37 protein-coding genes and 1 pseudogene are annotated in these 42,289 nt (G+C 65.0%); 23 read left to right on the plus strand and 15 right to left on the minus strand.

Annotated features, from left to right (window positions below; translation table 11 throughout):
* Both H8B02_RS13815 and H8B02_RS13820 read right to left on the minus strand, forming a co-directional pair.
* Window positions 1-2,162 (minus strand): AsmA family protein (locus H8B02_RS13815; RefSeq protein ID WP_229166744.1); only part of this gene is annotated, 2,162 nt, incomplete at its 3' end.
* Window positions 2,163-2,373: 211 nt separating this feature from the next.
* Complete coding sequence (locus H8B02_RS13820; RefSeq protein WP_229166745.1) at window positions 2,374-3,606, minus strand: cytochrome P450; 1,233 nt, start codon at window positions 3,604-3,606, stop codon at window positions 2,374-2,376.
* A 177-nt stretch (window positions 3,607-3,783) separates the two neighbouring features.
* Between H8B02_RS13820 and H8B02_RS13825 the strand changes: the two genes are divergently transcribed.
* Window positions 3,784-4,395: a TetR/AcrR family transcriptional regulator gene (locus H8B02_RS13825; RefSeq protein WP_229166746.1), complete on the plus strand. Its 612-nt coding sequence runs from the start codon at window positions 3,784-3,786 to the stop codon at window positions 4,393-4,395.
* A 4-nt stretch (window positions 4,396-4,399) separates the two neighbouring features.
* Here H8B02_RS13825 and H8B02_RS13830 read toward each other — a convergent pair whose 3' ends face one another.
* Window positions 4,400-5,692, minus strand: a complete 1,293-nt coding sequence (locus H8B02_RS13830; protein ID WP_229166747.1) for an MFS transporter — start codon at window positions 5,690-5,692, stop codon at window positions 4,400-4,402.
* 214 nt (window positions 5,693-5,906) lie between these two features.
* On the opposite strand from H8B02_RS13830, the gene H8B02_RS13835 reads away from it, so the two are divergent.
* The 4 genes from H8B02_RS13835 to H8B02_RS13850 all read left to right on the plus strand — a co-directional run bounded on the left by H8B02_RS13835 (window position 5,907) and on the right by H8B02_RS13850 (window position 10,118).
* A complete protein-coding gene (locus tag H8B02_RS13835) occupies window positions 5,907-6,119 on the plus strand; it encodes a hypothetical protein (RefSeq protein WP_229166748.1) in 213 nt (70 codons plus the stop codon).
* Window positions 6,120-6,377: 258 nt separating this feature from the next.
* On the plus strand, window positions 6,378-8,147 hold the full coding sequence (locus tag H8B02_RS13840) for an adenylate/guanylate cyclase domain-containing protein (RefSeq protein WP_283842189.1): 1,770 nt from the start codon (window positions 6,378-6,380) through the stop codon (window positions 8,145-8,147).
* Window positions 8,148-8,190: 43 nt separating this feature from the next.
* The gene (locus H8B02_RS13845) at window positions 8,191-9,081 is read left to right on the plus strand and encodes a phosphatase PAP2 family protein (RefSeq protein ID WP_229166750.1); all 891 of its coding nucleotides are present in this window, start codon (window positions 8,191-8,193) and stop codon (window positions 9,079-9,081) included.
* A complete protein-coding gene (locus H8B02_RS13850) occupies window positions 9,078-10,118 on the plus strand; it encodes an A4/G1 family peptidase (protein WP_229166751.1) in 1,041 nt (346 codons plus the stop codon). The genes H8B02_RS13845 and H8B02_RS13850 overlap by 4 nt, the downstream gene beginning before the upstream one ends.
* Before the next feature lie 51 nt (window positions 10,119-10,169).
* Here the strand turns inward: H8B02_RS13850 and H8B02_RS13855 are convergent, their stop codons facing one another.
* The 7 genes from H8B02_RS13855 to H8B02_RS13885 form a co-directional block, all read right to left on the minus strand.
* Complete coding sequence (locus H8B02_RS13855) at window positions 10,170-10,913, minus strand: ABC transporter ATP-binding protein (RefSeq protein WP_229166752.1); 744 nt, start codon at window positions 10,911-10,913, stop codon at window positions 10,170-10,172.
* Window positions 10,894-12,693 (minus strand): branched-chain amino acid ABC transporter ATP-binding protein/permease, encoded by a 1,800-nt coding sequence (locus H8B02_RS13860; RefSeq protein WP_229166753.1) that lies wholly within the window; start codon window positions 12,691-12,693, stop codon window positions 10,894-10,896. The genes H8B02_RS13855 and H8B02_RS13860 overlap by 20 nt, the downstream gene beginning before the upstream one ends.
* A complete protein-coding gene (locus tag H8B02_RS13865) occupies window positions 12,693-13,550 on the minus strand; it encodes a branched-chain amino acid ABC transporter permease (RefSeq protein WP_229166754.1) in 858 nt (285 codons plus the stop codon). Before H8B02_RS13865 ends, H8B02_RS13860 begins: the two co-directional genes overlap by 1 nt.
* A 19-nt stretch (window positions 13,551-13,569) precedes the next feature.
* Complete coding sequence (locus tag H8B02_RS13870; RefSeq protein ID WP_229166755.1) at window positions 13,570-14,766, minus strand: ABC transporter substrate-binding protein; 1,197 nt, start codon at window positions 14,764-14,766, stop codon at window positions 13,570-13,572.
* A 163-nt stretch (window positions 14,767-14,929) separates the two neighbouring features.
* Window positions 14,930-15,913: an NAD(P)-dependent oxidoreductase gene (locus tag H8B02_RS13875; RefSeq protein WP_229166756.1), complete on the minus strand. Its 984-nt coding sequence runs from the start codon at window positions 15,911-15,913 to the stop codon at window positions 14,930-14,932.
* 12 nt (window positions 15,914-15,925) lie between these two features.
* Entirely contained in the window at window positions 15,926-17,782 is a 1,857-nt protein-coding gene (locus H8B02_RS13880) for a TRAP transporter large permease (RefSeq protein ID WP_229166757.1), read from the minus strand.
* A gap of 9 nt (window positions 17,783-17,791) precedes the next feature.
* Window positions 17,792-18,823: a TRAP transporter substrate-binding protein gene (locus tag H8B02_RS13885; protein WP_229166758.1), complete on the minus strand. Its 1,032-nt coding sequence runs from the start codon at window positions 18,821-18,823 to the stop codon at window positions 17,792-17,794.
* Window positions 18,824-19,004: 181 nt separating this feature from the next.
* Here H8B02_RS13885 and H8B02_RS13890 point away from each other — a divergent pair, with 181 nt between their 5' ends.
* Window positions 19,005-19,751, plus strand: coding sequence for a FadR/GntR family transcriptional regulator (locus H8B02_RS13890; protein WP_229166759.1), 747 nt, complete (start codon window positions 19,005-19,007; stop codon window positions 19,749-19,751).
* 392 nt (window positions 19,752-20,143) lie between these two features.
* Here the strand turns inward: H8B02_RS13890 and H8B02_RS13895 are convergent, their stop codons facing one another.
* Complete coding sequence (locus H8B02_RS13895) at window positions 20,144-22,189, minus strand: adenylate/guanylate cyclase domain-containing protein (protein WP_229166760.1); 2,046 nt, start codon at window positions 22,187-22,189, stop codon at window positions 20,144-20,146.
* A 190-nt stretch (window positions 22,190-22,379) separates the two neighbouring features.
* Between H8B02_RS13895 and H8B02_RS13900 the strand changes: the two genes are divergently transcribed.
* The 10 genes from H8B02_RS13900 (at window position 22,380) to H8B02_RS13945 (ending at window position 31,972) form a co-directional block, all read left to right on the plus strand.
* Window positions 22,380-23,111 (plus strand): cytochrome c biogenesis CcdA family protein, encoded by a 732-nt coding sequence (locus H8B02_RS13900; protein WP_229166761.1) that lies wholly within the window; start codon window positions 22,380-22,382, stop codon window positions 23,109-23,111.
* A gap of 135 nt (window positions 23,112-23,246) precedes the next feature.
* Complete coding sequence (locus tag H8B02_RS13905; protein ID WP_229166762.1) at window positions 23,247-23,711, plus strand: DoxX family protein; 465 nt, start codon at window positions 23,247-23,249, stop codon at window positions 23,709-23,711.
* A gap of 97 nt (window positions 23,712-23,808) precedes the next feature.
* Window positions 23,809-25,599, plus strand: a complete 1,791-nt coding sequence (locus H8B02_RS13910) for a thioredoxin domain-containing protein (protein ID WP_229166763.1) — start codon at window positions 23,809-23,811, stop codon at window positions 25,597-25,599.
* 323 nt (window positions 25,600-25,922) lie between these two features.
* Window positions 25,923-26,186 (plus strand): BufA2 family periplasmic bufferin-type metallophore, encoded by a 264-nt coding sequence (bufA2, locus tag H8B02_RS13915; RefSeq protein ID WP_229166764.1) that lies wholly within the window; start codon window positions 25,923-25,925, stop codon window positions 26,184-26,186.
* Window positions 26,187-26,370: 184 nt separating this feature from the next.
* Entirely contained in the window at window positions 26,371-26,628 is a 258-nt protein-coding gene (gene bufA2, locus H8B02_RS13920) for a BufA2 family periplasmic bufferin-type metallophore (RefSeq protein WP_021077200.1), read from the plus strand.
* Between the two features lie 101 nt (window positions 26,629-26,729).
* Window positions 26,730-27,629, plus strand: coding sequence for an MNIO family bufferin maturase (gene bufB, locus H8B02_RS13925; protein WP_229166765.1), 900 nt, complete (start codon window positions 26,730-26,732; stop codon window positions 27,627-27,629).
* Window positions 27,626-28,411, plus strand: a complete 786-nt coding sequence (locus H8B02_RS13930) for an HvfC/BufC N-terminal domain-containing protein (protein WP_229166766.1) — start codon at window positions 27,626-27,628, stop codon at window positions 28,409-28,411. The genes bufB and H8B02_RS13930 overlap by 4 nt, the downstream gene beginning before the upstream one ends.
* 12 nt (window positions 28,412-28,423) lie before the next feature.
* Window positions 28,424-29,200, plus strand: a complete 777-nt coding sequence (locus tag H8B02_RS13935) for a creatininase family protein (protein WP_229166767.1) — start codon at window positions 28,424-28,426, stop codon at window positions 29,198-29,200.
* Window positions 29,197-30,186 carry a hypothetical protein gene (locus tag H8B02_RS13940; RefSeq protein ID WP_229166768.1) on the plus strand — a complete coding sequence of 330 codons (990 nt, stop codon included), beginning with the start codon at window positions 29,197-29,199 and terminating at the stop codon, window positions 30,184-30,186. The genes H8B02_RS13935 and H8B02_RS13940 overlap by 4 nt, the downstream gene beginning before the upstream one ends.
* Before the next feature lie 97 nt (window positions 30,187-30,283).
* Complete coding sequence (locus H8B02_RS13945; protein ID WP_229166769.1) at window positions 30,284-31,972, plus strand: SulP family inorganic anion transporter; 1,689 nt, start codon at window positions 30,284-30,286, stop codon at window positions 31,970-31,972.
* A 253-nt stretch (window positions 31,973-32,225) separates the two neighbouring features.
* Here H8B02_RS13945 and H8B02_RS13950 read toward each other — a convergent pair whose 3' ends face one another.
* Both H8B02_RS13950 and H8B02_RS13955 read right to left on the minus strand, forming a co-directional pair.
* The gene (locus H8B02_RS13950; RefSeq protein ID WP_229166770.1) at window positions 32,226-32,609 is read right to left on the minus strand and encodes a hypothetical protein; all 384 of its coding nucleotides are present in this window, start codon (window positions 32,607-32,609) and stop codon (window positions 32,226-32,228) included.
* A 32-nt stretch (window positions 32,610-32,641) separates the two neighbouring features.
* A pseudogene (locus H8B02_RS13955) lies at window positions 32,642-34,065 on the minus strand (FAD-binding oxidoreductase).
* 160 nt (window positions 34,066-34,225) lie between these two features.
* Between H8B02_RS13955 and H8B02_RS13960 the strand changes: the two are divergent.
* Window positions 34,226-34,714, plus strand: coding sequence for a thioesterase family protein (locus H8B02_RS13960; RefSeq protein ID WP_229166777.1), 489 nt, complete (start codon window positions 34,226-34,228; stop codon window positions 34,712-34,714).
* 11 nt (window positions 34,715-34,725) lie between these two features.
* On the opposite strand, the gene H8B02_RS13965 is transcribed toward H8B02_RS13960, so the two are convergent.
* Window positions 34,726-34,899 (minus strand): DUF1328 domain-containing protein, encoded by a 174-nt coding sequence (locus tag H8B02_RS13965; protein WP_021077209.1) that lies wholly within the window; start codon window positions 34,897-34,899, stop codon window positions 34,726-34,728.
* A 293-nt stretch (window positions 34,900-35,192) separates the two neighbouring features.
* Here H8B02_RS13965 and H8B02_RS13970 point away from each other — a divergent pair, with 293 nt between their 5' ends.
* The 5 genes from H8B02_RS13970 (at window position 35,193) to H8B02_RS13990 (ending at window position 41,103) form a co-directional block, all read left to right on the plus strand.
* Window positions 35,193-37,790, plus strand: coding sequence for an ATP-dependent helicase (locus H8B02_RS13970; RefSeq protein ID WP_229166771.1), 2,598 nt, complete (start codon window positions 35,193-35,195; stop codon window positions 37,788-37,790).
* A gap of 89 nt (window positions 37,791-37,879) precedes the next feature.
* A complete protein-coding gene (locus H8B02_RS13975) occupies window positions 37,880-38,293 on the plus strand; it encodes a hypothetical protein (RefSeq protein WP_229166772.1) in 414 nt (137 codons plus the stop codon).
* Window positions 38,290-38,982: an OmpA family protein gene (locus tag H8B02_RS13980; protein ID WP_229166773.1), complete on the plus strand. Its 693-nt coding sequence runs from the start codon at window positions 38,290-38,292 to the stop codon at window positions 38,980-38,982. The genes H8B02_RS13975 and H8B02_RS13980 overlap by 4 nt, the downstream gene beginning before the upstream one ends.
* 439 nt (window positions 38,983-39,421) lie before the next feature.
* A complete protein-coding gene (locus H8B02_RS13985) occupies window positions 39,422-40,345 on the plus strand; it encodes an ABC transporter ATP-binding protein (protein WP_229166774.1) in 924 nt (307 codons plus the stop codon).
* A complete protein-coding gene (locus H8B02_RS13990; RefSeq protein WP_092115897.1) occupies window positions 40,342-41,103 on the plus strand; it encodes an ABC transporter permease in 762 nt (253 codons plus the stop codon). The genes H8B02_RS13985 and H8B02_RS13990 overlap by 4 nt, the downstream gene beginning before the upstream one ends.
* A gap of 92 nt (window positions 41,104-41,195) precedes the next feature.
* Here H8B02_RS13990 and H8B02_RS13995 read toward each other — a convergent pair whose 3' ends face one another.
* Entirely contained in the window at window positions 41,196-41,525 is a 330-nt protein-coding gene (locus tag H8B02_RS13995; protein WP_229166775.1) for a hypothetical protein, read from the minus strand.
* Between the two features lie 289 nt (window positions 41,526-41,814).
* On the opposite strand from H8B02_RS13995, the gene H8B02_RS14000 reads away from it, so the two are divergent.
* A partial coding sequence (locus tag H8B02_RS14000; protein ID WP_229166776.1) for a L,D-transpeptidase occupies window positions 41,815-42,289 on the plus strand: 475 nt, incomplete at its 3' end.

A 42,289-nucleotide genomic window follows, 5' to 3' on the forward strand; every position in this document is an offset into this window, starting at 1 on the left:
ACCCTCAGCCGCAACGGCGCGTGCCATGCGCCGCTCGCGGTGCCCTCGAACTGCGTCGGACCCGCACCGGCTGCGACCGCGCGGTCAAGCCCAAGCAGCGCCAGCAGCGCATTGCCCTCGCTGGCGGAGAATTTCGCTTCGGCCGTGACGTCGCTGTTGCGAAGTGCGTCGAAATCCAGCGCACGGATCGCAGCTACCGGCGGCGTCGCCGAGATCACCGTATTGCCCTTGAGTTGCGGCGTGTCGAGATCGACCGTCGCGCGCGCGCTGACACGATCGGCGGCCTTGCCTTTGCCGAGGTCGAGCGCGAGCCTGGCACGGACCGGACCGGTATCCGCACGCAGCACGCCGAGCCGTGCGGCAAGCGCCGGCGCGAACGGCTGAACCACAGCGGTCAACCGGCCAAGCGACGCGGCGGTCGCATCGACGGCGAGCTTGCCGGTCGAATTGGCGCGATCGAAATTGCCGCTGCCGTCAAGAGTGACATTGTCGGGCTGACCGATCCTGATGCGCTCGAGCACGATGTTCTTCGGGCTGTAGGCGAGCTTCGCGAGCAGCGGCCGCAATTCCTGCCCCGAGGAGATCGCGCGCCCGACATCGAGCGACAGCTGCGCCTCGTCCGGCCATTCGGCTTGCGGGCCGGCCAGCGAGCGGATGAATGTCGCGGTCGCATCGAGATCGAGCCGCTCGGCCTTCAACTGCGCCTCGACCTTCGAGCCGCTCGTCGCCTCGCGATGCACAACCGCGACACGGCCTTCGACCGTGCCGCTCTCGATTTCCGCCTTCATCGCGTCGATCGAAAAACCGGCCGGCGACACCGTGACGTCGCCGCGCAATCGCAGCGGCTTCTGGCTGCGGTAGGCGATGTCGCTGCGCCCCTGCAGCCAGCTCATCAATGTATCGGGGTCGGACGATTCGATGTTGAGCGCGGTCTTGAAGCTGTTCGAGGCTCCCCCTTGTGCGCTGGCGCCGCTCATCGAGACCCGCGTCGATCCCGGCGCGCGAAACTCCAGTCGGCGCACGGTCCATGATTTCGCATCCGATTGCAGCTCTGCCGAGACGTCCTGCAACGGGCGGCCGCCGAGCATGATCTGTTCGGAGGTGAGCTCCACCTGCGCCGGGATCGGGCTTTGCGGAAGGCCCGACAACACCGCGCGCATCGCCGGCAGCACGCGCACCGGCTCGACATTGCCGTTGTTGGCGTCCTTGGCGCCATCCTTGGCGGCGAACTTGTCGCCATCGAGCTGTCGTGCCGAAAGCGCGGCGCGCAGCAGCGGCGAGGCGCCGAACCGGAGATCGCCATTTCCTGCGAGCTTCAATGCGCGGTCCTCGCCGCCATAGCTCACTTCGACCTGGTCGAGACGTGCCGCCGAATAGTCCGATTTGACCTTGGCCGTGATCCGCCAGGGCGGCATATCGCTGCCGCCGCGCTGGCCAGGCGTGCCCGCCAGCGCCACGCTCCCCTCGAACCGCGGTGCGCGGGCCTCGAAGGTCAGGATGCCGTCGAGATCGGCCGACACCGGCCGCTGGCCGGGATCGATGTTGAAGTGCAGGCGGGTGCCGCTGCCGTCGGCGCTTTGCCCCGAGGAAATCCGGAACGGGTAGCGGTTGCCGTCGAACATGAAATTGCCGTCGCCGCGGACTGCGCCGGCAAGCGAGCGAACATCGCCGCTGAAGGCTATGTCGTTCAGCTCGAGCGTGCTGCTGCTTGCGGCATCGTGCAGTGCGATGCGGCCGGTCAGATTGAGGCGGTCGATCGCCAGCGAAGCCAGGTTGAAGCTCCCGCTCGACGGCGACCAGTCGATCCGCCCTTTCGGATCGAGCCCGAGATCGAGCGACACGCCGTTGATGGTGAGTTCGTTCGCGCGCCATTCGCCGCGCATCAGCGAGCTCAGGCTGAGCTCGACGTCGAGATTGGTGGCGCGGACCTTGCCACGGTCGTTGGCGCCGCCGACAGTGACGTTTTTCAACCGCAGCGACGGCGCAGGCAGCAGACGCGCGTCGAGATTGCCGGCAACACGAACCGGCATGCCGATGATCTTGGACGCCTCCGTCTCGAACTGCGGCTTGAACTGGTTCCAGTCAACGAAATACGGACCGACCAGCGCGGCCACCAGCGCAAGAATGAAGGCGATTGCCAGGCCGAGCAGCGTCGTCTGCACGGTGTCTCCCTTTGAGCCCGCTCCGCGGCAGCCTCCTTATGCTGAACCCTTTGCCAACCCTTGGCCGGAGCAACCCAAATATAGAGACAAGTATGGCGAAGTCACAGCGGCATTACCGCTGCGACGTCAGGCGGATGACGGTTTTCCGCTCAAGCGTGCGTGCACACCGGCCGTCGCGGCAGGGTTACTGCCCTGCCGCGCGTCCGGGATGTCACCAGCTCGCAGGGAGCCGCTTCAGCCCGCGCAGCACGAAGGTCGGCCGCCACTCCGGATTTTCCGCGTCATCGAGCCGCAGGTCGGGGATCCGGCGCAGCAGCGTCGAGATCGCGATCTCGGCCTCGATCCGCGCCAGCTGGGCACCGAGGCAGAAGTGGATGCCGCCGCCGAACGACAAAGGCTTCACATTCGGCCGCTGGATGTCGAGCTTCTCGGGATGGTCGGGATAGACCGCCTCGTCGTGGTTGGCCGAGCCCAGCAGGCACAGCACGCTCTCGCCCTTCGGGATGCGCTTGCCGCCGAGATCCTCGATGTCCTCCAGCGCGACGCGGCCGGTCAGCTGCACCGAGGAATCGTAGCGCAGGAATTCCTCGATCGCATTGGTGATCAGGCCGGGATTGGCCTTCAGCAGCGCGAGCTGGTCCGGGTTGCGGAACAGCGCGAGCAGGCCGTTGCCGATCAGGTTCACGGTGGTCTCATGGCCGGCGCCGAACAGCAGGATGATGTTGGCGGTGAGCTCCTCGTTGGTGAGCTTCTGGCCGTTCTCCTCGGCCTGCACCAGTTGCGTGGTGAGGTCGTCACCGGGCTGCTTGCGGCGCAGCTCGAACAGCTGGTGGAAATACATCGCGGCCATCGCGTTGCCGGCGTTGCCCTGCTTGATCTCTTCCGCCGTCAGCGGCACCGGCTCGAGCAGGCGTCCGCCGTCGCGCGAGCCGTTGTAGAAGGCATCGCGATGCTCCTCGGGGATGCCGAGCATGTCGCAGATGATCGTCACCGGCAGACGGAACGCGAAATCCTCGATCAGGTCCATCTTTCCCTGCGGAACGATGCGGTCGAGCGTCTCATCCACGACGTGCTGGATGCGCGGACGCATGTCCTCGACCCGGCGCGCAGTGAACGCCTTGACGACGAGGCCGCGCAGGCGGGTGTGGTCGGGCGGGTCCTGCTGCAGCATCCAGTGGCTCATGCTGCGGATGACCGGCTCCTCCATGATCTTGGGGCCGTAGCGGCGGATCGAGCGCTCGACGTAATCCTTGCCGAACCGCTTGTCGCGCAGCACGAGGCTGGCTTCCGCGTGACGGCTGGCGACGAAGGCGCCGTGCGCGTTGACATGCATCGGGTCGAGGCGGCGTAGCCGCTCATAGTACGGATAGGGATTGCGAATGAATTCGGGCGCCAGTGGATTGAAAAGCGGCTCGCCGCTGGCCGGCTGAACTTGCTCGTTCATGGTGACCTCGTTCGTGCGCTACGCCGGTGCCTGCACTCTGGCGCGCCTTGGTGTCATCCTCAAGACCGCACCAACACGGGTGCGACCATTCTGGTTTTGGCAACTCTGGTTATAGTAACCGCAAATGCAACTCGATACACTCTTGTATCGAGTTGCATTCTGCCCTAAAATGCGCAGATGTCAAGGGTTCGAACCAGACCGACACGGGACGACACCTGCGAGAAGCTGTTCGAGGCGGCGGCGCGGGTGTTCGAGGAACAGGGAATCGGCGGCGCCAGCATCGAGGCGATCGCGGCTGCGGCGGGTTTCACGCGCGGCGCCTTCTACTCGAACTTCAAGAGCAAGGACGAGCTGATCTTCGCGATGCTCGAGGATCACGTCGAGCAATCGATCCGGCGCAATCTCGATTTGCTCGCCAAGCACAAGGACCTGGCCGACTTCCTGGAGGCATTGCGCACCGTGGACCGCGGCCGGCAGGATCCGCTCGGCCGCTCGCCTCTCCTGCATATGGAGATGATCCTGTTCGTGGCGCGCGCCGAGAAGCGCCGGCCCGAACTCGCCAAGCGCCTGCGCGCGCGGCGCAAGCTGATCGCCGACATCGTCGAGACCGCGCAGAAGAATAGCGGCAGGAACGCCAGACTCAATCCGGACTGGACCGGCGCGATCGTGCTGGCGCTGGAAGATGGTTTCCGCCTGCACCGCCTGATCGATCCGGAGACCACGCCCGCCGACAGTTGCCTGCGCGCGATTACCGACCTGCAGCGGGCAATCGGCGTTTCATCCGCCTGATGTGTCAGGCCGCGCTGGCGGCCTTGTGCATCTGGCCGGCGACGGCGCGGACCTTGCGCGGCGAAGCCTGCCAGATCGCGAACGCCGACAGCAGGCTGACGGCAATGCCGAGCAGGAACGCGCTGGTATAGCTGCCCGAGAGATCGTAGAGCTGGCCTGTGATCCAGGGGCCGGCGGCTCCGCCGGCGAGCGCGGCCAGCATCACGGTGCCGAAAATGCTGCCGTATTGCTTGCCCTGGAAGATCTCGAGCACCACCGGTCCCATCACCGATGTCAGGCCATAGCCGAGTGCGCCCTGCGTGAAGACCATGAGATAGATCAGCGCCATGCTCGGCCAGTATTTCAAGGCGGCGAGCGCGGCGAAGCAGATCACGAAGCCCAAGCACGAGATCGCCCACACCCATTCTCGTCCGATGCGATCGGAGAGATGCCCGAGCCAGATCTGGCCGGGAATGCCGAGCAGGCTGACGACGCCCAGCGCCCAGACGCCGACATTGGAGCTGAAGCCGATGTCGAGCAGGAATTTGGTCTGGTGCACCTGCACCGCATACCAGATGTACAGGCCGCAGAAATAGCCGGTCGCGATCCACCAGAACCGCGCGGTGCGCAGCGCACGCGACAGCGTCCAGTCGGTGCCGGCCCACACCGGATCGACGATGTTCGATGCCGGCCTGGGCGACGTCGCCGTCGGCGCCGCATCGCCGTCCGGCTGCAGGCCGATGTCCTCCGGCTTCTTGTGCAGCAACAGGTTGATCGGCGCGAGCACGACCAGCACCACGATCCCCATTGCTGTGCAGGCGGTGCGCCAACCGGTGTGCTCGATCATGTGCTGCACCCATGGCAGCAGCGTCACCGAGCCGATGCCGACACCGGCGAAGGCGAGCCCGATTGCGAGGCCACGGCGGCGGATGAACCAGTTCGGCACGAACAGCGATTGGCCGGAATAGCCGAGGCAGACGCTGCCGGAACCAACCAGCACGCCGATGGTGAGATAGAGATGCCAGGGTTGCGTCGTCAGCGGCGCCAGCAGCAGGCCGGAGCCCATCAAGAGCACACCGAGCTCCATCACCGCACGCGGACCGCTGCGGTCCATCAGCCGGCCGATCAGCGGGCTCGCGATCGCGGAAGCGACAAAGCCGAACGAGAATGCGCCCGCGGTGACGCCGCGCTCCCAGCCGAATTCGGAGATGATCGGCGGATAGAACAGCGAGAATGCCGTCCGCGCGTTGACGCCGATCGCCATGGTGACGAAGGTCACCGCGACGATGACCCAGCCATAGAAGAAGGGAAGTCGCATGGGGGTCTGAGTTGCCAGGGTTAGAGGACGAATATCTGTTTCAGCCCGCGCCCCGCTGACGGTCAAGCCCCATCGACCGATAAAGTGGCTTCAAGCGAGTGTATTCCATCAGGCCGCGTCAATTTGCTCAAATCAACCGCCGGACTGTGTGAAGCAATTCATAGACAGTCAGGCCCAGAGCGGCAGACTTGCGCGCGATGTCGATACCTCGGCCATGTCAGCTGACTTTCCGTTGCCTGCCGGAATTCCGAGCACGCTCCATCGGACGACCAGCAGCAGTGGATACGACGATGGCGATCGCGCCAGCGGTAACGCCGCGCTCCCGGCCAAACTCGCCCATGATCGGCGGGAAGAAGGGAGAAACACCATTCCCGCATTGACGCAATCAAAGGTGACGAGTTTCTCCGCGACGATGATCCAGCCATGAAGTCAAGGGGCGCAGTTGCGTTGCATGCTCAAGGCGCGAATGGCTGCATGGCTCGCACCGCCCCCATTTCGCGATTGCGCATCCGCGAACAAAGGTTGCAAACATCATACTGTACCAGCCCACTCGGTTCGCATACCCATCCGGATGGAGCCTTCCTTTATGATCTTGATGAAGATATTCTTTTCGCGTTGGTGTCCCGTACTTTGTGCCAGATTTTAGTCGCGTATCAGTAAATTTTGCAGAAGTATCAATAATATGATGCCCCCATCGGTCCCGGAAGTTCGCCGACGCCTTGCGGCAATCCTTGCGGCAGACGTGGTCGGGTATACGCGCCTGATGGAGGCGCATGAGGAAAACACCCATACCCGGCTGATGCGATTGCGCTCGGAAGTCCTCGACCCGGGCGTCACGGCGCAAAACGGTAGGATCATCAAGAATACCGGCGACGGCTTCCTTGCAACCTTCGATACCGCGCGCGACGCGACGCGGTGTGCCCTCTCGCTGCAGGAAGCTCTGGCCGTGAATACAGCCGGGATGCCCGCTGACGAGCGCATCAGCTTTCGCATAGGGCTGAACGCCGCGGATATCATCGTTGAAGAAGATGACGTCTATGGCGAGGGCGTGAACATCGCGGCGCGCCTTCAGAACTATGCGCAAGCGGGCGGCGTCGTGGTTTCGGGAGCCGTTGCGGAGCAGATCGGGCAGGACCTGGACGTCAGCGTGATTGATCTTGGCGATCTGCATCTTCGCAATATGGGTCGGCCTGTCCGCGTGTATGCGCTCCACCGACCCATGCAGCCCGCGAAGCTTGTTGGCGAAGCCCCGGTGGGCTCGGAACCTCGTCCCTCGATTGCCGTTCTGCCGTTCCGAATGAACCTGGCCACCCCGGAAGAAGGGTATTTCGCCGATGGTGTTGTCGACGACATCATTCGCGGCCTTGCCGGGCTCAAGGAGCTTTTCGTCGTATCACGCGGGTCCAGCCTTGGCTTTAGCGGCCGCAATATTGACGTGCGCGAGATCGGGCGTCGGCTCGGGGTTCGCTATGTCCTCTATGGAGGGATTCAGAGGACGATGACCTCGGTCCGTATCGTGACCGAGCTCAGCGACGCCGAGTCGGGCGAAGTCATTCGTTCGGATTTGCACGAAGGCGACCTTCGCGAACTCTTTGCGCTTCAGGATCGGATCGCCATCAATGTTGTAAGACAAATCGCGCCGCAGGTTCGCGAGCGCGAGCTGATGCGATCGATGCGCAAACACCCGCAGAACCTGACCGCCTACGATCTCGTGTTGCAGGCGCTCGATTTGTTGTACCGGATGGACTACGATTCCTTTTCCAAGGCGCGGGGCCTGCTCGAGCAAGCCATTTCATACGACCCTAATTTTGCGTTGGCCTATTCCTACGTCGCGCTGTGGTATGTGTTCCGGATCGGGGAAATGGGATCGCCGGATCCCGAGGGTGATGTCGTCGCCGGTGCGCGATATGCCAAGGAGGCTATCGAACGAGGCGGCGACGACGCATTCGCGTTGGCGGTGTATGGTCACGTCCAGTCATTTTTGCTGCATGACTTTCAAAGCGCAAGGATTGCCCTCGACCGCGCTATTGCCGCCGGCCCGAGTTCAGCCATGGCCTGGACCATGGCGAGCGCAACATCCGGCTTTCTTGGTGACGGCCCTGCCGCCCTGCGCCAAGGTGAGCAGGGCGTCCGGCTCTCGCCGCTCGACGCGCGCTCGTTCTGGCACGAGGGATTGTTCGCCCAGGCTCACTACGTGAATGGCGACTATGAGCAGGCATTGGAGTGGGTGCGCGGCGCACTGAACCGTAACGGACTTATTCGCTTCAATCATCGCTTGCTCATCGTCACGCTCGGCGCCTTGGGCCGTCGTGAAGAAGCAGCGGAGGCGGCACGCCGCTACCTGGAAATTCAACCAGGATTCCGTATTTCGTCCTACGCGCCACGCTGCCCGTTTCGTGGCGAGGCGTTGGAAACCTGGCTCGGCCACCTGCGATCGGCGGAGCTTCCTGATTGACTGGTATTGCTGACGACAACTGCCAAACAAGGGAGAGACGTCAATGACAGGCAACACGGGTAACACGGGCAATACCGGAAATACCGGAAACACCGGCAATACGGGAAACACCGGCAACGTCGGAGGGGGTGGTTGGTTTATTTCGGACCGCGTCGACTTGCCGTTCGTCACAAGGCTCGACCCCTCGGGCACCGACGAGCTAGGCAGCCTGCGGCGGACGCCGCCGGCGCATTTCGGCAGCCGACAATGGTCTGCAAACTGGTATGCGTGGCGTGTCCTGCATCAGTTCATCGCGAATGTCCCCGGCTGGGCAGCGACCGTCGACGCCGACGCCACCCTCACGCAGATCCGGAACGACCTGGTCGCCGACTATACCGCGCAAATAGACAACCTTGTGCTCGCCGCGCGGGATGAACGGCCGGATGCAATGGGCCTGATCCTCTCGCAGGACGTTGAATTTTTCACGGATTTCCTGGCTGTGCTGACCGCGAGGCCCGGCTCGCATACGCAAACCTGGCGCCTGTTGAATATCGCGAGTTTGATTGGGTCCTTTGCGGCATTGTATTTCAAGGACAAGTACGATTTGCCTCGGCCGTCGCAGATTTGTCCCGCATTGCTGCCACCGATCCAGGTCCCCGGCCACTCATCCTGGCCAAGCGGGCATTCCACCCAGGCGCATTTCATGAAGAACTGCATGCTCAGGGTGTTCGCCGCGACGGCGATGTCTGCGGCTGACCAGGCCGTATGGAAATCCGACCTGTCGATTCTGGCGGATTCGATCGCCAGAAACCGCGAGATTGCCGGCGTGCATTATCCGAAGGATTCAGAAGGCGGCGCCAGAATCGCCGATCTGCTGGATACCGTCATTCTGACGCCAGCCATCGTGCCGATGTTTGACAGCGCCATCACGGCTGCCGCAGGCGAATGGCAATGAGCATCCGGGACGGGCGGAGCCCCACATACGACATCGAAGGCCTGAAGAAGGTCATCAAGAATTCGACGACCAGCGTTCTTCCTCCCACCGGATTTCGCACGATGGTCGCCTCGCAGGACGAGTTGAAGGCGCTCGGTTTTCCACGACGGCCGGACCCGGTGCTGCAGCCGGCCGAGTATGCATTCTGGCAGAAGATGTTTAGTCCGACAGTGGCGTTCGAGGCCTTCGATTTCCAAGTGCTCTCCCCTGTCACCGCGGGCCTCCGCCGATCTTTCGACCAATCGCCGCGGCGGGAAAGCAGCCTCAACTGGTCCGGTGCCTACATCACGCCGAGGGATGGAACCGTATTCTCGTCGGTCTGGGGGAAGTTTCAGGTGCCGACGCCAACCCAGCCGGCGAGCGGCCGGGCCAGCGAAAGATATCACAGTTCGACGTGGATCGGCTTTGATGGACAACGTCGGTACTACCGATCGACGCTGCCGCAAATTGGTACCGCGCAGAACATCGACCCTGCCATGGGCGCGGGCAGCCCAACGACGTCGTTCTTCGCGTGGTGGCAATGGTGGGTCAGGGGCGACCCCGCCCAAGCGCATCCCATCACGCTCGTGTCACCGAAGATTCATGCCGGCGATCTGATCATGTGCCTCATGCAGGTGGCGCCCGATCGCACCGGGGTGTCGTTCGTGATCACGAACCTCACGACCAGTCGCTCCGTGCAGTTCTTTCAAACCGCGCCTCTGACGCAACTGGGGCAACCCTTCAAGATTCCCGGCGCAACGACGGAATGGGTGATGGAGAGGTCGGCCCTCCCGGGAAATCCAACTCCGCTGCAGCTCCCGGACTACGGCACGGTGGTTTTCCACGACTGCGGCGCGTCCGCAATCAACATGGATAGCGGAGCGATGGTCGAGCGCAATCTCTCCGGCGCGAAGCTCATCGACATGTACGTCGTCGTGAAGGAGAACCCGGAAAGGACCGAGAAGCCTTCCATTGCGAAGCCAATCGATTCGACGGAGTTCCTCACCTACTTCCGCTAGCAAGCGTTCGACCCTGCGGGACTCCGCGCCGAAGACATCGGAACGACCACCCTACGCCAGCGCGTGGCTTTCATGGCCGAAATAAGCGCGCTCGAGCCGGCGCGCGAGGTCGCCCTCGCCGGTCACGGCCTCCAGCGCGATCGTCCCCTGCACCAACGCGTAGACCCGATCGGCGCACGCCAGCGCCTTCTCGAGCAGCTGCTCGACCAGCAGCACCGAGGTGCCCTGCTCGCGCAACCGGCCGATGACGTTGAGGACGCGATCGACCAGCACCGGCGACAGTCCCGCGGAGGGCTCGTCGAGCATCAACAGCCGCGGCCGGCGGACCAGGCCCTGCGCCACCGTCAACATCTGCTGCTGCCCGCCCGACAGTGCGCCGCCGCGCTCGTGCCGCTTCTCGGCGATCTCGGGGAAGAACGACAGCGCCTCCTCGATCCGCGCGGCGCGTTCAGCGCGCGGCAGGTCGTAGCCGGCGAGCAGCAGATTGTCGGTCACAGAGATCTGCGTGAACACGCGATGGCCTTCGATCACATGCACGAGCCCGGCACGCGCGGCATCGCGCGGCGTGGCGTTGGTCATGTCGCGTCCGCCGAACCGCACTTGCCCGGCATTGACCGGCAACAGACCCGACATCGCGCGCAGCAGCGTGGTCTTGCCGGCACCGTTCGGACCGAGCAATGCGACGACCTCGCCGGCGGAAATCGTCATGTCGATGCCGTGCAGCACGCGGATCTTACCGTAGCCGGACTCCAGCGCGCGCACGTCAAGCAGAGGTTCAGCCGCCGAGGTAAGCACTGACGACCTCCTTGTGGACGCGGATCTCCGCCGGCGTTCCCGCAGCCAGCGTGCGGCCGAGATTGAGCACGGTGACCTGGTGACAGATATCGAAGATCAGGTCGGCATGATGCTCGACCAGCAGCACGCCGGTGCCGCGGGCGCAGACCGCCTTGATCAGGGTCGCCAGCCGCTCGATCTCGTCGTTGGAGAGGCCCGCCGCGGGCTCGTCGAGCAGCAGGAAATCCGGATCGAGCATCAGGGCGCGCGCGATCTCGATGAAGCGCAGCTCGCTGTGCTGCAGACGGTCGGCGCGCACATCGGCGAGCGCCTCGAGGCCGACGACACCGAGCAGCGCGCGGGCCTTTGCGGCGAGCATGCGCTCATCGGCGCCGCTGCGCGGCAATGCGAGCATCGTCTCAACGAAGTTGGCCCTACCCTCGATCGAGCCGCCGATCATGACGTTCTCCAGCACCGAGGCTTCGCCGATCACGCGTGGCGTCTGGAAGGTGCGCGCGATGCCGCACGCCGCACGGCTGACCGGCTGGCCCGCGGGCAAGACTGCGTCGCCGAGCGTCATGCTGCCGGCCTTCGCGCCGTAATAGCCCGAGATCACGTTCAGCGTCGTGGTCTTGCCGCTGCCGTTCGGACCGATCAGGCCATGGATCTGGCCGGGTGCGACATCGAGGTCGAGGCCGTCGATCGCCTTCACATTGCCGAAGCTGAGCGCGATGCCGCGCAGTTGCAGCGTCCTGCCGCCGTTGCGCCGGCGCACGATGTCGGCGAGCGCGGCCGGGCGCGGAACGATGGCACGGTTGCTGGCGAGCGGACGGCGGTTGCGGAAATCGAGCAGCGCCGCGATGCCGCCGGGCATCACCAGCACGATCAGCAGCAGCAGCACCGCGTAGAGAAAGGTCGACCAGGCCGCGAGCGGCGCGGCGATCTCCGGCAGGATGGTCAGAATGATGGTACCGAGCATCGGTCCGAGGATCGAGCCGCGGCCGCCGATCAGGATCGCGATGAAGAACAGCACCGAGAGATCGAAGGTGAAGGCATCGGGCGTGATGTAGGTTTGCAGGGTCGCGAACAATCCGCCGGCGATTGCCGCCAGCGCCCCGGCGAACAGGAAGATCGCGATCAGCATGTTCGGCTTGGAGATGCCGCTGGCTTCGGCGGCGACCTCGGCGTCGCGCACCGCGATCAAGGCGCGGCCGAACCGGCTGCGCGCGACATTGGCGCTCATCCAGGTGGTGAACGCGGCAAACGCGATGCAGAGGCCATAGAAGCCCCACGGCGTGTTGAACGGCGCCGGGAATTCCGGACCGGTAATGCCGATGCCGCCACCGGTCACGCTCTGCCAGGCCAGCGCGATCTGGGTCACGATGGTCGCAAAGCCGAGCGTCGACATCGCGAAGTAGAAGGTGCGCAGACGCAAGGCCGGCAGCCCGACGATGACGCCGAAGATCGCGCCGATGAGGCCTGCGACCGGCAAGGCGGCAAACACCGGAATCGCCGGCATCACGTTGCCGGCGACCAGCACGCTGGTCGTGTAGGCGCCGAGCGTCAGCAGCGCGACATAACCGATCGCGAGATGCCCCGCGAAGCCGACGACGAGATTGAGGCCCGACACCAGCACCCAGTAGATCGCGGCGCGGGTGCCGATCAGCACCCAATAGTCGTTGCTGACGAAGGGCAGCAGCACCGCTACGACCAAGATACCGATGAACGGCAGGATGTGCGGCAGCGCCGCGCGCCAGGCGCCGCTGTCGGTTCGGGGCGGCGCGGCTGCGACCGAGGTCATCACACCCTCCGCGCGGTGGAACTGCCGAACAGTCCCTGAGGAGCTGCGAGCAACACCACGATGAACAGCGTGAACACCGCGACCGAGGAGAAGATACCGCCGACCAGGAAGTTCGCCGCCTGCTGGAACAGGCCGAGCGCCAGCCCGCCGATGATCGCGCCTCGGTTGTTGCCGAGCCCGCCCAGCGCCACCGGCACGAAGCCGTAGAAATTCAGCAGCGCGCCATTGGCGAAGAAGGCGAGCAGCAACTGCCCGCCGGAGAATCCGGCGATGCCGCCGACCACACCGGCAAGCGCGTAGCTTGCGACGCGCAGATTGCGCTCCGGCAGGCCGAGCGCCCGCGCCGCGAAATTGTCCTCCGCGATGGCCAGGAACGCGCGGCCGACCAGGGTGCGGCGGTAGAGATACTCAAGGCCGATGATGGTGACGGCGCAGGCGGCGACCGGCAGCCAGAATTTCTCGTCCCAAACGCCCTCGCCGAATCCTGCGATGCGCGGGAACGGTTGCGGCTCGGTGCCCCATTTGATCGCGGTGACCTGCTGGATCATCAGCGCGACCGCCAGGGTCGAGAGCACGTAGAGATGCTGGTCGAGGCTCTTGAGCACCGGCCGCACCGCGACGAATTCGGTGATGATCCCGATCACCGCACAACAGAACAGCGTCAGCACGAAGCCGACACCGATCGGCAGGCCGAGCTTCAGCGTAAACATCGAGCCGAACACGCCTCCCAGCATCGCGAGCTGGCCGGCGGTGAAGCTCATCACCCGCGAGGTCGAGAACATCGTGTTGTAGGTGACGCCGACCAGCGCGTAGATCGCGCCCGCCGCGAGACCGGATGCAAGGATCGAGGCCAGCATCGGCTGCGCCCTCGCCCTGCTATGTGTATCCCGGCGCCAGCGCGAAGGTGCCGTCCTTGGCGGTCGAGGCTTCCGACATCACGATCTCTTCGGTCAGATAGCCGTTATGCTGGGTCGGCGAGAAGCGGTAATTGCCGAAATAGCCGCGATAGGTCGACAGCGAGTTCCAGTAGTTGACGATGCCGGCGCTGTCGGTCGAGCCGCTTTCCGCGACCGCCTTGGCGATCAGCTCGATGCAATCGATGCCGCCGGCGATCCACCACAGCAGCGTGTCGTTCAGCGCGATGTTGGCCTTGGTCAGCCGCGCGACCAGATCGGCGCTGTTCGGCGGCAGCTTGCCGGCGCTGTCATAGCTGCAGCTCTTGTAGCCGATCGCGTAGACCTTCTTCCAGTTCTCCGGCTTAGCGACCAGGCTCGCGAGCTCGCCCGATGCGAGCGAGGGGTGTCCGACGAAGGGAACATCCCAGCTCATCGCGGCGCGGGTGTTGAACATGCGCGCCTCCATGCCGGTCGACACGCTCCACACCACGATCGCCTCGGCGCCGGCGTTCTTGGCGCGCAGCATGTCCGGCGTCATGTCGGGCTGCGTGGCGTCGACATTGGCCTGATAGACGACCTCGGCGCCGTCCTTCTTGAACGCTGCGACGGAAGCGCCGACCGCGGTGACGCCATAGCCGGTGGTGTCGCCGATCACCGCGACCTTCTTCACCTTGAGGATCTTGAGGCAATAATTGCGCACTGCGTCGTCCCATTGATTGTTCGACGGCGCAATGCGGAACGCGTTGGGGAACTTGACCGGATCGATCAGGGTCTCGACCACGCAGGGGTGCAAATCGGGCATCTTGGCGCGCGCCATGATCGGCGTCGTCGCCAGCGCCTCGCCCGAATTCAGCGGCCCCCAGATCGCGTGGACCTTGGCCTGGCTGATCAGCTCCTGCGTGGCGTTGACAGCCTTGGTCGGGTCGCCCTGGGTGTCGCGCATCACGAGCTCGATCTTGCGGCCCTTCACCCCGCCCGCACCGTTGATGGCATCGACGGCGAAATTGACGCCGCGGTTGAAGCCGACGGTCGGCGCCGAGCTCGGCCCGGTGATCGCCGCGAGACAGCCGATCTTGATCGGTTCGGATTGCGCGATGGCCGGGGCCGGGAAGGAGAATGATGCGGCGCCCAATGCACCGGCGCTGCCCAACAAAACGTCCCGGCGTGAAATGGCCATGTGATGCACTCCCTGTTTCCCTCTCGGCGCCCGTCGTTTGTTGCGGGACGTCCGTTGATTGATTGTCCGCACGCTCTTTGGCCGCGGTTTTACGGGCTCAAGTTTGAGCTGGATGTAAAGGTCTTGTCCAGCCCTTCCGATAGCATTGGGATCAGCTGAACTTTCATGGCCGAGGCCGCCGCGTCCAGTGCTCGGCATTGACAGCTCCGACAGGTATTTCTCCGGCGACGATCTTCGCGACCTGGCGCACGGTCTCCGACGATTGATGCTCGATGGCCTGCGGCGTCAGGCCGCCGACATGCGGCGTTGCAATGACATTGCCGAGCTTCGCAAGCTCCGGCGCCGGCATCTGGTCGGGCGCGCGGCCGACATCCATCGCCGCGCCCGCAATGCGGCCATCGCGCAGCGCGGCCGCCAGCCCCGCCTCGTCGACGAGATTGCCGCGCGACAGGTTGATGAAGAACGCGTGCTTCTGCATCCGCGCCAGCGCCGCCTGCCCGATCAGGTTCTCGGTCTGCGCATTGGCGATCGCGAGGCAGACGACGTAGTCGGCGCGCGCCAGCAGATCGTCGAGCGGCAGATGCGCGATCAGCACATCGTCGATGGCCGCAAAGGGATCGGCGACCAGCACAGTCATGCCGAGCGCCTTGGCAAGGCCGGCAAGATAGCGCCCGATGCTGCCATAGCCGATGATGCCGATCGCGCTTCCCGCAAGCTGGCGGCCCATCACGACCTCGGGCGCCCGGCCCGCGTGATAGTCCGCAGTGGCCCGCGAGACACCGCGCGACAGGTCGACCATGAAGCCGACCGCGAGTTCGGCGACCGATTGCACGAAGCCGGCGCTCGCCTGCGTCACCAGCACGCCGGCGGCGGATGCCGCGGCCACGTCGATATTGCGGATATCGACCGCGCAGCGCACGAAGGCGCGCAGCTTCGGCAGAACCGGAAAGATCGCGCCTGGCCCCTGGGTCATGCGATCGGCGACGATGATGTCGGCGTCGGCCGCGGCCTCGACGAGGGCGGTTGCATCGAGGGCCTTGTCGCCCTCGTGAAGTTCGACGTCAGCGACCGCGCGCAGGCCGTTCAGGCTGCGCTCGCCGTAATAGTCGCGGCGCATTTGCGGGGTATGGGCGAGCAGCACCTTCACGCTTCCACTCCCCTAATAGCCGAGCGCATGCGGCAAGGCCGTGCTGATGGCCGGCACGAAGGCGATCACCAGCAGGCACAGCAACAGCAGGCCGAGATAGCCCGCGATCGGCTTGATGGTCTGCTCGATCGGCACATTGCCGATCAGGCAGGCGCCGTAGAGGCCAAGCCCGAGTGGTGGCGCAAACAGGCCGAGCCCCATCGCGATGACCAGCACGACGCCGAAATGCAGGGGATCGACGCCGAGCTTGACGGCCACCGGCAGCAGCAGCGGGCCGAAGATGATCAGCGCCGCGGCGCCTTCCAGCACCGAGCCCATCACCACCAGCACCAGGATCGACAGCAGCATGAACAGCCAGACGCCATGGCTGCCCGAGATCGCCAGCATGAGGTCGCCGACCGCGTGCGGCACCTGTTGCAAGGTCAGGATGAAGGCGAGCGATTGCGCCGCGGCGACGATGAACAGCACCAGTCCCGAGCGCGTTGCGGATTGCACGAAGCAGTGCGCCAGGCTTTTCACGCCGAGCTCGCGGAACAGCAGGCTGCCGACGGCGATGGCATAGACCGCGGCGAAGGCCGAGATCTCGGTCGCGGTGGCGAAGCCGCTCTTGAAGCCGAAGAAGATCATGAAGATCAGCCCGAACGAGGCGATCGCGCCGGTCCACAAGCCCGACACCGCGGCGCGCGGCTCGGCTTCGACGTTCGCGGCCGGACGCTTGCCGAAAATGATCGACACCGCGATCAGCGCCAGCGCCATCAGCGCGGCCGGCAGCATGCCAGCGACGAACAGGCCGCCGATCGACAGGTTGGCGACGAAGCCGAGGATGATCAGGTTGATGCAGGGCGGAATGGTTTCCGCCATCACGGCGGAGGCCGCGAGCAGCGCCACCGCCCCGCCCGGGTTCTGCCGTGAGCGGCGCGCCGCCGGGATCAGCACCGAACCGACCGCCGCAACATCCGCCATCTTCGAGCCCGAGATGCCGGAGAACAGCACCATCGACATCACCATCACGACGTTGAGCCCGCCGCGCATCCGTCCGACCGCGCGTTGCAACAGCTCGATCAGCCGGACCGACATGCCGTTGGCTTCCATCAGATAGCCGACCAGGATGAAGAACGGGATCGCCAGCAGCACGAAATTGTCGATACCGCGCGCCATCTGCTGGGCGAAGATCACGCCAGGCAACGTGCCTTCCACCCAGATGAAGATCAGCGCCGCCAGTGCCAGCGCAAAGCCGATCGGCAGTCCGCCGAACAGCGTGAGGAAGAAGCCGACCAGCATCAACGTCTGCGACGATGGCACCGACGACGGCGCGAATGCATCCCAGGCCAGATAGAGACCCGCGATGACGGCAGTCGCGACGATGCCTGCCACCATGTCTCGCAACGTCCGGCCGCAGAACGTCTCGAACGCGAAGATGGTCATGAACGCCGCGCCGACGCCCATCGGATAGAACGTCCACTCCAGCGGCAGCCCCGAGCCCGAGGTCTGCCCGGTGGTCAGCCAGCCCATCTTGATGGCGTTGAACGCGACGTAGGCCGCAATGATGGTGACGAGCAGCGCCCCGACCGCGTCGACGATCCGCCGCACGCCCGGCGGCAGCATGTCGACGAAGAAGGCGACACCGAGATTCTCGCTGCGCGCGAGCGCGCTCGCCGCACCGAAGAAGCTCGACCCGACCATCAGGCCGCGGGCGACGTCGTCGGACCACTCGACCGGCGCGTTGAACAGGAAGCGGGCCAGCACCGAGACGCAGACCACCACGAGATCGGCAGCGAGCAGGACCGCGGCGATCGCATCACTGATGCCGAGCAGCGGCGCCGTGATCCGATCGGTGCTGCTTCTCGTAGCAACTGCGGCGACTGACATGCGCCGACCTCAGGCCTGGGTGGCGCGGATCAGATCGACGACGGCCTTCGCCTCGGGCCGCGCCTTGATGAAATTGTCGGTTTGCGGCAGCACGCGCTTGCGGAACGCCTCCTTGTCGCACTCGACGACGGTAACACCCTTCTCCACCAGGGTCGCCAGTCCCTCCTTCTCCACCGCGAGCCCATGCGCGCGGGTGTCGGTCGCGGCCTGCTTCGCCGCGTCGAGAAAGCCGTCGCGCAGCTTGGGGGCCATGCGGTTGAACGTGGTGTCGCTGAAATAGACCGCGAGCGGCGAGAAGATATGCTGGGTCAGCGCGTAGTGCTTCGCCGTCTCGTAGAACTTGCTCGCCAGAATGGTCGGCGGATCGTGCTCAAGGCCGTCGAGCACGCCGGCCTGCAGCGCCGTATAGATCTCGCCGAACGCCAGCGGCGTTGCGGCGGCCCCCATCAGGCGCAGGCATTCGGTGATGATCGGGTTGGGCAGCGTGCGGATCTTCAGGCCGGCGAGATCTTCCGGCGTCTTCACCGGCTTCTTCGCCAGCACGCTGCGGGCGCCGAAATTGTAGGCCCAGGCGATGATGTGGATGCTGCCGCCCTTGAGCAGCGCGTCCTCGATCGGCTTCGCCGCGCCGGCGTCGAACGCCCTGGTCTGCTGCTGGTAGCTGGTGAAGAGGTAGCCGAGATCGAAAGTTCCGACCAACGGCACGAGGTTCGCCGAGATCGACGAGCCCGAGACCATCAGGTCGATCACCCCGAGCTTCACCGAGTTGATGACGTCGATCTCCTGGCCGAGCTGGTTGTCGGGGAAGAAGGTGACCTCGATCTGCTCGCCGAGCCCGTTCGTCTTCAGGCTCTTGACGAGGTTGTCGTAGTAGACGCGGCCGTTGGCATATTTGGGATCGTTCGGGAGCGACGACGAGCACCGCATCTTCATGGTCGCGGCCTGCGCGCGGCCGATGATCGCGGGCGCGGCAGCGAGCCACGCCGCAGCAGCAGCCGACGACCGCAACACGATGCGGCGGTTCACGTGCTTCGAGATCATGATGATGCTCCTCCCCAGGAACGGATCGTTTTTGTCTTCGCTTTGTCTTGGCGTTCTCGTGGCCGCCCGCCGCCTGGCGTGAGCTTGGCAGCGCTTTTGTCATAATGTATGACAAAACGTATTCGGTTGTGCAAGAGCACCGCGGCGGCGGTGCAGGCAACCAACCGCAGCGAGGCTTCCGATGTTCCAGACCTCCAACGCGTTGCGCCGGAGCGTGTACAGCCAGGTCGCCGACCGCGTCGGCAGCAGCATCGTGCGCGGCGAGATCGGCGTCGGCGAGACGCTGCCGCCGGAAATGCAGATCTGCGAGATGATGGATGTCAGCCGCACGGTGGTGCGCGAGGCGATGCGGACGCTGACCGGCAAGGGGTTGATCGAGTCGCGCCCCAAAAGCGGCACGCGGGTGCGGCCACCCGAGCAGTGGAATCAGCTCGATCCCGACGTGCTGCGCTGGCACCTCGAGACCGCGGAGATCGATCGCTATCTCGCCAAGCTGTTCCAGCTGCGCTCGGCAGTCGAGCCCGCCGCCGCAGCGCTGGCAGCGAACCATGCCGAGGCTGACGACATCGCCCGCATCCGCGCCGGATGCGCCGGCATGGACGCGGCCAAGACCAACGAGGACTTCGTCGCCGCCGACATCATATTCCATCAGGCGATCTATTTCGCGACCCGCAACGAGTTTTTCTGGCCGATCGCGCAGATGTTCGAGATTACCCTGCGCCAGAGCTTTACGATCGCGGCCCCCGGCTCGCACCGCCCGCGCGCACTGATCGAGCACCGCGCGGTGCTGGACGCGATCGTCGCCGGAGATGCCGAGGCTGCACGCGAGGCCACGGTGGTGCTGCTGACGCATTCCGCCGACGATCTGGTGCGGATTCGGGGGCGCGAGTTCGAGACGGCGCCGGGCAAAGGCGCGCGCAAGCGATAACCAGCGAGCAACTCTCTCCCCATCGTCGTCCCGGCGAAGGCCGGGACCCATACGCCGCGGCGGATGCTGTCGGTGGGACTCGTCGTTCCAGCGGTGCATAACAATCGGCATTCGGGGTAATGGGTCCTGGCTTTCGCCAGGACGACATCGAGTAGGTGGCGCGATCTCGGGCAAGTTCGGTGTCATCACCCGCGCATGCGCATGCGGGTGATCCAGTATTCCAGAGACGCCTGTGCTCGAGCCGAGGGGCCGCGGCGTACTGGATCGCCCGGTCGAGTGTTCAGCCCGGGCGATGACAGTTGTGGTGGGGACGCAGCTTCGCATTGAGTTGCCCGTCGGTCTGCTTTGCCGCACCTGACGGACTCATTGCACACGCCGCTGCGCAGCTCCCGCTATTTCGACCGCGCCACCGTGGTGCCGTCCCAATCCTCATCGGTGGGATTGGCGAGCTGATGCCTGCATCGCGCGATCATCTGCGTCGAGGCCGCATCCGTGCCGCGGAGTTGCAAGGACCTCTCGAACGCTGCGATCGCCGCGGTGAAATCGCCCGCGCGCCAGGCCGCAAGCCCGGTCTCATAGGACGTGATCCAGTCGCGCGCGATCGCGCCCTCGTCGGCCATTGCGATCAATTCATAGATTTCGAGCCCGCCGGCGCGGCCGTAGACGGCGAGCCGGTCGAGCTCGCGGACGACGATGCGGTCACCGGCCAGACGCCGCGTCTCCGGACCGATGATGATGGTCGATCCATAGACCTTGTTGGTGCCCTCGAGGCGGCTCGCAATGTTCACGGCATCGCCGATCACGGTGTAGTTGAGCCGCACCTCCGAGCCGATATTGCCGACCAGCATGTCGCCGGAATTGATGCCGATGCGGATCCTGACCGCCTCTCCCTTGTCGTCGGCGAGGCCGGCCTGCGTGACCGCGCGCTGGCAGGCGAGCGCAGCCCGGCAGCAATCCGCGGCATGATCCGGATTGGCCGCCGGCGCTCCCCAGAACGCCATGACGGCATCGCCGATGAACTTGTCGATGGTGCCGTTCTCCTGCTGGATCGCTGCGGAGACGATGTCGAAGTAGTGCGACAGCAAGGGGATGATGCGATCGCCCAGCCGTTCCGACATGCCGGTGAAACCGGCGAGGTCGACGAACATCACGCTCATCGGCCGCACCGCGCCGCCGAGCCGCGCGCCATTACCGTCGCTGACCAGCCGCCGCACCAGATCGGCCGGAATGTATTTGCGGAACGCGGCGAGCCCCTGCGCCATGTCGCCGATCGCACCCGACAGGTTTTCGATCTCGGCAAGGCGCGACGGATGCCGCTCGACCTTGTCGAGGTCGAAGCGCTCGACATGCCTGATCTCGCCGACCACCTTGATCAAGGGCGCCGCGATCAGGCGCTGCGCCAGCCAGGCCGACAACAGTCCGGCGGCCGCGATCAGCGCCGCGAGCCCGATCAGCAGGTTGCGGATCGTCATCCGCACCGGGCCGAGGAATTCGGATTCCGGCACCACCGTCACCAGCGACCAGCCGGGGAACGAAATCGGCGTCAGCACCGCCTGATAGGCCTGCCCGTCCCGCGTCACCTGGGACCGGTAAGCCTCGCCCTCGCCGGGATCGTAGGCCTTGCCGGCCTGCCTGATCGCGGCGACCGCAACCGGCAGCAGCGGGTGGTCGGTCTCCAGCGCATTCAGCTCGTCGGCGTCAGCATCGGGAGATGCGATCACGCTGCCGTCGCGATCGAGCAGGAAGGCGCCCGCCGACTTGCCGACCGTGAGCTGCGAGAGGAAGTTCGACACCCGGGTCAATTCGATGATGATGGCGAGCACGCCGGTGCGCTCGCCGTCGACGTCGATCGGCACCGCCAGCATCGCGGCCAGCCGCTCGCCGCGGGGCAGCGTCGTCAGCGTCGACCATTGCTGGTCGCGGGCTGCGATCGCATCGCGAAACCAGGGCTGCTCCGTGACCAGGTATTTGGCATCCTCGACAGTGCTGTCCCTGAGCTTGATGTCGATACCGGCATAGTCGTATCGATCGGCCCGCAGCTTGCGGTCGGGCGAGATGGTCAGCATCTCGACGCCGGCGTCGCCGAGCTTGTGGGCGCCAAAAAACGTGCCGTCCGGCCAGCCGAACGCGACCCACGAAATGGTCGGTTGCGACTGCAGCTGCGACAGGAACACGAACTGCCGCTTGCGCGCGTCGCGGGCGTCCAGCACCTTCTCGGTCAACAGCGTCCGCACCGCCGTCATCGACGAGCGCGCTTCGGTCGTGATCGACTGCAATTCGTCGCCGACTGCGGAGACGATCTGGTCGTTGATGGTGTCGGCCAGCGTCTGGCTCACCCGTTGTGCGGTGCGCCACCACAACAGATGCACGCCGACGGCGCTGACCACGATCGAGGTCAGGACGAGGGCGGAGATGGCGCTGCGGATGCCGATGCGCATCAATGAGGTCCGGATCAGCGGTTGCTTTACCGCATTACGGAACATATCCGCGATTGTTTCACCAGCCCGGGACGCAACGCAGCCCCCGGACACGGGCCTGTGACCATAGTTGAAGGCCTCAGTGACGAAACTTCTGGATTGTTGGCAGCGTACACGCCAAGACAGGCCAGCTATCTTCGAAGGTTCCTTGATGCACGACGTCACGATCCCGGCCGCCTTGATCGCCGGTCTAGTCAGCTTCCTGTCGCCCTGCGTGCTGCCGCTGGTGCCGCCCTATCTGATCTACCTGACCGGCGCGACCATCGAGCAGGTCAATCAGGACGGCGCCACTGCGGCCTCCAAGCGCGCGGTGATGACGGCGGCGCTGATGTTCGTGCTCGGCTTCTCGACCGTGTTCGTGGCGCTCGGCGCCAGCGCGTCGATCGTTGGCGGGCTGGTGCGCGCCTGGTCGGCCGAGCTCTCGATCCTGGCCGGCATCGTCATCATCATCATGGGCCTGCACTTCCTCGGCATCACGCGGATCGGCCTGTTGATGCGCGAGGGGCGGCTGACCGCGCCCAAGCCGGTCGGGCTGTGGGGCGCCTACGTCATGGGGCTGGCGTTCGCGTTCGGCTGGACGCCCTGCATCGGGCCGATCCTGGCCGCGATCCTCTCGATTGCGGCCGCGGAGGCCACGGTGACCAAGGGCGCCGGCCTGCTCGCGGTGTATTCCGCCGGGCTCGGCATCCCCTTCCTGCTCGCCGCCTTCATGGTCAAGCAGTTCTCCTCGGTGTTCGCGCGGATGAAACGCCATCTCGACACGGTCGAGCGCGTGATGGGCGTGCTGATGGTGGTCACTGGCATCGGCTTCCTGACCGGCGCGGTGTCGGGTGTCAGCGTCTGGCTGCTGGAAACCTTCCCGGCGCTGCAAAATATCGGCTAGGGCCCGTAACAAGCCCGCTATCCCCGGCGAAACTCCCACCATGACGCGGCCGTAGCTCTTGGCTCGTGTCCTTTGACGCGCGTTCGCACTGGACGCCGGCGCAGGCTGCGTGGCGGAATATTGGGAGGGTTTCGCATGAATTTCATCATCAACCTGCTGATTCTGCTCCCGGCGCGGATCGCGTCGCATTTCTCCTGGGCCGGGCCGCTGATCATGCGGATCATCGTCGGCTACACCTTCATGCTGGCCGGCTGGGGCAAGCTCACCAATCTCGCCCAGGTCACCGAGAACTTCGTCGGTTGGGGCATTCCCTTCCCGACCATCCTCACCCCCTTCGTGTCCGGCGTCGAATGCTTCGGCGGCGCGATGCTGATCCTCGGCCTGTTCACCCGCATCCCCGCCGCTATGCTCGCGGTGGTGATGATCGTCGCGATCAGGTCGGCGAAATGGGGCGACGTCGACTCGCTGGAAACGCTGCTCGGGTTCGAGGAAGCGACCTACTTCGCCGCCTTCATGTGGCTTGCGATCGCAGGGCCCGGCGCCGCCTCGCTGGACCGCCTGCTGGTCAACGCGGCCGAGGGCCGGAAGGCGCCGACCTGAGAGCAACCCGGAAGGCCGGCTCACAATCCCGTGAGCTCGCGAGCCTCGACCCCAGCGGCCCCGTAGCTCAAACGACCCTCGCCTTCGGGAGCGCGCCATGAGACTTGTCCGCAGCATCGCAATTCTCATGGCGTTGAGCGCATCGCCCTCCCTTGCGGCAGACGCCCCGGCATGGACCGGCTGGAGCCAGGATTTGTTCGCGCGCGCCACGACCGAGCAGCGCTTCGTCATCCTCGATCTCGAGGCGGTATGGTGCCACTGGTGCCACGTGATGGAGAAGACGACCTACGCCGACCCCAAGGTGCAGGAGCTGCTTGCGGCGAAATACCTTCCGGTCCGCGTCGACCAGGACGCCAATCCGGATCTTTCGAGCCGCTACGGCGACTGGGGCTGGCCTGCGACCATCGTGTTCGCGCCTGACGGCAGCGAGATCGCCAAGATCAGGGGCTACATCGAGCCTGAGCGGATGCAGGCGCTGCTCAAGGCGATCATCGACGATCCCTCGCCGGGCCCGTCGGTCGGCGAGGCGTTCGAGATCAAGCCCGCCACATCGGCCTTTCTCGGCAAGGCGCAACGCACCGCGTTGACCAGAACCTTCGACGAATCCTACGACGACAAGCTCGGCGGCTGGGGCGAGAACCAGAAATATATCGACGCCGACAGCCTCGACTTGGCGATCAGCCGGGCGGAAGCCGGCGACGCCACCGCGACAAGGCGCGCAAGGCAGACGCTCGATGCCGCGGTCGCGCTGATCGATCCGGTGTGGGGCGGCGTGTTCCAGTATTCCGAGGCCGGCTCCTGGAGCCATCCGCATTTCGAGAAGATCATCTCGTTCCAGTCGCAATATCTGCGGCAATACAGTCAGGCCTATGCGCAATGGAAGGATCAGAAATATCTCGCGGCCGCGCGCGATGTCGAACGTTACCTCACGGATGTCCTGCTGAGCCCCGACGGCGCCTTCTATGTCAGCCAGGACGCCGATCTCAATCACGACGTCGACGGACACGCCTATTATGCGCTGACGGATCCCGCGCGCCGGAAGCTCGGCCTGCCGCGCATCGACACCAACCTCTATGCGCGCGAGAACGGCTGGGCGATCTCGGGCCTCGTGGCCTATTACGACGCGAGCGCCGATCCCAAGGCGCTGTCGATCGCCGAACGCTCGGCGAAATGGGTGCTCGCCAATCGTGCGCTGCCGGACGGCGGCTTCCGCCATGGCGACAAGGATCGCGGCGGCCCCTTCCTCGGCGACACCGTCGCGATGGGACAGGCCCTGCTCGATCTCTACGCCGCGACCGGCAATCGCGACTGGCTGACGTCGGCGGTGCGAGCCGGCGACTTCGCCGCGGCGTTCCGTGACGAGACCGGCGGCTTCTTCACCTCGAAGACGTCGGAAGGACAAGCCGGCGTGTTCGCCAAGCCCGCCAAGCTGATCGACGACCAGATCCAGGTCGCGCGCTTCATGAACATACTCAATCGCTATACCGGCAGCGACGGCACCCGCGGACTGGCGGAGCATGCGATGCGCTATCTCGGTGCGGCTTCGAGCGAGATCCCGCGGCCGATGCCCGGCGTGCTGCTCGCCGATGAGGAGCTGGCCACCGAGCCGACGCATGTCACCGTCGTCGGACACAAGGACGACACGCGCGCGCAGCGCCTGCATGCGATCGCTCGCGCCCTGCCCGCCCGTTACAAGCGGCTCGAATGGCTCGACCTGCGCGAGGGCAAGCTACCCAACCCGGACGTCGACTATCCCGACCTCGGCGAGCCCGCGGCCTTCGCCTGCAGCAACCGCATCTGCTCATTCCCGGCGTTCAGCGCCGAGGAATTGCAGGCCAACGTGGCGCAGATGGCGAAGCTGAAGCTGGCGCGCGCCGTGCAAAACTGATTAAAATGCAGACTGTGCAACGCAGCAAACCGGTCGGCTCGGCGCAATGAAATACTCTTTGGCCCACGGTGTTTGACATGGACCGGGCGTCAGACCCGGGCCAAACAAAATTTTCTTTCGAAGCGCTGTAACCAAATCGCCTGATACCCCGTAGCTGATCTTGGACGAGCACTCAAATCGCGGGAAGCACCGCGCCGCGGACGCCCCTGCGATCTGATTGTTCTCCGAATGTCCATCCGTTGTGCGGTCCGGGATCGAACGATCGTCGGATGCTCACGGCGCCATGTTTTTTTTGCTTTTAAACAATCACCGAGGAGATCGTCATGAAGTTGAGTTCGAAGTCCGGCGCAACGCTCGCCGTCGCTGCGGCCACCCTGTTCCTCGCCGGCTCCGTGGTTTCGACCACCTCGACGCCCGCCAATGCCGCCACGGGCAAGTGCATGGCCGGCAATGCCTGCAAGGGCCAGAGCGCCTGCAAGGGCGGCGCCAATTCCTGCAAGGGCCTGAACGCCTGCAAGGGCACCGGCTTCTCGCTGAGCTCCGAAAAGCAGTGCAACGCGATGGGCGGCAAGTTCGTCAATAGCTGATCGCATCGTCCCAAGAGGACCCGGCGACGGCGCCGGGCCTTTTCACGCCACGGCGCGGATAAATGATCCCAGCATGAGTAACCAAAGCGGTGCATATCCGTAGCTATCACTGGGTGCAGCCTTCGGCCAACTCACACGGGTTGCGGGCGGCGCACCTTCAACCATTGTTCACAAGGAGACGCTCATGAAGCTTACAACCAAGTCCGGTGCAACGCTCGCCGCCGCCGCAGCTACGCTTTTCCTGGCCGGAGCCGTGGTGTCGACACAGTCCTACGCTGCGAGCGAAGGCAAATGCGTTGGCGCCAATGCATGCAAGGGCCAGAGCGCCTGCAAGGGCGGCAATCACGCCTGCAAGGGTCAGAATGCCTGCAAGGGCCAGGGCTTTGCCGAGATGACGAAGGCCGACTGCACCGCGGCGAAGGGCAAGTTCAAGGCCGGGTGAACGGATCGGACCAAACGGGGCCCGGTGTAGGCCGGGCCTCGTTTCCATGATAGTTTTGAAGTTGGGCGCCGCGATCCTGGCGCCGGAAGCGCGGAGCCGCCATGAACGTTGCGAGCCGATCACCGGACAAGTCGGTGCTCGCAGAGCGCCCGCTGCAATCAGCCAAGCCGCCCTTCCTCGGCTTCGGCCTCGGCCTGCGTGCCCAGCACTACGACGAGATCCTGAACGGAAATCCGCCGATCGACTGGTTCGAGGTGATCAGCGAGAACTACATGCTGCCGGGCGGCCAGCCGCTGCGCATCCTCGACCGGATCTGCGCGCGCTATCCCGTGGTGATGCACGGCGTCTCGCTGTCGATCGCCTCCACCGCGCCGCCGAACTTCGACTATCTGCAGGGCCTGAAGGACCTCGCGGCGCGCGTGCAGCCGAAATGGGTGTCCGACCATCTGTGCTGGACCGGCGTACACGGCAAGAACCTGCACGATCTGCTGCCGATCCCTTATACGCAGGAGGCGCTCGATCACGTCGTGAGCCGGGTGCAACTGGTGCAGGATTTCCTCGGCCGCGCCATCGTGCTCGAGAATGTCTCGACCTATGTGCAGTTCAACAATTCCGAGATGACGGAGTGGGAATTCCTCTCCGAGCTGTCGCGCCGCTCCGGCTGCTGGCTGCTGTTCGACATCAACAATGTCTATGTCAGCGCCTTCAACCACGGCTACGATCCGATGGCCTTCCTCAACGGCATTCCAGCCGATCGCGTGGCGCAATTCCACATGGCGGGCCACAGCCATATGGGCACCCACATCATCGATACGCACGACCATCCGGTGTGCGAGGATGTCTGGGATCTCTATGTTGCGGCGCTGAAGCGGTTCGGACGGGTCTCGACCATGATCGAGCGCGACGACAACATCCCGCCGCTCGACGAATTGCTGCACGAGGTCGGGCGCACCCGCGCGATCGCCGGGCAGGTGCTGCCGATGGGCGCGCCGGCGACATGAGCGACTTTGCGCGCCAGCAGGGCGACTTCCAGCACGCCATCCTCAGCGGCGGCGACGGCATCCTGACCGAAATCCTCGACAGCCCCAGGGAGACGCGCGCGACGCTGTTCGGCGTCTATCGCCATGCCTACGGCTCGCGGCTGGTCGAGGCGATGCGTAACGACCACGAGCTGCTGCATCGCTATCTCGGCGACGAGATGTTCGACGAGATGGGCCATGCCTACGTCAAGGCACGGCCGTCCGAGCACCCGAACCTGCGCTGGTTCTCGCAGGGATTGCCGGACTTTCTGAAGGCCACCGCCCCCTACAGCAACCATCCGGTGCTCGCCGACCTCGCCGCGCTGGAGAAGGCGTTGAACGACGCCTTCGACGCCGGTGAAGGCGCCGTGCTCGGCCTGGAGGCGATGGCCGGTTTCGCGCCCGAGCAATGGAACGACCTGGTGTTCCAGCCGCATCCGAGCGCTGCGAGGGTCGACCTGTCGACCAATGCGGCTGCGATCTGGATGGCACTGAAGAACGACGAGACGCCGCCCGAGGCGGCGACGCTCGCCGAACCCGCGCGTCTCCTGATCTGGCGTCAGGACACAACGCCGATGTTCCGCGAGCTGCCGACGGAGGAAGCAATGATGTGGGACGAAGCCTCCGATGGCGTTCCGTTCGGCGTGCTCTGCGAGATGCTCGCGACCTATGACGATCCCGACAATGCCGCGGCGCGCGGCGCCGGCTATCTGCATGGCTGGATCACGGCCGGACTCCTGATGGCGGCTGCCATCCGCAAATAGAGGGCCCGCGGCATGGGCGCCGACATCGTCAGCCATTTCATCGAACGCCTCACCTGGGACGAGGTCGCGCGGCGAATTGCGGCTGGGCGGCCAGCGATCCTGCCGATCGGCGCCGCCGCCAAGCAGCATGGTTTCCATTTGCCGCTCAACACCGACCGCCTGCAGGCCGAATGGTTTGCAGCGCATCTCGCCGAACGCTTCGATGCGCTGATCTGGCCGACCGTCACCTACGGTCACTACCCCGCTTTCGTCGCATATGCGGGCAGCGCCAGCCTGTCGGCAGCAACGTTCGAAGCCATGGTGCATGAGATCGCCGTCGGCATCCTCGACGGCGGCGTCAACAGATTGTTCGTGCTCAACACGGGGATCAGCACGCTCGCTCCGGTCGAACGCGCGCTGGCGCCCTTCGAGCCGGCCCGGGTGAGGCATCTGCGGCTCTACCAGGGCCCGCGCTTCCGCCGCACGGCCGAGCAGATCTCCGAGCAACGCCATGGCAGCCATGCCGACGAACTGGAGACATCCCTGATGCTGGCGCTGGCTCCGGACGTGGTCGATCCGGAACGCGCCGAAGCCAGCCCCGCCCTGCGGCACGAGGCGCCTGGCCGCCTGACGCCGTCGGACAGCACTTCGCCGAACTACAGCCGCTCCGGCAGTTACGGCGATCCGACGCTCGCAACATCAGCCAAGGGCGAGGCACTGCTCGCGGCAATTCTCGACGATCTCGGCGATCAGGTGGCTGCGGCCCTTGGCGAGAACGCCATGCCACGGCGGCGCGGCACGCCGCGATGAAGAGCATCCCGACATATCGCGTGATCGCTGGCGCGATGCTGGTCGCGGCGATCCTCATCGGCATCGCATCGTGTCACGTCAAGGCGCAGTCCGAGTTCATGCGCGGCGAGGGCATGCCTTACGACGCCTTCGACCGGCTGCCCAAGACCGATCTCGACGTCGCCGGCGCCACCATCCATGTCGGGTTCGCACCCGGCGAGATGGCGCTGCCGAAGGAAGAAATATTCGACTGGATCAAGGCGTCCGCCCGCGCGGTCTCGATCTATTACGGCCGGTTTCCCGTCAGCTCGTTGCGGCTCTTGATCGTGCCGGTCGACGGTTCGCGCGTTCGCGGCGGCACCACATGGGGTTATCGCGGCGCCGCGATCCGGCTGCCGATCGGCCGCGGCGCGGGCGTGGACGATCTCAAGCGCGACTGGGTGATCGTGCACGAGATGGTGCACACCGCCCTGCCCGATCTCGACGACCGCTATGCCTGGCTGTCGGAGGGGCTCGCGGTCTATGTCGAGCCTATCGCGCGGGTGCAGGCCGGCGATCTCACCGCGCGGGAGATCTGGCTGGCGATGCTGCGCGACATGCCCAAGGGCCTGCCGCAGCCCGGCGACGAGGGCCTCGACAAGACCGACACCTGGGGCCGGAAATACTGGGGCGGCGCGATGTTCTGCCTGTTCGCCGATGTCGAGATCCGCAAGCGCACCGGCAACAAATTCGGCCTGCAGGATGCCATGCGCGGCGTGCTCGCCGCCGGCGGCAATCACGAAAAGGACTGGCCGATCGCGCGCGTGCTCTCGACCGCCGACAAGGCGGTCGGCGTCGACGTGCTGACGCGGCTGCACAGCGAATGGGGATCGAAGCCCGTGACGCCCGATCTCGCCGCGCTGTGGCGCGATCTCGGCGTCAGGCTGCAGGGCGACAGCGTCGAATTCGACGACCGCGCACCGCTGGCCGATATCCGCAAGGCGATCACCGAAGCACGCGCTGGCTAGCGAACCGCTTCGCGGCTGCACACGGCCCAACTGCGCTGGATTTTGCCGGCGCGATGTCGGACTATCGGCGAATCGCCGCAATCCTCACGGGAGACCGATGGCCGACGTTCATCAGACACGCGCCAACTGGCCGATCTTCCGTTCACTCAGCGCGTTCCGGCCGGGCGACTTGCCGGGCGATCTGATTGCCGGGCTGACGCTCGCCGCGATCGCGATCCCCGAGCAGATGGCGACCGCCCGGCTCGGCGGCTTCTCACCGCAGATCGGCTTCTTCGCCTTCATGGCGGGCTCGCTCGGCTTTGCGATGTTCGGCGCCAATCGCTTCCTGTCCTGCGGCGCCGATTCCACGATCACGCCGATCTTCGCGGCCGGCCTGGCGCTGATGGCGACCGCTGGCTCGCCCGACTATCAGCAGCTGGCGATGGCACTGGCGCTGATGGTCGGTGCGATCATGATCGCCGGCGGCCTGTTCAAGCTCGGCTGGATCGCCAATCTGCTGTCGACGCCGGTGACGGTCGGCTTCCTCGCCGGCATTTCCGTCCACATCCTGGTCTCGCAATTGCCGGGAGTGCTCGGCCTGACCACGCCGGACGGTCCGACGCTCTACAAGCTCGGGGTCCTCACCGAGAAGATCGGCCAGACCAATGCCTACACGCTGGCGATCGGCCTCGGCGTGCTGGCGCTCGTTGCCGGATCGGAGAAGATCAGCGCGCGGATTCCGGGCGCGCTGATCGGCCTTGTGGTGGCCACCATCGCTGTGATCGCCGGCCATCTCGAAAGCAAGGGCGTCAAGGTGGTCGGCACCGTGCCCGGGTCGTTGCCCACGCCATCGCTTCCGGACATCGCGCCGGAGCGATGGATCAAATTGTTGTCGCTCGCGATCCTGATTGCCATCGTCGTCATGGTGCAGACCGCGGCGACGACGCGCTCATTTCTGTCCGATCCGGACAAGCCGGCCGACGTCGATCGCGACTTCCTCGGCGCCGGCGCCGGCAGCCTGCTCGCCGGCTTGTTCGGCGCCTTCCCCGTCAACGCCAGCCCGCCGCGCACCGGCATCGTCTCGGAGACCGGCGGCCGCACGCAGCTCGCCGGGATGTTTGCCGCCGCCATCGTGCTCGCGCTGCTGGCGTTCGGTGCGACGCTGCTGCAGCACGTGCCTGATGCGGCGCTCGGCGGGGTCCTGCTGTTCGTGGCGCTGCGCATCATTCGCGTGAAGCAGATCGTCGCGATCTACCGCCAGTCGTTCTACGAATTCCTGCTGGTGGTGGCGACGGCAGCCGCGATCATCGTGCTGCCGATCGAGCAAGGCGTCGCGGTCGGCATCGCGCTGTCGCTGCTGCACGGCATCTGGACCACGACGCGCGGCCAGCTGGTGGAATTCGTCCACGTGCCCGGCACCACGATCTGGTGGCCGACCGGCCCGCACGTCACCGGCGAGCGCAAGCCCGGCATCGCCGTGCTCGGCCTGCAGGCGCCGTTGTCGTTCCTCAACGCGGAAGGTTTTCACAGCGGCGTGCTCAAGACCATCGGCCACGCGACACCCAAGCCGAAACTGCTGGTGATCGAGGCCAGCGGCATGATCGAGATCGATTTCACGGCGGCGCAGGCGCTGCGCGAGCTGTTTCGCGAATGCCGCGATGACGGCGTGGCAGTCGCCGTGGCGCGGCTCGAGTCCTCCCGCGCACAGGAAGCGTTCGAGCGCTTCGATCTCTACGGTGTCCTGCAGCGGGACCACGTCTTCCACAGCGTCGATGAAGCGGTGCGCACGCTCGGCGGACCGACGTAGATTTGGTCCGTAGCCCCGAGTGAGCAGCATGTCCGCCGTGGCTCGAAGAGCGAAGGCGGAAGCGATACCCGGGGGAAACCGTTCCCGCATATCGCTTCGCTCATGCGGGCTACAGAGTCAGAACCAGAGATCGATGAGATCAGCTGCGTAGCCCGGATGAAGCGAAGCGCAATCCGGGATTCTCTCGCACGTTGAAGAACCGTCCCGGATTTCGCTTCGCTTCATCCGGGCTAGACTCGCCTCCAACTCAAACCTATTCGCCCTCGAGCGTCGGATGCTCCTTCAGCACCTCGGCCTTGATCGAGCCCGCGTTGATGGCGCGGAACAGCGCCCGGCCCGTCTTAATGTTGTTCGCCTTCATGCAGAGGCCGACGATCTCGCGCACCGCGGCATCCCGCACCAGCTCGTCGGAGATCTTCATCGCGGTCTCCATCGCGACCTTGGCGGCACGCTCGTAGCGGTCGCGCTGGATCTGCTGCTTCTGCGAGCGCTTGTCGGGCGAAGAGACCGCCTCGGCGCAGCCGGCCGCATCGCGGCAGATCGCACGAATCCGCTGCGCAGCCTCGATGTTACCGAGCGGCTGCGCGACGGGGTCGTCCCAGATATCCTTCCGCTTGGCCTTGCTGAACCACGACATCGCAACGTCCTGTGGCCGGAATATCCGATCGGTTAAGCCGCAGGAACGATCTTGCCGGGATTGAAAATATTCTGCGGATCGAGCGCCTGCTTCAGCGCCCGCATCGCGTCGAGCGCCTCCGGGCCGAGCTCGGCCTTCAGATATTTCTGCTTGCCCTGGCCGATGCCGTGCTCGCCGGTGCAGGTGCCGTCCATGGCCTGCGCGCGTTCGACCAGCCGATGCATGAACTCCTCGCCGCGCGCCATCTCGTCCTTGTTGTTGACGTCGCAGACCAGCGAGCAGTGGAAATTGCCGTCGCCGACATGGCCGACGATCGGCGACAGCAGATTGAGCCGCTTCAGATCGTCCTCGGTCTCGGTGACGCAGTCGGCAAGCCGCGAGATCGGCACGCAGACGTCGGTTGCGACCACGCCGATGCTGTCGCCGGGGCGCAGCGCCTTGACCGACCAATAGGCATCGTGCCGGGCCTGCCACAGCTTGGTGCGGTCCTCCGGCTTGGTGGTCCAGGTGAAGTCACCGCCGCCGCACTCAGCGGCGATGTCGCGGAAATTCTTCGACTGCTCGGCGACCTCGACCTCGCTGCCGTGGAATTCCAGCAGCAGCAGCGGCGTCTCCGGCAGCGACAGCTTTGAATAATTGTTGCAGGCCTTCACCTGTGCGGCATTGAGCAGCTCGATCCGGGCGACCGGGATGCCGGTCTGGATCGCGAGGATCGTGGCCTGGCAGGCGCCGCGCACCGTCTCGAACGAACAGGCGGCGGCCGCGATCGTGTCGGGGATGCCGCGCAGGCGGATGGTCAGCTCGGAGATGATGCCGAGCGTACCCTGGCGCCGATGAACAGATGCGTCAGGTCGTAACCGGCCGACGACTTCTTGGCCCGCGTGCCGGTCGTGATGATCTCGCCGTCGCCGCGCACCACCTTCAGCGCCAGCACGTTCTCGCGCATGGTGCCGTAGCGCACCGCGTTGGTGCCGGAGGCGCGGGTCGAGGTCATGCCGCCGAGCGAGGCATCGGCGCCGGGATCGATCGGGAAGAACAGCCCCTGGTCGCGCAGATACTCGTTCAGCGCCTTGCGGGTCACACCGGGCTGGATCACGCAGTCGAGGTCCTCGGCATGCACCTCGAGCACCTTGTTCATGTCACGCAGGTCGATGCAGACGCCGCCCGCGGGCGCGTTGACCTGGCCCTCCAGCGAGGTTCCGGTGCCGAAGGCGATGACGGGCACGCGATTGGCGGCGCAGATCCGCACCACGTCCTGGATGTCGGCGGTTTCCTGCGCCATCACCACAGCATCGGGCGGCTGGGTCGGCAGCCATGTGGTGGTATGGGCGTGCTGCTCGCGCACCGCCTGCGACGTCACGAGCCGGTTGCCGAACCGGGCCGCCAGCGCGTCGATCGCGCGCTTCAGGGCCTGCGGCTCAGGTCGCGTCAGATTGCTCGAAATCGTTGTCGCCACGTCGAATTTCCTCCCGGCTTTAGCCGACCGTGGCAAAGCTTGTATAATGGGTCAAGAGAGCCTGACTTGAAAAAGTGGACGCCGGCGTCACAGAAAAGCTCATGCTCGAACGCCAACGAACCGGGGATGGATGATGACTTCAGTGACTGCCGAGAGCGAGATGCCACTACCGGCCGCCCCGTTCAAATCTTCCGTGATGCAGATCGAGCCGCAATGGATCGACTATAACGGCCACCTCAACATGGCCTACTACAATGTGATGTTCGACCGCGCCATCGACGAGATGTGGCTGCAACTCGGCATCGGGCCGGCCTACATGAAGCAGCGGCAGTGCTCGACCTTCACCGCCGAGTGCCACGTCCGCTACTTGCGGGAAATCCATCTCGGCGATCCCGTGCAGGTCCAGGTCACCCTGCTCGGCGCCGACGAGAAGCGGCTGCACACGTTCGAGGAGCTGCGCCACGCTACCGAGGGCTGGCTTTCCGCGACCTCGGAGAACCTCACGCTCCACATCGACATGGAGGCGCGCAAGGTGGCGCCGTTTCCACCTGACATCCGCACCCGCATTCAGAAGATCGTGGATAGCTATGCGGGTGTGTCGCGTCCCGAGGGCATCGGCCGCAACGTGGTGATGCCCTCGAAGAAATAACGAGCCCTTCGCTAGACCCTTGTGCGGCCGCGCGCCAATCCGACCACCGCCGACACCAGGAACAGGATGATGGCGATGAAAAAGATCGCCTTGGCGATTTCGATCGAGGCGCCGGCGATACCGCCGAAGCCCAGAATGCCCGCGATCAGGGCGATGACCAGGAATGTGACGACCCAGCTCAACATGATCAAACCTCTCGCTTCGTTTCCTTGTTCGATTCCTGACGCAGGCGTTTAGCCGGCGCCGCATTCGTTGAAACAATCCCGCGGGGAAACGCTGGTTCCTGAGCGCGAAACCGGGAAATTTTCGCCGATTTCCGGAACCAGGCTGGTTGTGCACTGCTGCCAAAAGCGTTCCAGGCGGCCACGATAAAACCTGTCAAAACGGCCGATCAGGCCCTATATGGCCTTCAATCCCTGTTAAGAAGGCTCCCCTTCACCGTCCCACGGTGCCATCGTGGGGCCGAGACGATTCGCCAATGACCGAGCCGAGCAAACTGCCCCATCACGGCGTTCCCGAGCACCAGCCGGTGGCTGGCGGCATCGCTGCGCGTGCGCGGGCGGCGGCGGGCGTTCCGCAATATCTCAACGGCCTCAATCCGGAGCAGCGCGAGGCGGTCGAGACGCTCGACGGCCCCGTGCTGGTGCTTGCCGGCGCCGGCACCGGCAAGACGCGCGTCCTGACCACGCGCATCGCGCACATCCTGAGCCAGGGCCGCGCGCGGCCGCAAGAGATCCTGTCGGTGACCTTCACCAACAAGGCGGCGCGCGAGATGAAGCTGCGGCTCGGCCAGATGCTGGGCCAGGCGGTCGAGGGCATGCCGTGGCTCGGCACCTTCCACTCGATCGGCGGCCGCATCCTGCGCATCCATGCCGAGCTGGTGCAGCTCAAATCCAACTTCACGGTGCTCGACGTCGACGACCAGGTGCGGCTGCTGAAGCAGTTGCTGCAGGCCGAGAACATCGACGACAAGCGCTGGCCGGCGCGGATGCTGGCCGGCCTGATCGACAGCTGGAAGAACCGGGGGCTGTCGCCGTCGCAGGTGCCGGCGGGCGAGGCCGCCTCGTTCGGCAACGGCAAGGGCGGCAAGATCTACGCGACCTATCAGGAGCGGCTGAAGATCCTCAACGCCGCCGATTTCGGCGACCTCCTGCTCGAGAACATCAGGCTGTTCCGCGAAAATCCGGACGTGCTGCGGCAGTACCAGAACCGCTTCAAGTTCATCCTGGTCGACGAATATCAGGACACCAACGTCGCGCAGTATCTGTGGCTGCGTCTGCTGTCGCAGGCGCCGTCGCGGCCGGGGCGATCGCTCTCCGACATTATCCCCGGAGCAATCAACTCTCCCGTCATTCCGGGGCACGCCGAAGGCGTGAACCCGGAATCCCGAGGTGAAGAGGACTCAGTTCGAGATTCCGGGTTCGCACCTGGCGGTGCGCCCCGGAATGACGGGGAAAGCGCCACCACGCAACAACCCCTCAAGAACATCTGCTGCGTGGGCGACGACGACCAGTCGATCTATGGCTGGCGCGGCGCCGAGGTCGACAACATCCTGCGCTTCGACCACGATTTCCCCGGCGCCAAGGTGATCCGCCTCGAGCGCAACTACCGCTCCACCGGCCACATCCTGGCCGCAGCCTCGCATCTGATCGCGCACAATGAAGGCCGGCTCGGCAAGACGCTGCGCACCGAGGACGTCGACGGCGAGAAGGTCACCGTTACCGGCTCCTGGGATTCGGAAGAGGAAGCGCGCGCGATCGGCGAGGAACTCGAGGAGCTGCAGCGCGCGGGCGAAAACCTCAACGACGTCGCCATCCTGGTCCGCGCCTCGTTCCAGATGCGCGAGTTCGAAGACCGCTTCGTCACGCTCGGCCTGCCCTACCGCGTGATCGGCGGCCCCAGATTCTATGAGCGCGCCGAAATCCGCGATGCGCTGGCCTATCTGCGCACCATCAATTCGCCCGCCGACGATCTCGCCTTCGAGCGCATCGTCAACGTGCCCAAACGAGGGCTGGGCGATGCCACCGTGCAACTGCTGCACGACCATGCCCGCAAGCGCCGCATCCCGCTGTTCGAGGCGGCGCGCGCCGTGGTCGAGACCGACGAGCTGAAGCCGAAGGCGCGCGGGTCGCTGCGCGATCTCGTGATGCAGTTCGACCGCTGGCGCGCCCAGCGCGAGGTCACCTCGCATACCGAGCTCGCCGAGATCGTGCTCGACGAGAGTGGCTATACCGAGATGTGGCAGAAGGACCGCTCGGCCGACGCCGCGGGCCGGCTGGATAACCTCAAGGAACTGGTGCGTTCGATGGAGGAATTCGAGAACCTGCAAGGGTTTCTCGAACATATCTCGCTGGTGATGGACCGCGACGGCGAGGCCGGCGACGAAGCTGTGTCGCTGATGACGCTGCATTCGGCCAAGGGCCTCGAATTCGACAACGTGTTCCTGCCGGGCTGGGAGGAAGGCCTGTTCCCGAGCCAGCGCACGCTGGACGAACAGGGCCGCGCCGGGCTCGAGGAGGAGCGCCGCCTCGCCCATGTCGGGCTGACCCGCGCCCGCCGCCGCGCAAAAATCTATTTCGCGACCAACCGCCGCATCCATGGCACCTGGTCGACCACGATCCCGTCGCGCTTCCTCGACGAGCTCCCGGCGCACAATGTCGAGATCACCGAATCCAAGGGCGGATCGGGCTGGGGCGGCAGCGGCGGCTATGGCGCCTCGCGCTTCGACAACCTCGAATCATTCGGCTCGAGCTATTCGACCCCGGGCTGGCAGCGCGCCCAGGCCAACCGCAATCGCGGCGGCGGGGGACGCAGCGGCGGAGGCGGCTTCGAGGAGCGGCAGTCGTCCTTTTCGTCCGACAGCTTCAGCCGCACCAAGCGCGGCCCCATGGTGATCGAGGGCGAGCTGGTGGCCAAATCCACCGGCGCGGTGTCGGAATTTTCGCTTGATGACCGGGTGTTTCACCAGAAATTCGGCTACGGCCATGTGGTGAAAGTCGACGGCAACAAGCTGACCATCGCCTTCGAAAAGGCCGGCGAGAAGAAGGTGGTCGACAGCTTTGTGGAACGGGCGTGAGATAGCGGCGTTCCTTGGCGACCTTCCTTGGCGACCTCCTCTGTTCGTAGCCCTTGACCATCGCTGATTTCACGGGTTGAGATGGCCCCATGGTTCGGGGTGGGTTTTTCCTTTTTGTCATTGCGCTCACTGCGCCGTCGCTGGCGGTCGCGGAGACGATCAGCTTTGGCGATTCCGCAGCGCAGCTCGCCAAGGCCTGCGGCGCCGACATCACCGCCAATTGCCGCGGCGTCAACCTCGACTCCAACCGCCTCAAGGAGTGCCTGTCGCGCAACCGCGACGTGATATCGCCGCAGTGCAAGGAGAGCTACTTCTCCACCCTCGATGCGATCCAGAAGCGGATCGCGGCGCGCGTGACCGTTGCCAACGTATGCACCCGCGAGATCGTCAAGGTCTGCGGCGGCTCGACCAAGGAGACCAGCAAATCGGTGCCCTGCCTCGTCGGCGCCAAGGGCCTCAGCCGCAATTGCGCCCAGGCGATCAATGACGCGGGGTATCAATGATGCGCCTGAAGACGCGAGGCTTGCGCGAACTTGACCTTCTGGGCCTGCTCGGCACGCTGGTCTTGCTGGCGATGCCGCTCGCCCCTGCACAGGCGCAGACCGCCATCACGCGCGACGACGTCATCGCCAAGCTCAATCATTACGAGACGGACGCAACGATCGACGTCCCCGCATTGCGCCAGCAAGTGCTCGAACGATCGCGGTCGCGATCGAAGAACGAGCCGCCGCCGCAAAAGCGCCCGCCGATCGCCCCCGACCTGACCAACCTGCCGACGTTCAATGCCGACATCCAGTTCGACGTCGACACGCCGATCGTGCTGCCGGACTCCTACCAGTCCGTCGGGCGCATCGCCGATGCGCTGACGCAGGCCTCGCTGCTGCCGTACACGTTCCTGATCGTCGGTCACATCGAATCGACCGGACGGCGCGAGAACAACGTGCTGCTGAGCCAGCGGCGCGCCGACGCGATCCGCGACATCCTGGTCAACACCTTCAAGATCACGGCGAAGCGCCTGCAGTCGGTCGGACTCGGCGAAGAGCAATTGCTCGACCCCGCCCGCCCTAACGCGCCGGTCAACAACCAGGTGCAGATCATGCTGGTCGCCAAGGTCGCCGATATCGCGCCGCCCGCGCACCCTGCCCCGGCAGCCGCCGCCAAGAAGCCGGTGAAACCGGCGAAGCGGCACTGATTGGATTGAATAGCGGGGCGTCGGAACTGCGTCCCCTCCCGCCCGTAATGCGATGGCGCCGGAGCGAGGGGCGCCCACGACTTCGGAATACTAGAAGAGTACCGCTGATTTGCCCGACTAAAATTGCAATGTCCGCCGGCAGCCGCCGGCTCCTTTGCATGGGGTTGTTTTCGATATTTTGGCAGTGCGCCCCTAAGGCCGCAGGCTATCAGCCTCGTTCGATAGCCCGGCCACGGTGGACACGTCAGTTGCAGAAGCCGCAAGCGCCGTATGCGATGGCCCTGCCCGCAAGCGGGAGCGGTGAATGCCGCAGAATAAATTTCTCCCTCGCCGACCGATTGCAGAACGGACCGTGCGTTCATATCTGGGCTGAACCCGCATCACGCCCCCGCCCGGGCTCCAATCCGCGCGCGCCCTTCCCTCACGCTTCCGATCCTCCATGTCGCCGATCATTTCCGTATCCAATCTTTCAAAGACCTATGGCTCCGGCTTCAAGGCGCTGAAGGGCATCAATCTCGATATCGTCAAAGGCGAGATCTTCGCGCTGCTCGGACCGAACGGCGCCGGCAAGACCACGCTGATCAGCATCATCTGCGGCATTGCCAATCCGAGCGAGGGCCGCATTTCGATCGGCGGACACGACATCATCGCCGATTATCGCGCGGCGCGGTCGATGATCGGGCTGGTTCCGCAGGAACTGCACACCGATGCCTTCGAGTCGGTCTGGGCGACGGTCAGCTTCAGTCGCGGCCTGTTCGGCAAGCCGAAGAACCCCGACCATATCGAGAAGGTGCTCAAAGACCTGTCGCTGTGGGACAAGAAGGACAGCAAGATCATCGAGCTGTCCGGCGGCATGAAGCGCCGTGTGATGATCGCCAAGGCGCTGTCGCATGAGCCGCAGATCCTGTTCCTCGACGAGCCCACCGCCGGCGTCGACGTCGAATTGCGCAAGGGGATGTGGGAAGTGGTCCGCACGCTGCAGGCGGCCGGCGTCACCATCATCCTGACCACGCATTACATCGAAGAAGCCGAGGAGATGGCCGACCGCATCGGCGTCATCAACAAGGGCGAGATCATCCTGATCGAGGACAAGGCGACCTTGATGCAGAAGCTCGGCAAGAAGCAGCTGACGCTGCAGCTGCAGAGCAAGCTCGACGCCGTTCCGCAGGCGCTCGCCACCTATAATCTCGAACTCTCCGACGACGGCCACGCGGTGACCTATGACTACGACACCAAGGGCGATCGCACCGGCATCACCAGCCTGCTCAACGATCTGCGCAATGCCGGCGTCCGGATCTCCGATCTCGATACCAAGCAATCCTCGCTGGAGGACATCTTCGTCAGCCTCGTGAGGGCGCCATGAACTACCGCGCAATCCGGGCGATCTATCTGTTCGAAATGGCGCGCACCTGGCGCACGCTGCTGCAGAGCATCGTCTCGCCGGTGGTCTCGACCTCGCTGTATTTCGTGGTGTTCGGCGCCGCGATCGGCTCGCGCATCACCGAAGTCGAGGGCGTCAGCTACGGCACCTTCATCGTGCCAGGCCTCGTGATGCTGTCGGTGCTGACCCAGAGCATCTCGAACGCCTCGTTCGGCATCTACTTCCCGAAATTCGTCGGCACGATCTACGAGATCCTGTCGGCGCCGATCTCCTATTTCGAGATCGTCATCGGTTATGTCGGCGCCGCCGCCACCAAGTCGATCGTCCTCGGCCTGATCATCCTGGCAACCGCCGGACTCTTCGTACCTTTGCATATCCAGCATCCGGTGTGGATGCTGACCTTCCTGGTGCTGACGGCTGTCACCTTCAGCCTGTTCGGCTTCATCATCGGCATCTGGGCCGACGGCTTCGAGAAGCTGCAGATGATCCCGATGCTGGTGGTGACGCCGCTGACCTTCCTCGGCGGTAGCTTCTATTCCGTGAACATGCTGCCGTCGGGCTGGCGCACCATCACGCTGCTCAATCCCGTGGTCTATCTGATCTCCGGCTTCCGCTGGAGCTTCTACGAGATCGCCGATGTCAGCGTCGGGCTCAGCCTCGGCATGACCGCGGGCTTCCTGATCGCCTGCATGGTGATCGTGGCCTGGATCTTCCGAACCGGCTACCGGCTGAAGAACTGACGTTTGCGGCCCTGTAGCCCGTATGAGCGAAGCGATATGCGGGAACGGTTTACTACGGGCGGCGCTTCATCCGGCAACAGGTTCTCCAACAATCAATAGCAATGGAAATGGCCGTGGCGGTAATAGCCGCGGCAGCGGTGGCCACGGCGGTAGCCGCGATCCGGGATACCGAACACGCCCTTGACCGCGCCCATCGCGCCACCGACGCCGGCGCCGACGGCACCGCCGACCACGCCGCCTATCGGACCGGCGGCCCGGTTGCCCTCATAGGCGCCTTCATGCGCCCCGCGGATGATGCCCTGGGCTTGGCCGGCATGGGGGACAGTCGTCAGCGCCAAAGCGAGGGCTGCGGCCGCAAGCAGGAGCCGCGCGGAGAGGCCGGCTGGGCCGACGGCCGCGGTCTTAACCTTGGTGTTGTTCATCTGGGTTCCTTGATGCGTGACGCGAATGCGCCGTCTTGGCGGGATTGTGAAACGCCCATGCGGCCAAATGGTTGCGTGGCGATGACCAACTGGGGCCGTTGTCGCGGCCTGCTCGCGAAAATGTCAGTCCGCCGCGGCAGGCCGGACCGGCTTCGGCCTTGTTTGCGCCGCGTGCGGGATTAACGATGCACGAGGTCCGCCACTGGAACCAAATTCGGATTCCGGGCATATTGTTTGCCGGGGACGGAGAGCCACGGCTTTGTAATCAGGCCTGGAGGCCAAAGATAAAATGCGTTCGTTCCTCATCGCGTTCACTTCCGTGATGCTTTTCACGGCCGGCGGCGCACAGGCCAAGGTCGATATCACCATTGACAAGGACAACCAGCAGATGACCGTCGCGGTCGACGGCGTCGCGCGCTATCACTGGCCGGTCTCGAGCGGCATCCCCTCGCGCGAAACGCCGAACGGCACTTTCCGCGCCTTCCGCATGGAAGAGGATCACTACTCCAAGGAATTCGACGACGCGCCGATGCCGCACTCGATCTTCTTCACCAAGATCGGGCACGCGATCCACGGCACCGACTCGGTGAACCGCCTCGGCACACCGGCCTCGCATGGCTGCGTGCGGCTGTCGCGCGACAACGCATCGACGCTCTACGCCCTGGTCCAGAAGGAAGGCGTGCTCAACACCACCGTGACGCTGACCGGCTCGGCGCAGGTCGCGCTGGCGCGCAATCCGCGCGGGCGCAACGGCACCGCGGTCG

Source organism: Bradyrhizobium altum, assembly GCF_020889705.1.
In the GTDB taxonomy this organism is placed as follows: domain Bacteria; phylum Pseudomonadota; class Alphaproteobacteria; order Rhizobiales; family Xanthobacteraceae; genus Bradyrhizobium; species Bradyrhizobium altum.

Excerpts from the sequence above, each read along its gene's own strand:
- H8B02_RS13865 (WP_229166754.1), bottom strand. The coding sequence starts at position 13,550 with ATGCTGGCCTCGATCCTTGCATCCGGTCTCGCGGCGGGCGCGATCTAC.
- H8B02_RS13940 (WP_229166768.1), top strand. The coding sequence starts at position 29,197 with ATGAAGAGCATCCCGACATATCGCGTGATCGCTGGCGCGATGCTGGTC.
- H8B02_RS13840 (WP_283842189.1), top strand. The coding sequence starts at position 6,378 with ATGCCCCCATCGGTCCCGGAAGTTCGCCGACGCCTTGCGGCAATCCTT.
- bufB (WP_229166765.1), top strand. The coding sequence starts at position 26,730 with ATGAACGTTGCGAGCCGATCACCGGACAAGTCGGTGCTCGCAGAGCGC.
- H8B02_RS13980 (WP_229166773.1), top strand. The coding sequence starts at position 38,290 with ATGATGCGCCTGAAGACGCGAGGCTTGCGCGAACTTGACCTTCTGGGC.
- H8B02_RS13820 (WP_229166745.1), bottom strand. The coding sequence starts at position 3,606 with ATGAACGAGCAAGTTCAGCCGGCCAGCGGCGAGCCGCTTTTCAATCCA.
- H8B02_RS13930 (WP_229166766.1), top strand. The coding sequence starts at position 27,626 with ATGAGCGACTTTGCGCGCCAGCAGGGCGACTTCCAGCACGCCATCCTC.
- H8B02_RS13910 (WP_229166763.1), top strand. The coding sequence starts at position 23,809 with ATGAGACTTGTCCGCAGCATCGCAATTCTCATGGCGTTGAGCGCATCG.
- H8B02_RS13945 (WP_229166769.1), top strand. The coding sequence starts at position 30,284 with ATGGCCGACGTTCATCAGACACGCGCCAACTGGCCGATCTTCCGTTCA.
- H8B02_RS13960 (WP_229166777.1), top strand. The coding sequence starts at position 34,226 with ATGCCACTACCGGCCGCCCCGTTCAAATCTTCCGTGATGCAGATCGAG.
- H8B02_RS13845 (WP_229166750.1), top strand. The coding sequence starts at position 8,191 with ATGACAGGCAACACGGGTAACACGGGCAATACCGGAAATACCGGAAAC.
- bufA2 (WP_021077200.1), top strand. The coding sequence starts at position 26,371 with ATGAAGCTTACAACCAAGTCCGGTGCAACGCTCGCCGCCGCCGCAGCT.
- H8B02_RS13870 (WP_229166755.1), bottom strand. The coding sequence starts at position 14,766 with ATGGCCATTTCACGCCGGGACGTTTTGTTGGGCAGCGCCGGTGCATTG.
- H8B02_RS13895 (WP_229166760.1), bottom strand. The coding sequence starts at position 22,189 with ATGCGCATCGGCATCCGCAGCGCCATCTCCGCCCTCGTCCTGACCTCG.
- H8B02_RS13950 (WP_229166770.1), bottom strand. The coding sequence starts at position 32,609 with ATGTCGTGGTTCAGCAAGGCCAAGCGGAAGGATATCTGGGACGACCCC.
- H8B02_RS13835 (WP_229166748.1), top strand. The coding sequence starts at position 5,907 with ATGTCAGCTGACTTTCCGTTGCCTGCCGGAATTCCGAGCACGCTCCAT.
- H8B02_RS13880 (WP_229166757.1), bottom strand. The coding sequence starts at position 17,782 with ATGTCAGTCGCCGCAGTTGCTACGAGAAGCAGCACCGATCGGATCACG.
- H8B02_RS13995 (WP_229166775.1), bottom strand. The coding sequence starts at position 41,525 with ATGAACAACACCAAGGTTAAGACCGCGGCCGTCGGCCCAGCCGGCCTC.
- H8B02_RS13935 (WP_229166767.1), top strand. The coding sequence starts at position 28,424 with ATGGGCGCCGACATCGTCAGCCATTTCATCGAACGCCTCACCTGGGAC.
- H8B02_RS13990 (WP_092115897.1), top strand. The coding sequence starts at position 40,342 with ATGAACTACCGCGCAATCCGGGCGATCTATCTGTTCGAAATGGCGCGC.
- H8B02_RS13965 (WP_021077209.1), bottom strand. The coding sequence starts at position 34,899 with ATGTTGAGCTGGGTCGTCACATTCCTGGTCATCGCCCTGATCGCGGGC.
- H8B02_RS13860 (WP_229166753.1), bottom strand. The coding sequence starts at position 12,693 with ATGACCTCGGTCGCAGCCGCGCCGCCCCGAACCGACAGCGGCGCCTGG.
- H8B02_RS13850 (WP_229166751.1), top strand. The coding sequence starts at position 9,078 with ATGAGCATCCGGGACGGGCGGAGCCCCACATACGACATCGAAGGCCTG.
- H8B02_RS13885 (WP_229166758.1), bottom strand. The coding sequence starts at position 18,823 with ATGATCTCGAAGCACGTGAACCGCCGCATCGTGTTGCGGTCGTCGGCT.
- H8B02_RS13830 (WP_229166747.1), bottom strand. The coding sequence starts at position 5,692 with ATGCGACTTCCCTTCTTCTATGGCTGGGTCATCGTCGCGGTGACCTTC.
- H8B02_RS13970 (WP_229166771.1), top strand. The coding sequence starts at position 35,193 with ATGACCGAGCCGAGCAAACTGCCCCATCACGGCGTTCCCGAGCACCAG.
- H8B02_RS13900 (WP_229166761.1), top strand. The coding sequence starts at position 22,380 with ATGCACGACGTCACGATCCCGGCCGCCTTGATCGCCGGTCTAGTCAGC.
- bufA2 (WP_229166764.1), top strand. The coding sequence starts at position 25,923 with ATGAAGTTGAGTTCGAAGTCCGGCGCAACGCTCGCCGTCGCTGCGGCC.
- H8B02_RS13975 (WP_229166772.1), top strand. The coding sequence starts at position 37,880 with ATGGTTCGGGGTGGGTTTTTCCTTTTTGTCATTGCGCTCACTGCGCCG.
- H8B02_RS13825 (WP_229166746.1), top strand. The coding sequence starts at position 3,784 with ATGTCAAGGGTTCGAACCAGACCGACACGGGACGACACCTGCGAGAAG.
- H8B02_RS13985 (WP_229166774.1), top strand. The coding sequence starts at position 39,422 with ATGTCGCCGATCATTTCCGTATCCAATCTTTCAAAGACCTATGGCTCC.
- H8B02_RS13905 (WP_229166762.1), top strand. The coding sequence starts at position 23,247 with ATGAATTTCATCATCAACCTGCTGATTCTGCTCCCGGCGCGGATCGCG.
- H8B02_RS13890 (WP_229166759.1), top strand. The coding sequence starts at position 19,005 with ATGTTCCAGACCTCCAACGCGTTGCGCCGGAGCGTGTACAGCCAGGTC.